The organism is Brevibacterium sp. 239c (assembly GCF_900169365.1).
GTDB lineage: Bacteria > Actinomycetota > Actinomycetes > Actinomycetales > Brevibacteriaceae > Brevibacterium.
In genome coordinates this window covers 1-57,671 of record NZ_FXZH01000017.1, presented here as the reverse complement: position 1 = coordinate 57,671, position 57,671 = coordinate 1, and the positions used below count along the sequence as shown (strand labels likewise).

51 protein-coding genes (1 of these 51 running past the window's edge) are annotated in these 57,671 nt (G+C 63.3%); 36 read left to right on the top strand and 15 right to left on the bottom strand.

Features of this window, described 5'->3' with window-relative positions:
- The 4 genes from thiM to BSP239C_RS14955 form a co-directional block, all read left to right on the top strand.
- On the top strand, window positions 1-67 hold the final stretch of the coding sequence (gene thiM, locus BSP239C_RS14970) for a hydroxyethylthiazole kinase (RefSeq protein WP_101574159.1). The gene continues 770 nt to the left of window position 1, outside the view; 67 of the gene's 837 nt are visible here — the last part of the coding sequence; the start codon falls outside the window, past its left edge; it ends in the stop codon at window positions 65-67.
- Complete coding sequence (thiE, locus tag BSP239C_RS14965; RefSeq protein ID WP_101574158.1) at window positions 64-819, top strand: thiamine phosphate synthase; 756 nt, start codon at window positions 64-66, stop codon at window positions 817-819. The genes thiM and thiE overlap by 4 nt, the downstream gene beginning before the upstream one ends.
- Complete coding sequence (gene thiD / locus BSP239C_RS14960) at window positions 816-1,682, top strand: bifunctional hydroxymethylpyrimidine kinase/phosphomethylpyrimidine kinase (RefSeq protein ID WP_101574157.1); 867 nt, start codon at window positions 816-818, stop codon at window positions 1,680-1,682. Before thiE ends, thiD begins: the two co-directional genes overlap by 4 nt.
- 61 nt (window positions 1,683-1,743) lie before the next feature.
- Window positions 1,744-2,475, top strand: coding sequence for a TenA family protein (locus BSP239C_RS14955; RefSeq protein ID WP_101574156.1), 732 nt, complete (start codon window positions 1,744-1,746; stop codon window positions 2,473-2,475).
- Window positions 2,476-2,570: 95 nt separating this feature from the next.
- On the opposite strand, the gene BSP239C_RS14950 is transcribed toward BSP239C_RS14955, so the two are convergent.
- A complete protein-coding gene (locus BSP239C_RS14950; protein WP_101574155.1) occupies window positions 2,571-3,086 on the bottom strand; it encodes a DUF1648 domain-containing protein in 516 nt (171 codons plus the stop codon).
- A 701-nt stretch (window positions 3,087-3,787) separates the two neighbouring features.
- Here BSP239C_RS14950 and BSP239C_RS14945 point away from each other — a divergent pair.
- A complete protein-coding gene (locus BSP239C_RS14945) occupies window positions 3,788-5,686 on the top strand; it encodes an HNH endonuclease signature motif containing protein (RefSeq protein ID WP_257930235.1) in 1,899 nt (632 codons plus the stop codon).
- Between the two features lie 221 nt (window positions 5,687-5,907).
- Here the strand turns inward: BSP239C_RS14945 and BSP239C_RS14940 are convergent, their stop codons facing one another.
- Genes BSP239C_RS14940 through nadA form a run of 4 tightly spaced genes read right to left on the bottom strand, consistent with a single transcriptional unit; the run spans window position 5,908 to window position 11,179 of the window.
- On the bottom strand, window positions 5,908-7,122 hold the full coding sequence (locus BSP239C_RS14940) for a cysteine desulfurase family protein (RefSeq protein ID WP_101574153.1): 1,215 nt from the start codon (window positions 7,120-7,122) through the stop codon (window positions 5,908-5,910).
- 1 nt (window position 7,123) lies between these two features.
- Entirely contained in the window at window positions 7,124-8,083 is a 960-nt protein-coding gene (nadC, locus tag BSP239C_RS14935) for a carboxylating nicotinate-nucleotide diphosphorylase (protein ID WP_101574152.1), read from the bottom strand.
- Window positions 8,077-9,888, bottom strand: coding sequence for an L-aspartate oxidase (locus BSP239C_RS14930; protein ID WP_101574151.1), 1,812 nt, complete (start codon window positions 9,886-9,888; stop codon window positions 8,077-8,079). Before BSP239C_RS14930 ends, nadC begins: the two co-directional genes overlap by 7 nt.
- 7 nt (window positions 9,889-9,895) lie before the next feature.
- Window positions 9,896-11,179 (bottom strand): quinolinate synthase NadA, encoded by a 1,284-nt coding sequence (nadA, locus tag BSP239C_RS14925; RefSeq protein ID WP_101574150.1) that lies wholly within the window; start codon window positions 11,177-11,179, stop codon window positions 9,896-9,898.
- 263 nt (window positions 11,180-11,442) lie between these two features.
- Here nadA and panB point away from each other — a divergent pair, with 263 nt between their 5' ends.
- The 3 genes from panB (at window position 11,443) to BSP239C_RS14910 (ending at window position 15,281) form a co-directional block, all read left to right on the top strand.
- Window positions 11,443-12,408 carry a 3-methyl-2-oxobutanoate hydroxymethyltransferase gene (gene panB, locus BSP239C_RS14920; RefSeq protein WP_374701037.1) on the top strand — a complete coding sequence of 322 codons (966 nt, stop codon included), beginning with the start codon at window positions 11,443-11,445 and terminating at the stop codon, window positions 12,406-12,408.
- Window positions 12,408-13,259 (top strand): pantoate--beta-alanine ligase, encoded by an 852-nt coding sequence (panC, locus tag BSP239C_RS14915; RefSeq protein WP_101574149.1) that lies wholly within the window; start codon window positions 12,408-12,410, stop codon window positions 13,257-13,259. The genes panB and panC overlap by 1 nt, the downstream gene beginning before the upstream one ends.
- A 351-nt stretch (window positions 13,260-13,610) precedes the next feature.
- Window positions 13,611-15,281 carry a mechanosensitive ion channel gene (locus BSP239C_RS14910; protein ID WP_308298071.1) on the top strand — a complete coding sequence of 557 codons (1,671 nt, stop codon included), beginning with the start codon at window positions 13,611-13,613 and terminating at the stop codon, window positions 15,279-15,281.
- 135 nt (window positions 15,282-15,416) lie between these two features.
- On the opposite strand, the gene BSP239C_RS14905 is transcribed toward BSP239C_RS14910, so the two are convergent.
- Window positions 15,417-16,187 (bottom strand): LysE family translocator, encoded by a 771-nt coding sequence (locus BSP239C_RS14905; protein WP_101574148.1) that lies wholly within the window; start codon window positions 16,185-16,187, stop codon window positions 15,417-15,419.
- Window positions 16,188-16,413: 226 nt separating this feature from the next.
- Here BSP239C_RS14905 and BSP239C_RS14900 point away from each other — a divergent pair, with 226 nt between their 5' ends.
- From BSP239C_RS14900 to BSP239C_RS14865, 8 genes are all read left to right on the top strand, one after another.
- On the top strand, window positions 16,414-17,316 hold the full coding sequence (locus tag BSP239C_RS14900) for a LysR family transcriptional regulator (RefSeq protein WP_101574147.1): 903 nt from the start codon (window positions 16,414-16,416) through the stop codon (window positions 17,314-17,316).
- 106 nt (window positions 17,317-17,422) lie between these two features.
- Window positions 17,423-18,556: a GuaB3 family IMP dehydrogenase-related protein gene (locus BSP239C_RS14895; protein WP_101574146.1), complete on the top strand. Its 1,134-nt coding sequence runs from the start codon at window positions 17,423-17,425 to the stop codon at window positions 18,554-18,556.
- A gap of 31 nt (window positions 18,557-18,587) precedes the next feature.
- The gene (locus BSP239C_RS14890; RefSeq protein ID WP_101574145.1) at window positions 18,588-19,598 is read left to right on the top strand and encodes an SURF1 family protein; all 1,011 of its coding nucleotides are present in this window, start codon (window positions 18,588-18,590) and stop codon (window positions 19,596-19,598) included.
- Complete coding sequence (locus BSP239C_RS14885) at window positions 19,595-20,032, top strand: DUF3817 domain-containing protein (protein ID WP_101574144.1); 438 nt, start codon at window positions 19,595-19,597, stop codon at window positions 20,030-20,032. The genes BSP239C_RS14890 and BSP239C_RS14885 overlap by 4 nt, the downstream gene beginning before the upstream one ends.
- Window positions 20,033-20,076: 44 nt before the next feature.
- Complete coding sequence (guaA, locus tag BSP239C_RS14880) at window positions 20,077-21,657, top strand: glutamine-hydrolyzing GMP synthase (protein ID WP_101574143.1); 1,581 nt, start codon at window positions 20,077-20,079, stop codon at window positions 21,655-21,657.
- 93 nt (window positions 21,658-21,750) lie between these two features.
- A complete protein-coding gene (locus tag BSP239C_RS14875) occupies window positions 21,751-22,452 on the top strand; it encodes a biotin transporter BioY (RefSeq protein WP_101574142.1) in 702 nt (233 codons plus the stop codon).
- Entirely contained in the window at window positions 22,449-23,219 is a 771-nt protein-coding gene (locus BSP239C_RS14870) for an energy-coupling factor ABC transporter ATP-binding protein (RefSeq protein WP_101574141.1), read from the top strand. Before BSP239C_RS14875 ends, BSP239C_RS14870 begins: the two co-directional genes overlap by 4 nt.
- Entirely contained in the window at window positions 23,216-23,854 is a 639-nt protein-coding gene (locus tag BSP239C_RS14865) for an energy-coupling factor transporter transmembrane protein EcfT (protein ID WP_226830906.1), read from the top strand. The genes BSP239C_RS14870 and BSP239C_RS14865 overlap by 4 nt, the downstream gene beginning before the upstream one ends.
- 14 nt (window positions 23,855-23,868) lie before the next feature.
- Here BSP239C_RS14865 and BSP239C_RS14860 read toward each other — a convergent pair whose 3' ends face one another.
- Together BSP239C_RS14860 and BSP239C_RS14855 are read right to left on the bottom strand one after the other, a co-directional pair.
- On the bottom strand, window positions 23,869-24,783 hold the full coding sequence (locus tag BSP239C_RS14860) for a hypothetical protein (RefSeq protein WP_101574140.1): 915 nt from the start codon (window positions 24,781-24,783) through the stop codon (window positions 23,869-23,871).
- Complete coding sequence (locus tag BSP239C_RS14855; RefSeq protein WP_145997465.1) at window positions 24,783-24,980, bottom strand: hypothetical protein; 198 nt, start codon at window positions 24,978-24,980, stop codon at window positions 24,783-24,785. The genes BSP239C_RS14860 and BSP239C_RS14855 overlap by 1 nt, the downstream gene beginning before the upstream one ends.
- Window positions 24,981-25,224: 244 nt before the next feature.
- Between BSP239C_RS14855 and BSP239C_RS14850 the strand changes: the two genes are divergently transcribed.
- A complete protein-coding gene (locus BSP239C_RS14850; RefSeq protein ID WP_101574138.1) occupies window positions 25,225-25,788 on the top strand; it encodes a cysteine hydrolase family protein in 564 nt (187 codons plus the stop codon).
- Window positions 25,789-25,804: 16 nt separating this feature from the next.
- On the opposite strand, the gene BSP239C_RS14845 is transcribed toward BSP239C_RS14850, so the two are convergent.
- Entirely contained in the window at window positions 25,805-26,959 is a 1,155-nt protein-coding gene (locus tag BSP239C_RS14845; protein WP_257930234.1) for a glycosyltransferase family 1 protein, read from the bottom strand.
- Between the two features lie 257 nt (window positions 26,960-27,216).
- Here BSP239C_RS14845 and BSP239C_RS14840 point away from each other — a divergent pair, with 257 nt between their 5' ends.
- From BSP239C_RS14840 to BSP239C_RS14830, 3 genes are all read left to right on the top strand, one after another.
- Complete coding sequence (locus tag BSP239C_RS14840; RefSeq protein WP_101574137.1) at window positions 27,217-27,828, top strand: LemA family protein; 612 nt, start codon at window positions 27,217-27,219, stop codon at window positions 27,826-27,828.
- Entirely contained in the window at window positions 27,825-28,679 is an 855-nt protein-coding gene (gene truA / locus BSP239C_RS14835) for a tRNA pseudouridine(38-40) synthase TruA (RefSeq protein ID WP_101574136.1), read from the top strand. The genes BSP239C_RS14840 and truA overlap by 4 nt, the downstream gene beginning before the upstream one ends.
- Before the next feature lie 188 nt (window positions 28,680-28,867).
- Window positions 28,868-31,441, top strand: a complete 2,574-nt coding sequence (locus tag BSP239C_RS14830; RefSeq protein WP_101574135.1) for a bifunctional UDP-sugar hydrolase/5'-nucleotidase — start codon at window positions 28,868-28,870, stop codon at window positions 31,439-31,441.
- A 13-nt stretch (window positions 31,442-31,454) separates the two neighbouring features.
- Here BSP239C_RS14830 and BSP239C_RS14825 read toward each other — a convergent pair whose 3' ends face one another.
- Both BSP239C_RS14825 and BSP239C_RS14820 read right to left on the bottom strand, forming a co-directional pair.
- Entirely contained in the window at window positions 31,455-33,662 is a 2,208-nt protein-coding gene (locus tag BSP239C_RS14825; protein WP_101574134.1) for a hypothetical protein, read from the bottom strand.
- Window positions 33,659-36,352, bottom strand: coding sequence for a hypothetical protein (locus BSP239C_RS14820; protein WP_180959052.1), 2,694 nt, complete (start codon window positions 36,350-36,352; stop codon window positions 33,659-33,661). Before BSP239C_RS14820 ends, BSP239C_RS14825 begins: the two co-directional genes overlap by 4 nt.
- A 316-nt stretch (window positions 36,353-36,668) precedes the next feature.
- Here BSP239C_RS14820 and rplM point away from each other — a divergent pair, with 316 nt between their 5' ends.
- From rplM to BSP239C_RS14800, 4 genes are all read left to right on the top strand, one after another.
- On the top strand, window positions 36,669-37,112 hold the full coding sequence (gene rplM / locus BSP239C_RS14815; RefSeq protein ID WP_101574133.1) for a 50S ribosomal protein L13: 444 nt from the start codon (window positions 36,669-36,671) through the stop codon (window positions 37,110-37,112).
- Window positions 37,113-37,147: 35 nt separating this feature from the next.
- The gene (gene rpsI / locus BSP239C_RS14810; protein ID WP_101574132.1) at window positions 37,148-37,663 is read left to right on the top strand and encodes a 30S ribosomal protein S9; all 516 of its coding nucleotides are present in this window, start codon (window positions 37,148-37,150) and stop codon (window positions 37,661-37,663) included.
- Window positions 37,664-37,924: 261 nt separating this feature from the next.
- On the top strand, window positions 37,925-39,277 hold the full coding sequence (gene glmM, locus BSP239C_RS14805; protein WP_101574131.1) for a phosphoglucosamine mutase: 1,353 nt from the start codon (window positions 37,925-37,927) through the stop codon (window positions 39,275-39,277).
- A gap of 349 nt (window positions 39,278-39,626) precedes the next feature.
- Window positions 39,627-40,694, top strand: a complete 1,068-nt coding sequence (locus BSP239C_RS14800) for a hypothetical protein (RefSeq protein ID WP_101574130.1) — start codon at window positions 39,627-39,629, stop codon at window positions 40,692-40,694.
- Between the two features lie 284 nt (window positions 40,695-40,978).
- Here the strand turns inward: BSP239C_RS14800 and BSP239C_RS14795 are convergent, their stop codons facing one another.
- Complete coding sequence (locus tag BSP239C_RS14795) at window positions 40,979-42,859, bottom strand: ABC transporter ATP-binding protein (RefSeq protein ID WP_101574129.1); 1,881 nt, start codon at window positions 42,857-42,859, stop codon at window positions 40,979-40,981.
- Between the two features lie 267 nt (window positions 42,860-43,126).
- Window positions 43,127-44,164: a type I pantothenate kinase gene (gene coaA, locus BSP239C_RS14790; RefSeq protein WP_101574128.1), complete on the bottom strand. Its 1,038-nt coding sequence runs from the start codon at window positions 44,162-44,164 to the stop codon at window positions 43,127-43,129.
- A gap of 89 nt (window positions 44,165-44,253) precedes the next feature.
- On the opposite strand from coaA, the gene glmS reads away from it, so the two are divergent.
- Window positions 44,254-46,128 carry a glutamine--fructose-6-phosphate transaminase (isomerizing) gene (gene glmS, locus BSP239C_RS14785; RefSeq protein ID WP_101574127.1) on the top strand — a complete coding sequence of 625 codons (1,875 nt, stop codon included), beginning with the start codon at window positions 44,254-44,256 and terminating at the stop codon, window positions 46,126-46,128.
- Between the two features lie 75 nt (window positions 46,129-46,203).
- Window positions 46,204-46,674, top strand: coding sequence for a holo-ACP synthase (locus BSP239C_RS14780; RefSeq protein ID WP_101574126.1), 471 nt, complete (start codon window positions 46,204-46,206; stop codon window positions 46,672-46,674).
- 86 nt (window positions 46,675-46,760) lie between these two features.
- Here the strand turns inward: BSP239C_RS14780 and BSP239C_RS14775 are convergent, their stop codons facing one another.
- The gene (locus tag BSP239C_RS14775; RefSeq protein WP_257930233.1) at window positions 46,761-47,390 is read right to left on the bottom strand and encodes a GNAT family N-acetyltransferase; all 630 of its coding nucleotides are present in this window, start codon (window positions 47,388-47,390) and stop codon (window positions 46,761-46,763) included.
- A gap of 54 nt (window positions 47,391-47,444) precedes the next feature.
- On the opposite strand from BSP239C_RS14775, the gene BSP239C_RS14770 reads away from it, so the two are divergent.
- From BSP239C_RS14770 to BSP239C_RS14745, 6 genes are read left to right on the top strand one after another with little or no spacing between them, the layout of a single operon-like run.
- Window positions 47,445-48,734 (top strand): M20 family metallopeptidase, encoded by a 1,290-nt coding sequence (locus tag BSP239C_RS14770; protein ID WP_257930232.1) that lies wholly within the window; start codon window positions 47,445-47,447, stop codon window positions 48,732-48,734.
- A gap of 10 nt (window positions 48,735-48,744) precedes the next feature.
- On the top strand, window positions 48,745-50,388 hold the full coding sequence (locus BSP239C_RS14765) for an NAD(P)H-hydrate dehydratase (RefSeq protein ID WP_101574125.1): 1,644 nt from the start codon (window positions 48,745-48,747) through the stop codon (window positions 50,386-50,388).
- A 49-nt stretch (window positions 50,389-50,437) separates the two neighbouring features.
- Window positions 50,438-51,664, top strand: a complete 1,227-nt coding sequence (alr, locus tag BSP239C_RS14760; RefSeq protein ID WP_101574124.1) for an alanine racemase — start codon at window positions 50,438-50,440, stop codon at window positions 51,662-51,664.
- A complete protein-coding gene (gene tsaE / locus BSP239C_RS14755) occupies window positions 51,664-52,314 on the top strand; it encodes a tRNA (adenosine(37)-N6)-threonylcarbamoyltransferase complex ATPase subunit type 1 TsaE (RefSeq protein WP_101574123.1) in 651 nt (216 codons plus the stop codon). Before alr ends, tsaE begins: the two co-directional genes overlap by 1 nt.
- Window positions 52,311-52,994: a tRNA (adenosine(37)-N6)-threonylcarbamoyltransferase complex dimerization subunit type 1 TsaB gene (gene tsaB, locus BSP239C_RS14750; protein ID WP_101574122.1), complete on the top strand. Its 684-nt coding sequence runs from the start codon at window positions 52,311-52,313 to the stop codon at window positions 52,992-52,994. The genes tsaE and tsaB overlap by 4 nt, the downstream gene beginning before the upstream one ends.
- A gap of 22 nt (window positions 52,995-53,016) precedes the next feature.
- Window positions 53,017-53,478 (top strand): N-acetyltransferase, encoded by a 462-nt coding sequence (locus BSP239C_RS14745; RefSeq protein WP_101574121.1) that lies wholly within the window; start codon window positions 53,017-53,019, stop codon window positions 53,476-53,478.
- A 28-nt stretch (window positions 53,479-53,506) separates the two neighbouring features.
- Here the strand turns inward: BSP239C_RS14745 and BSP239C_RS14740 are convergent, their stop codons facing one another.
- On the bottom strand, window positions 53,507-54,157 hold the full coding sequence (locus BSP239C_RS14740; protein WP_101574120.1) for a heme oxygenase (biliverdin-producing): 651 nt from the start codon (window positions 54,155-54,157) through the stop codon (window positions 53,507-53,509).
- A gap of 151 nt (window positions 54,158-54,308) precedes the next feature.
- Between BSP239C_RS14740 and BSP239C_RS14735 the strand changes: the two genes are divergently transcribed.
- The 4 genes from BSP239C_RS14735 to BSP239C_RS14720 are packed head-to-tail and all read left to right on the top strand — an operon-like array spanning window position 54,309 to window position 57,523.
- A complete protein-coding gene (locus tag BSP239C_RS14735; RefSeq protein ID WP_257930238.1) occupies window positions 54,309-55,247 on the top strand; it encodes an aldo/keto reductase in 939 nt (312 codons plus the stop codon).
- On the top strand, window positions 55,244-55,873 hold the full coding sequence (locus BSP239C_RS14730; RefSeq protein ID WP_101574118.1) for a hypothetical protein: 630 nt from the start codon (window positions 55,244-55,246) through the stop codon (window positions 55,871-55,873). Before BSP239C_RS14735 ends, BSP239C_RS14730 begins: the two co-directional genes overlap by 4 nt.
- Window positions 55,870-56,949: a tRNA (adenosine(37)-N6)-threonylcarbamoyltransferase complex transferase subunit TsaD gene (tsaD, locus tag BSP239C_RS14725; protein WP_101574117.1), complete on the top strand. Its 1,080-nt coding sequence runs from the start codon at window positions 55,870-55,872 to the stop codon at window positions 56,947-56,949. Before BSP239C_RS14730 ends, tsaD begins: the two co-directional genes overlap by 4 nt.
- Window positions 56,936-57,523 carry an NUDIX domain-containing protein gene (locus BSP239C_RS14720; protein ID WP_180959051.1) on the top strand — a complete coding sequence of 196 codons (588 nt, stop codon included), beginning with the start codon at window positions 56,936-56,938 and terminating at the stop codon, window positions 57,521-57,523. The genes tsaD and BSP239C_RS14720 overlap by 14 nt, the downstream gene beginning before the upstream one ends.
- The last annotated feature ends 148 nt before the right edge of the window (window positions 57,524-57,671 follow it).

Sequence of the window (57,671 nt, the reverse complement as noted above, 5' to 3'; positions counted from 1 at the left end):
GCTCGACGCGAAGCAGCTGGCGGGCGCACAGATCGAGGCCGACACCTTTGAAGGATCACAGTCATGAGCGAAGCCAGCTACGAAGCCAGCTACGAAGCCAACTACGAAGCCAACTACGAAGCCAACTCCCGTCTGGCGGGCATCGACACTCGGCTCTACCTCGTCACCGACTCGGTTCAGTGCCGGGAGGCCGGACGCAGTGTCGCTGAAACCGTCCGCGAGGCAGTTGCCGGGGGAGTCGGGATCGTTCAGGTCCGGGACAAGGACATCGACGATGACGCCTTCTACACCCTGGCACGCGAGGTCATCGCCGCCGTCGGCAGCGCAACAGCCGATACAAACCGTCGCGTACCCGTCGTCCTCAATGACCGCGTCGCCGTCGCCCAACGGCTCCTTGCCGAGGGCGTGCACGTCGACATCCACGTCGGGCAATCAGACACACCTGTCGAGGAAGTGCGCGAACTCGTCGGTCCAGAAACCCTCATCGGGCTCTCCGCGGCCAACGGTGCCGAATTCTCTGCGGCCCGGGAATCGGGAGTCGTCGACCTCGTCGGAATCGGGCCCGTCTACGACACCACGACGAAGACCGACGCACCCGAAGGGATCGGTCCCGACCGCCTCAGCGAGCTTGTGGATCGGGCAGGGTTGCCTGCTGTTGCCATTGGTGGGATCAGCACCGCGCGTGCTGCCGAATTGCGAGGTCGGGGCCTGATCGGTATCTGCGTGGTCTCCGCGATCTGCCGTGCCCAGGACCCACGTGCCGCGGCAAGGCAGCTTCTCGCAGAATTCGGCGATGGCCAGGCGGAGGCAACTCAGTGACCACCCGACCACCCATTGCGCTGTCCATTGCCGGTACCGACCCCAGCGGGGGAGCCGGCATCCACGCAGACCTCAAGACCTTCACAGCTCGCGGGGTGCTGGGCACCACTGCAATCACCGCGCTCGTCGCGCAGAACACCCACGGTGTCTCCCAGGTCTACGGAATCGACGATGCCTTCGTCTCTGACCAGCTCGACAGCGTATTGAATGATATGCCCGTCGACGCCACCAAGTCGGGGATGCTCGGCTCACGCTCACTTGTGGAACTCGTGGTCGCACGGGCGGCGGGGAGCCAGCTGGGCTTCTACACCGTGGACCCGGTCATGGTCGCAACCTCCGGGCACCGCCTCCTCGAGGTCGATGCCGTGGCCGCCGTCCGCGATCACCTGCTCCCGGTCTCGGACCTCATCACCCCGAACCTGCCGGAGGCGGCACTGCTGATCGGCGATGACGAACCCGTGGCCCAGAACCCGCAGGAGATGTTGGACCAGGCCAAACAGTTGCTCGCTCGCGGGCCTCGCGCGGTGCTGCTCAAGGGCGGACACGCGATCGAGGGCGACGTCGCCGACGTTCTCGTCACCGCCGAAGGCACCGTCACCGACTTCACCCACCCACGGGTGGACACCCCGAACACCCATGGCACCGGGTGCACATTGTCGGCCGCGATCACCGCCGAGGTGGCTGTGCTCAAGCGTGAACGTGCAGTGGCCGACGTGAGTGCGGGCCTTCTACACGAAGCCGTCGACAACGCACTGAACTATCTGGCCCGCGCCCTGAAATCTGCCGCGAACTGGCAGGTCAGCCTAGACCCGAAGGGTGCTCATGGGCCCGTCGATCACCAGGTCGACATCGTCCGGAGCTGACCCCAACACACCAACATTCCTCGGGGCCCGGATGAGGGTCCCACGAAGTCAGGAGACACAGATGTCGACAGATTTTTCCGCAGGACCTCAGACCACTCAGCTGTGGGATCGTGTGCGCCCGATCGTCGAGCAGATTGAGCGTTTGCCATTTCTGGGCCAGCTGGCCGAGGGCAGCCTCGAGGTGAAAGCCTTCACGAACTACATCATTCAAGACGGCATCTACCTCACCGGCTACGCGAAGGCGATGTCCTTCCTGGCAGCCGGGGCCGATGACCGGGACGAAGCACGATTCTGGGCCAGCTCCGCCGCCGAGGCCATCAGTGTTGAAGAGGAGATGCACGGTGAACTGCTTGCCGATCCTCGCCTGGCCGCAGCCCACGATGAGCTCGTCAGCGGTGGTGCCGGTTTCAAGGCCTCACCTACCACATTGGGCTACGTGTCCTACCTCGTCGCGACCGCAGCCAGCCGCTCCTACGGTGAAGGCGTGGCGGGAGTCCTGCCGTGCTTCTGGGTGTACGCGCACATGGGCAAGGTCCTCGTCGAACGGGCCGGTCAGATGAGTGCTGATCACCCTTACCGCACCTGGGTCCAGACCTACGATTCACCCGAATTCGATGAGTCGACCCGGCAGGCAGTGCAGCTGCTTGAGCAGGAGCTCACCGATGCCCCCGCCGAGGTGGCCGCAAGAATGCGTGCCACGTTCGAGCAGGCATGTGTGTACGAACTCCACTTCTGGGCCTCGGCACATGCCATGCAGGACTGGGACGCTGCAGTGTTCGTGCCGCAGAGCTGAGAGCCGTTCGACGGTGAGTGCCCTTCGACGGTGACGGGACCGGCCGGAAGTATGGGTCGAAAGTGCGGGTCGGTTCTTTCCGAGTTGCGGCCGGCCTACTGTTCCGGTTCAGTCTGCGGTTTGGGAATACGTTCGTCCCTGCCGTCGGGTTTGAGCTGGCGAAGGAGATTCCACATCGCGATGGCGACGACCACGAGGAACACGCCGGTCGGGAGGAACAGAAGGGCTTCCGGCCACGATCTGCTGATTCCGACCTTGAGCGTCTGTGCCAGAGACAAAGTAAACAGCAGGGCACAGGCACCAGCGGTGATTCGCATGAACTCCATCAGACAGTCGAAAAGGTAGTCACGCTCACCGCGTTTCAGCCAGTAGTCCTTGTGAGGGACGTTGACGAGACCGATCGGCAGTTTCTCGTAGATTTGGCGGATCGAGAGGAGCGCTGGGATGCCCACTCCCAGTGGGACGAGCCACGCCATGACTTCGCCCTTTTGCGACCAATCATCGGGTTGACCATTCGCGCCCGAATGGCTTGGAACCTGGTCGGGTGCATTGAACCAGAGCCACACTGCAAAGCCGACGAACACCAGAATCGACAGCACTGCAAAGAGCAATGCTGCGACTCCTGGTCGACAGGACGGGCGCTGGTTTAGGTTCGGGTTTGTCGAGGAAGGCACCCTGTCACTCTATCCGTCCATTCAGTCATAGGACTACAGGCGGTGCAGGTTCAGGCCCGATGGCTCCCGGGAGGATCGTCGGCGATCCCTGTTCTTGGACCGAGCGATCCCATCGCATGCCAACCGCGACGCAATGTGGTCCACAGGAGGACATGGTCAACTTCCATAAGGGGCACGCGGTCATGTCTCGGGCAGGCAAATCGTCCGACGAAGAACACGATTGTTGTGAAACACACACCGATGACAAACAGAATAAGCAGATCCATGACGGCCCCCTCACACCCGACTCGAATGCTTGATTCCATCTTCTCTCCAAAACACCAAGAAAGATAGGGCCACCTCACAACAAGTGGACCGCATGCCACACCTGCTTCCTGGCTTACGTATGCACTCGAGGCGATGGTCTATTGCAGGTACGTGAGATCAGAATGCGTGGTGACCACAAGGCAGCGATGCTGCGATTAGTGTTCGGATCGTTGACCTGGGGTGTTGTGATGCTTTCGTGTTTTTGCTCATCAATAGGTATGAAAATAAAAGAACAAACGAAAGAAAATCGAAACTCAAGGTTCAAAACGGGCGAACTGGGTGTATAGTTAGAGGAAGAGCGACGACGATGTTGGCGAATGGACTTCAGTACCATGACTCTCACCCCCGACCGCACACCACGAAACCCGGAAGAGCGTGACCCACGCCCCGGTACCGGTGATGCCGTAGCGGGGGACGACGCAACATCTGACGCGACTGAGTCTTCGTCTTCAGCAGGCGGACCACCATCCTTGTTCGACCAGCTCAAAGACTCCGACTTCGACCTCACCGGCCACCCCCTGGCGAAGAAGTTCGAATCCCTGCCAGCCGTACCCACAGGTGACCATGAAGACCCGATTGATCAGGGTCAGGAGGGTGAGTCGAGTGGTCAGGGTGCTGCCGATGATCAGGGTGAGGTGGGCGCCGATGTTTCGGTAGCCGCTGATGACAACGAGACCGAGGGAGTCAGCGACGTTACCGAGCCGTTGACTGGCGATGGCTTCGCTGCGGCCAGTCCGGCTCCGACTCTCGGTGCTTCAGCTGACAGCCCAGTCTCTGATGTCAGCAGTTCGAGTCCTCACCCTTTGCTGTCGAGTGAAGAGTGGACGGATCTTGCACGCTTCGCTCCCGAAGTCACGAACAGCCTCACCGCGCTGAGTGGACTCAAGGAGGGGCTGCGGACCTTCGACCGGCGTATGGGTCCCGATGATGCGATCAAACTCATTGATGGGCTCGAAGCCCTGGGCCGCGTCAACGAAGCCCTATCCACCCTGGCGTTGGCCGTGTGTGAACGAGTCGGGACACCCACCGACTATGGTGCCAAAACCACGAAGGCGCTCATCCAGGACCGGTTGAATATCACCAGCCGTGAAGCCAGCCGGCGTACTGATATGGCGAAGAACCTCGGTGGTCGGGTCACCCTGACCGGTCAGCCACAGGCACCGGTCTGTCCTATCGTCGCCGATGCCTTCAACGAAGGTCGGCTCTCAGCCGACCAGGCCAGAGTCATCAAGGACTGTTTGAAGAAGCTGCCCACCTGGGTCAGCCAAGCCGATCGTGACTATGCCGAAGCGATGCTGGTTGACAAGGCTCCCAGTGTCAGGGTCTATGATCTCCACGCTATCTTCGCCCGCCTCTTGGCCCATATCGATCCCGATGGTCAAGAACCCGTCGATGCCACGGACCGGACCAAGTACAAAGTGAACATGCATGCGTGTGAGAACGGGGACTGGGAGATCACGGGTCTCCTCGACCCTGTCACCGGTGGCCAACTCAACGGGTTACTGACGCTAAGAACCAAAATCGCGAAGAACGACAGTGCAATCGATGCAAACGGTGGAAACACCATTGCTGGCAGTAACGATCATTCCGCGAGCGAGTCCGGTGTTCTCGAGGATGGAACTCTCGTTGACATGTCGGGACAGCGGTTGAGTGCTCAGGAGTGGATCTACGAACGCTTCGCGACACTGATCGGGCGCATCGATATGACGCGGACTGGTCAAGGCTCGCAATACGCACTCGTCGTGACAGCCACAGCAGAAGATCTTGCGAATGGAACCGGGGTCGGTACCACGGGGACTGAGAATCCGGTCCCGATCAGCGAACTTGTTCGTCATGGTTTGAATGGGGCGGTGTTCTTCGAGCTGATCTCCGAGAAGGCGAAGACGATGCAGGTGGTCACGGAGAATCGGTTCGCGAATGCGAAGCAGATCGCGGTGCTGACTGCTCGTGATCAGGGGTGTACGTTTCCGGGTTGTGATGCTCCGCCGGGGTGGTGCGATGCCCATCATATTGTGGAGTGGGCACAAGGTGGCAGGACCGATATCAACAATATGACTTTGAGTTGCTCGGCTCATCACCACTTATTGGACAGGTCGGATTGGGAGACTGTGATGCTCAAAGATGGGCGTCCTGCGTGGGTGCCTCCTGCCTCGATCGATCCGGGTAGGCGACCGATCTTGCATGCGAAGTTCGTGGCTCAAGACGTCATCGACACACTCTTCGACGAATGACCTGCCCTTAGTTCGGTGGCACATCTGTGCACTGCCTACAGTCCTGTCGGACAGTCTTCGGACACAGTTATCTGATACTGTCCATAGCGACTTGTCGGACAGCCTTCGGGCACAGTTATCTGACACTCTTCGACAAGAGCGAATGACTCACCTGCGTCAGTGACAAGTAGCCCGTCGGCGGAATGACCATTCAGGTGTAGACGTGTAGACGTGTCTAACGCTCAGCTGTAGCTGAGAGCCAAATTCTCCACCGCCGCAGATACGGATTCCGCTGCTCGACGGCCATCCTCAGCGCCGAAGGAGGCGGGGAAGGTGAAACGCACACTTGTCTTAGCGACATCATCGTCGATGCCCAATGCAGTGAGCACATGAGACGGTTCATCCGAGCCGACGGCGCATGCCGAACCGCTCGAGGCAGTGATACCGAGGCGTTCAAGCTCAAGCAACACTGCCTCACCGCTGGTGCCTGAAAAACAGAACGAGGCATGATTCGGTGTACGCGACGACTCGCTGCCGGTGAGGAAAGCGCCCGGAACAGAAGCCAGCACCTTCGCGATGAAATCGTCACGAATGGCCTGGACACGTGCAACGGCCTCTACCTGTTCCGCCTCGGCGAGTTCCAAGGCGGTGGCAAAGGCCACGGCCAGGGCCACGTTCTCCGTCCCCGACCGGCGTCCTGACTCCTGACCGCCACCGTGGATGAGCGGTTCGAGAGGGATCCGCGCCCGGATTGCGGCAACGCCGATTCCCTTCGGCGCACCGACCTTGTGCCCGGCCAAGCTCATGGCGTCCACACCGAGTCCGCTCAGCGGCAGCCAACCCGCTGCCTGCACCGCATCCGTATGGAAGAAGGCACCGGCGTCATGGGCTACATCTGCCAGGGCTGCGATGTCAGCCACAGTACCGATCTCATTGTTGGCGTAGCCCAGACTGACCAGCAGAGTGTCCTCGCGCAGAGCCGAGCGGAGGGCCTCGGTGGTGATCATTCCGTCGGATCCGACCGGTACCTGCGTGACTTCGAAGCCGTGCCAGCGAACCAGGAAGTCCACCGATGCGAGCACGGCCTCGTGTTCGAGGGCAGACGTCACGATATGCCGCCGAGGTGACCGACAGTTCGCACTTTCGCCGGAGCCGGTGTTGCCACCGGTCCCAGCCCCGAGGGAAATCCCGATGATCGCAAGATTGTCGGATTCGGTGCCGCCGCTGGTGAAGATGATGTCGGTGCTGCGCATGCCCAGCACCTTCGCGACCCGACGACGGGCGTCCTTCAACGCCTCGGCCGAGGTGTGGCCGACCTCGTGATGGCTCGATGGGTTACCGAAGACGCCGGTCAGGTACGGCCAGGCCGCTTCGAGGGCCTCTCTGCGAACGGGAGCCGCTGAGGCGGTGTCGAGGTAGAGTGGTCTGCTCGAATCGGACTGCTGATCGAGTGCCATCTCAGTTCGACCCCGCGCCGATGCTGGGCTCCACGCAGATGGTGGCTTCCCGGCCCGCGTCGGTTTCAAAGTCCGCATCGATGCTGGCCTCAAGGTCAAGGTCGAGGTCCAGGTCGAGTCCTAAATCGATTGCGCGAACACTATGGGTCAGCGCTCCGGATGAGATGACGTCGACTCCGGTGGCGGCGATATCAGCGACGGTGTCGAGGGTGACATTGCCGCTGGCCTCCACGATCGCACGTCCTGCGATGAGGTCGACTCCCGCCCGCAGATCGGCCAGGGAGAAGTTGTCGAGCATGATGATGTCGGCACCACCATCGAGCACCGGTGCGATCTGCTCGAGACGGTCGACCTCGACCTCAATCGTCGTCGTGTGCGATAGCCGGGCACGGGCCGAGCGGATCGCAGCCGCCACATCGGCGCCCTCACCAGCCAGAACAGCGAGATGATTGTCCTTGACCATGACCGCGTCGGAGAGTCCGAACCGGTGGTTGTGCCCGCCTCCGCAGCGCACCGCATGCTTCTCGAAGGCACGCAGTCCAGGGGTCGTCTTGCGGGTATCGACAATGCGCACACGGTGACCCGCTGTGTTCGACGCAGCCGCATCGACGAAGGCCTTGGTCTGAGTCGCAATGCCACTCATCCGCTGGCAGAAATTCAACGCGATCCGCTCGGCTCGCAGCACCGTTCGGGCGGCCCCTGAGACCGTCGCCAGTCTGTCACCGGGGGAGAAGACAGCACCGTCGGCGACACTGACGTCCACTTCGACACTGGCGTCAACGAGCGAGAACGCTCTGGCGAAGACCTCGCCCCCAGCGAAGACGCCGGCCTCACGCGCGCTGAGGACCGCAGAGGCCACGGCGTGCTCCGGTACGAACGTCTCGCCCGTGATGTCTCCCCATGGGGCATCCTCATCGAGCGCCAAGCGAAGAGCGGACTCGATCGTCGCGGTCGTCAGCATGAAACAGCCTCCTGAAGCAGGGCGGTGGTGGATCCGGAAAGTATGGAGGTGTCGGGAAAGTCTGAGCGTGTGTGGGCCCCACGACTCTCCCGCCGCGCGAGCGCATGAGAAGCGATGGACCGGGCGATCAGCGCGAGATTGGCAGTCTCGAAACATTCGACCAGCTCTTGTGCTGTACCTACCGCTTCCTGTGGTTCTGGTGGCGCTTGCGGTACCTGTGCCGGTACCTGTGCCGGTACCTGTGGTGCGTGTGCACCCACGGTGCGTGGAGTGGTTCGGTCACCCTCGCCGATGTGGTCGAGCAGCGCCCGCAGTCCGAGCTCGTTGCGTTCAATGCCGAGGTGAGCCCAGGCCAGAGCCTGGAGTTCTTCACGAGAGACTGCGCTCTCTGAAAAAGAGCCTGTGTCCTCTGCAATAGAGGCTTCGTAATTGCCACGAGAGAATCTCCTGACGTGAGCCTCACGCGTGGGGTTCGGTGTGGGGTTCGCTTCCGGGAACTGCGCGGAAGCGAGATTTTCGTCGATGGCTGCGGCGGCTCGTGCTCCGAAGACAGCTCCGTCAAGCAGTGAATTCGATGCGAGACGGTTAGCCCCATGTACACCGGTGCAGGCGACTTCGCCGACGGCGAAGAGTCGAGCAATGTTGGTCTGTCCGTCAAGGTCAGTGCGGATGCCGCCCATGAAGTAGTGGGCTGCTGGGGTGACCGGAATGAGGTCGGTGGCCAGATCGAAGCCGTGCGCGGCCAGTCCGCGAGCGATGCTGGGGAAGTGGGCCGTCACCTCGGGTACAGCTCGGGCATCCACGTAGCAGGGTCGACCATCCTGGGCAGCCATTCTCCGGTGGATCGCCAGGGCAACGACATCACGGGGCGCCAGCTCACCTCGGCGATCGATGTCCGGCATGAAGCGATGACCATGGGTGTCAAGGAGAAGAGCTCCGGCACCACGGACAGCTTCGGAGATGAGGAATCCGGATCCGGCCAGCGCGGTGGGATGGAACTGGTAGAACTCCATGTCGGCAACGGCTGCACCCGCACGGATTGCTGCGGCCAGTCCGTCTCCGGCAGCAGCCGCGGGGTTCGTCGTATGCGAATAGAGCTGACCTGCCCCGCCGGTGGCCAGCACGACGGCATCGGCGGTGAGCTGCTCTTGCACACCGTCCCGGAGCACCTGCACTCCGGTGACTTCGCGATTGCCCACAGCACCGGTGGCATCGCTTTCGCACCCTGTACCTGCACCAGACCCTGCACCAGACCCTGCACCAGACCCGGCATCAGGCTGGGCATCAGAGCCAGTCGCAGACCCTGCACCAGACTCGGCAGGGCACGTGACCAGGTCGAGCAGCATCGTGTTCTCGAGCAGGCGCACAGTGCCGACGGAAACGGCGGCGCGTAGTGCCTTCGACAGGGCTTCGACAATCACCTTTCCCGTGGCGTCTCCTCCGGCGTGGAGAATGCGCGGAATCGAGTGTGCGCCCTCTAAACCGCGCGCCCAGTCACCTGTCTCGTCACGGTCGAAGGCGACACCAGCAGCCGCGAGCTCGAGGATCCGCTCCGGTCCCTCGCTGCACAGAACGCGCACCGCTGCGCCGTCGCTGAGCCCAGCCCCGGCGGCCACCGTGTCGGCGATATGCGATTCTACGGTGTCATCGGCACTGAGCACTCCGGCGATCCCGCCCTGTGCCAGGGCAGTGTTCGACTCGCCGAGGCGGTCCTTCGTCACCACGGTGACCTCGTGTCTGCCCGCCAGTCGCAGGGCCGCGGTCAGGCCCGCGATCCCGGACCCGATGATGAGTACGTGACTCATGCGCCGCTCAGATCCGGGGTTTCGCGGCGAGCATCCGCTCCAGGGACACACGAGCCGGATCAGCCACCTCGGCGTCGACCGTGATCTGGTTGATCACCTGATCCTCGAGCAGGGCTTCGAGGACCCAGGCGATGTAGCCGGGGTGGATGCGATACATCGTCGAACACGGGCACACGACGGGATCGAGGCAGAAGATGGTGTGCTCGGGATGCTCGGCAGCCAGCCTCTGGACGAGGTTGATCTCGGTGCCGATCGCGAATGTGGTGGGCTCAGCTGCCTCGGCGATGGCCTTCGTGATGTAGGCCGTCGATCCGGATTCGTCGGCCGCGGCCACGGTCTCCTGCGGGCACTCGGGGTGGACGATGACGCGGACATCGGGGTGATCGATGCGCGCCTTTTCGATCTGTGCGGGGGTGAAGCGTTTATGCACCGAACAGAATCCCTGCCACAGGATGACCTTCGAATCCTCGATGGTGTCGGGGGAGTTGTTGCCCAGTGGGCGAGCGGGGTTCCACAGTGGCATGGCGTCCAGGTCGATGCCCATGTTCAGTGCGGTGTTGCGGCCCAGGTGCTGGTCGGGGAAGAAGAGCACGCGCTGACCGCGCTCGAAGGCCCACTCGAGGACCACCTCGGCGTTGGATGAGGTGCACACGATCCCACCGTTGCGGCCACAGAATCCCTTGATCGCGGCCGAAGAATTCATGTAGGTGACGGGGATGACGGGCACCTTGCCATCGGCGTCGGGCTCGGTGCCCAGCAGGTCATTCAGCTGTTCCCAGCAGTCCTCGACCTGGTCGATGTCGGCCATGTCTGCCATCGAGCAGCCTGCGGCGAGGTTGGGCAGGATCACCGACTGCTCCGGGGTGGAGAGCAGGTCCGCGGTCTCGGCCATGAAATGCACGCCGCAGAAGACGATGGCTTCGGCCTCTGGGTGGTTCTGCGCGGCCTTGGCGAGCATGAAGGAGTCGCCGATGTAGTCGGCGTGCTCGACGACCTCGACCCGCTGATAGTGATGGCCGAGGATGACGACCCGATCGCCGAGCTCGGTCTTGGCCGCCACGATCCGTTCGTCCAATTCTGCCGCCGAGGCGTCCCTGTACTCCCGTGGAATCTCACCCTGGCGCGGAGCCGAAGAGGGAATCGGATCGTCCATCGAGGCACCCGGCCCATAACCGGGTTTGACGTCGACATCCCACGGGGCGTCGATAAGGTCTGTCGAGCACATTTCGTCGTCCGAACCGGTTGTGGAGATGTCCTTGAGGGTGAGCTCGATCGAAGCTGTTGTGGTCATCATCGTCCTTCACAGAGTGGAACAGTACGTCCCGAAAAAGTTTTGCGCAGATTTGAGCTTAATGATCATCGCTCGTAATGTAAAACACCGATGTGCGGCAGACCGGGGTCGATGATCTAGTCTGGAAACTGGCTCGCAATCCGAGTCGACCCGAACGCGAACCCGCACGATTCGGCCGGCACCACCGCCTGCCGCCGACTTGTGCACATGCGACGCTGACGATGCGTCGCCACCCAGACGAAGGCCGACCGAAGAGGATGCCCATGCCCTTGCCTCATGAACAGTCACCCGCACAGCCCGAGAATTCCGTGGCTGATCAGGACGAGACGATTCCGCCCTACGGGGGCGGTTCCAGCCAGGCCGCTCCCAGCGCACCCACTGCCGGTACCGCTTCGGCGAGTGCAGCTTCGGCTGGTGCGGCCACACTTCCGCCTCGGCGGGTCCGGACTCTTGACCTCCTCAAAGCCAAGTCAGAGAGCCGTCGCTGGGCGATGCTGACAAGCTATGACCAGTACACGGCGGCACTGTTCGAGCAAGCCGGAGTCGAGGTGCTGCTGGTCGGTGACTCCGCGGCCAACAATGTCTACGGCCATGAGACCACGCTGCCCGTCACCGTTGATGAGCTTATTCCGCTGGCCCGAGCCGTCTCGAGCGCGACCTCCCGAGCGCTCATCGTCGCGGACCTGCCGTTTGGCAGCTATGAGATCTCCGATGAGCAGGCGGTTGCGACTGCCGTGCGCTTCATGAAGGAAGCCGGTGTCCACGCGGTCAAGCTCGAAGGAGGCGTGGCCGTGGCCTCGCGGATCAAGGCGATCACCACCGCCGGCATCCCGGTGATGGCTCACATCGGCTTCACGCCCCAAGCCGAGCACAACCTCGGCGGGTACAAGGTCCAAGGCCGTGGTGGCGCCGGTGATGCGCTGCTGGCCGATGCCCGTGCCGTCGCCGAGGCGGGGGCATTCTCCGTGGTCATGGAGATGGTTCCAGCCGGCTTGGCTGGGCAGGTGACCGCAGAGATGGCGATCCCGACCGTGGGAATCGGCGCCGGTGCCGACTGCGATGCCCAGGTGCTTGTGTGGCAGGACATGGCGGGCCTGCGAACAGGGAAGGCACCCAGGTTCGTCAAGCGATATGCCGACCTGCATTCGGTGCTGACCGATGCCGTCGGCCGCTACGTCGACGAGGTCAAGAGCGGCGAATTCCCTGAACCAGAGCGGAGCTTCGACTGATGGAGGTCGGCGGAATCCAAGCTCTGCGCGCCTGGCGGAAACAGCAGACGGGCACCGTGTCCCTGGTTCCGACGATGGGTGCACTGCACTCGGGTCATCAGGCGCTGATGGACCGGGCTCGGGCATCCAGGGACGCGGTCGTGACCAGCATCTTCGTCAACCCGCTGCAGTTTCGAACCGATGAAGACTTCTTCCAATACCCACGTCCTTTCCAGGCCGACTTGGACGTCTGTGAGGCAGCCGGAGTGGACTTCGTGTTTGCTCCGGCACTGGGGGAGATGTACCCCTCGGCCCCCGAAGCCACCGTCTCCTCGGGACGAATGGGCGCCGTGTATGAAGGCGCGGCGCGACCCGGGCATTTCGACGGAGTCCTGACGGTGGTGGCCAAGCTCTTCACCCTGACGAAACCGGACTCGGCGGTTTTCGGGCTCAAGGACATCCAGCAGTTCTGCCTGGTCAAACGCCTGATCGTTGACCTCAACTTCGACATCGAACTTATCGGTCTGCCCGTGGTCCGCGACGACGACGGATTAGCCATGTCGAGCCGCAACGAATACTTGGCGCCGGCCGATCGAGCGGCAGCCTTGGCTATCCCTCGTGCTCTGGATGCCGCAGCCGACGCGGCTTCTGACGGATCGCCGGTTGGAGTCGAAGCGGCAGCAGAGACGGTGCTTCAGGCAGCTGCTGAGCGAGGAGACCTTGACCTCGTGTATCTCGCCCTCGTTGACGCCACGACCTTTCGACCGTGTGCCCAGGACTTCGCAGGACAGGCCCTGCTGCTGGTCTCGGCGACTGTTGGAGGCACTCACCTCATCGACAATGTGGCGCTTGAATTTCACCGTTCTGCGTGAGCGAATTCGACGCCACCGTGTCTGCGAACTTGGCTGTCACGGCCCGGTGAGTTCGACTATCGAGCGTGAAATTCCCCAACATTCGTCTATCGGATAACACCGTCGGTGTTTGCCGTGGAGAAATGAAAAAACGAGCATCACACCCTATCCGATGCGTAAACGTGACCTGAATATATAGGAATTGTTAAGTTACTGAAATACGCCTGTGGACGGGATTCTGGGCACAGCATCGTTTGTTCCATTATCCGACGTCGTCTCTTCGCTAGCCCTTGTTCTGAGTGTCCGTTGTGAATAGACTCCAAATCAGCAACCGCGAAAAAAGGGACTGCTAGTTCGCCGTAGCCGAAGGAGATGACGGAAATGCAAAGCGCAGATATATGGTCGGTCCTCACGAAAGTGGGACTGGCGATTCTTATACTCATCGTCACATGGATACTTGCTGCAATCGTCAAATGGGCGATCGGGAAATTGGTGACGAAGATACCGGCACTGCAGCGTGACGGAAGCGACGGTCGACAGATCGGAAAGTCGATCGGTCAGATCGGCGGATTGATCATCTGGCTGCTCGGTCTCATCGCTGTGCTGCAGCTGTTCAACCTCGATCAGGTCCTCAGTCCTCTGCAGGGACTGCTCGACGGAATCTTCGGATTCCTGCCCAACATCATCGGTGCAGGTTTCATCTTCTTCATCGGCTTCGTCTTCGCCAAGATCGCCAAACAGCTGGTTCAGACGGCACTCAATGCCGTGGATCTGACCAAGCTGACGTCGAAGTTCCGTTCATTCGGCGATCGCGCCACGGGTGTCACCGAGACTGCCGCCGGCGCCGCGCCGCAGCAGAACAACGTCAACGCACAGCAGGCTGCCTACGGCCAGCCCCAGCAGGGTCAGCCAGGCCAGCAGGGTCAGCCAGGTCAGCAGGGCTACCAGGGTCAGCCCGGTCATCCGGGTCAGCCGATGCAGCAGGGCCACCCAGGTGCCGGTAATCCCAACGCTGAGGCGAACGCCAAGATCTCATCCCTAGTCGGCAACCTCGTCTTCGGGGTCATCATCATCGTTGTCTCGATCTCGGCACTGCAGGTGTTGGGCATCGCGGCGATCTCGCAGCCGGCACAGCAGATGCTGGAGATCTTCCTCAACGCCATTCCGCTCATCATTGCGGCAGGCATCCTGCTGGCGATCGGCATGGTCATTGCCAAGTTCCTCGGTAACCTGCTCGAAGAAGTTCTGCGTGGAGTCGGCACGGATCGTGCGGTCGAGTCCATCGGAATCGTTCCCGAAGGCACAAGCGCCTCAAGCGTGATCACCAAGATCGTGCAGGTTGCGATCATGATCTTCTTCGCAATCATGGCGACGCGTCTGCTCGGGTTCCCCGAGATCACGAACATCCTCAATGAGATCCTCGACCTCGGTGGCAGCGTCCTCTTCGGTGCCGCAATCATCGCCGCAGGTTTCCTCATCGCAGCACTGATCGGCAAGTTCATCACGAACTCCGCCGCCAGCAAGGTCCTGCGGTACTCGGCCATTGCACTCTTCATCGCGATGGGACTGCGCTACATGGGGCTGGCCGATTCGATCATCAACCTGGCTTTCGGTGCCGTGGTCATCGGCGGAGCCGCCGCCGCTGCCCTGGCCTTCGGTCTGGGTGGTCGCGATGCCGCAGCCAAGATGCTCAACAAGGTCGATGTCGAGGCCGCTGTCGACAATGACGGTGGAGCTGACCGTCACGCCCGCAGTGCCACCAGTGCCAGCAGTGCCAACAGTGCTGGCGGCAACGCCGGCGGCGCCAGCACCACCGGTGCCGGAAACAGCGGAATCGGAACCGGCGGAGTCGGCAGCACCGGACACGGTGGAGCCGGAACCGCAGGACATGGTTCAGCCGGAACCGTCGGCCACGGCGGCGCCAGTGCCGGGAGCGACACCCCACTGGGCGGTCCCGACGACACCGGTCGCCGCGGTGGACCCGAAGACACAGGTCCACTCGGTGGTCCAGACGGCAGCGGTCCCGTACCGCCTGCCAGCTGAGAGCCATGTCAGGTTCAGGTCATATTGCATGACACGAGAAAGGTGCGAGTCGGGGAATTTCCCCCCGGCCCGCACCTTTGTCTGTCTGCGACTGTTGCCAGCGTGCCCAGTCGGCACCCCGACCGCCGGCTGGAACTACATCGGGATGGCGATGACGGCGATGCCCATGATCACGAGAACGGCGGCGGAGACGGCTTCGATGTAGAAGTCGGTGCTTCTTCTCTGCAGGGCGGCCGCGGCCATACCGGCCATGAAGGCGAGAAGGATCTGGTAGGCCAGCATCAGCCCGACCACGACCGAGACCAGCAGCAGGTAATCGGCTCCCGCCGCAGATGAGGGCACCAGCGTCGGCATGACGGCGAGGAAGAACAGTCCCGCCTTCGGGTTGCTCAACGATGAGATCAGGCCTCGGCGATATGAGATGACGGACCGCAGCTGTCCCCATGATTTCTTCGCACCGGATTCGGTGCTCGCGTCGGCAGAGGAGCCGACACCCACCTCGGCGGCCTCGGACTGCGCGGCTTCAAGCTCAGCGCTTTCGAGTTCGGTGAGATCATCGGTGGCTGCCGCGATCTCACTGACCTGGCCGCGCGGAGGCATCCCGCGCAGTTCGGAGCGGATCCGCAGGGCCTGCCGAGCCGCCAGGGCGCCGAGGAAGCACAGGTAGAGTCCGCCGACGACCTTGAGCACGATGAGTGCGGAAGGGAAAGTTGTGAGCAGGGCGGAGATTCCGGTCAGGGCCGCGATCATCCAGATCGTCATGCCGGTGGCGGTTCCGAGCGAATAGATCAGCCCGGCCTTGCGGCGCAGGGCCGAGAGGCGAACCGTGAGGATCGTCTCGGGCCCGGGGGTGACGGCAAGAGCGGTCGCGGCCCCGGCGATGGTGATGAGCTCGGCTCCGGTCATGGTGCTCCTTCAAGGACGGAGACCAGGCAGTTGACCTGGTCTCAGTGGCAAATGCGACGCTGCACGATGACGGCCCGATGCAATGCGCACGGACAGGGATGTACCGGGCACGACGAGCTCTGCCTCAAGTCTGCCGTACAGCACCCCGAATAAACATATTGAGAAAAGCAATCATTTGCTAACAACCATTCGGCGCTACCGAACGATCATCGGCTAGTCTGAACGCATGTGGGATCTCAACCGACTGCGCATCTGGCGGGCCGTCGTGGCCACCGGTTCCGTCGTCGACGCCGCCAGGAGTCTCAACTACACGCCGGCCACCATCAGCCAGCACATCACGACGCTGCAGAAATCCGTCGGCGTCCCCCTCTACCGCAGGTCAGGGCGCGGCATCGAGATCACAGATCTGGGCAAGCGCCTGGCCGAGGAATCTGCCGACGTCTTCACCGGCCTGAGCAGACTCGACAGCCTCGTGGAGAGTTTTCGCACCGTAAGTCGACCCCGTATGCGCATCGCAGCGTTCACCTCATTCAACGCCGGACTGCTGCCGGGAATCATCGAGTCGGTGGCCCTGGAACACCCGGACATGCGCTTCGACATCCAACTCAATGAACCGGCCAAGGTCCGCCGCAGCCACTGCACGATCGAGATCCGCAGCGAAGTTCCCCAGGACGACGAGGTCCACTTGCCGGGAATGACGCGCACGGTCCTCTTCGACGATGACTACCGAGTCGTGGTCTCGGACCGGCATCGATTCGCGAGGCTCGACTCCGTCCCGTTCAAAGATCTCGAAGACGAGCGGTGGGTCGACTATGACCTGTGGGCTGGGCCGACGAGCAAGGTCGTCGACCTCGCCTGCGCTGCCGCCGGGTTCGAACCCCGGACCTTCGCCGCCTCGGAAGACGAGTTCGCTGCCCTCGCCCTCGTCGCCTCGAATCTGGCGATTACGGTCTTGCCGCGCCTGTCGTCTGCCCAGCTGCGGCCGGGTCTGACCGCGGTCGGCCTCACCGACCCCACCCCCGTGCGCCGCGTCGTCATGCATGTGCGCGAGCGCGAGGCGCATCTGCCGCACGTGCGCTCCTTCGTCACCGCCGCCGAGGCGGTCGTGGCCGACTACCTGGCACGCTGAGATACCGCTTTTCCCGCCCTGAGATACCCGTTCTGCCCAGGGAGACTCACCGTTCCTCATAGTGGGCTGAGTCCCCGGCGTCAGGGCGGTGGGATAGGCTGTTCGGGTGAGTTCTGAAATCGAAATCGGCAAAGGCAAGCGCGGTCGTCGCGGCTATTCACTCGACGATATCGCCGTCATCCCTGCTCGGCGCACCAGAGATCCCGAAGACGTATCCCTGGACTGGCAGATCGACGCCTACAAGTTCGACCTCCCATTCATCGGAGCCCCCATGGACTCCGCCATGTCGCCGGAGACCGTGATCGCCCTGGGCAAGCACGGTGGCCTGGGCGTCCTCGACCTCGAAGGCCTCTGGACCCGCTACGAGGACCCCACTCCGCTGCTGGCCGAGATCGCTCAGCTGCCTGCTGAGATGGCGACGTCGCGGATGCAGGAACTCTACTCCGCACCCATCCAGGCCGAACTCATCACGGCCCGCCTCGAACAGATCCGGGAAGCAGGAGTCACCGTCGCCGGTGCCCTGACCCCGCAGCGGACTCAGCAGTTCTACAAGACCGTCATCGACGCAGGTGTCGACATCTTCGTCATCCGCGGCACCACGGTCTCCGCCGAGCACGTGTCCTCGCACACGGAGCCGCTCAACCTCAAACAGTTCATCTACGAACTCGATGTTCCCGTCATCGTCGGCGGTGCCGCCACCTATACCGCGGCCCTGCACCTCATGCGCACCGGCGCTGCCGGTGTCCTCGTCGGCTTCGGCGGGGGGCCGGCCGCAACGACACGCAAGACCCTGGGTCTCCACGCTCCGATGGCCACCGCGATCGCCGATGTCCACGCTGCTCGGCGTGACTACATGGACGAATCCGGCGGACGCTATGTCCACGTCATCGCCGATGGCGGACTGGGCAGCAGCGGTGAGATCGTCAAGGCCTTCGGCGTCGGTGCCGACGCCGTCATGCTCGGCACTGCTCTGGCTAGGTCGACCGAGGCCCCTGGCCGTGGAATGCATTGGGGCGCCGAGGCGCATCACCCCGAACTTCCCCGCGGACACCGCGTGGAGCTGGGAACCGTGGGCAGTCTCGAGCAGGTTCTCTTCGGCCCCGGACGCACCGCTATCGGCGAACTCAACCTCGCCGGTGCCCTGCGTCGTGCACTCGCGACCACCGGCTATGTCGACCTGAAGGAATTCCAGCGCGTGGACGTCACCGTCTCGCCCTATCAGCCTGGATCGGTGGTTTGATCTGTTCCGCCTGGCGCTGACCCCCAAATGGTTGGGGTCCCTGCTGATCGTGCTCATCCTGGTCACCTGCTTCGTCGGACTCTCGGCATGGCAGGTTGAACGGGCTCAGCACAAGAACGATGCTGTCGATTCGGCGAACGTCGAGGAGATCGAACCGTTCAACGACGTCATGGAGGCCCAAGCACCCATGCCGGGCATCCTCGCCGATCAGCGGGTGAGCCTGTCCGGACACTGGCTCCCGGACGATCAGGTCGTCGTCCCCGGACGCGTCCTTGATGGGGGCAAAGGCTTCTGGGTGGTGACGATGTTCGCACCCGATGATGCCCGCCTCGGCGATTCGGCCGGTGCCAACGCCGACGACAAGACCATCGCGATTCCGGTTCTGCGCGGCTTCACCACCGATGAGAAGACCGCCATGGACTCCCGTGCGGCAGAGGGCCCAGTCAAGATGAAGGCGCAGATCGGTCCCGTTGAGGGTCCGATGCCCGGAAATTCACTGCCCGAGGGGCAGGTGCGCAGCGTCTCCACAGCGCAGCTGATCAACATGTTCCCCGACCTGCTGACCTATTCGGGGTTCCTCATCCCCGAAGAAGCCACCGGTGACGCAGCCTCCATCGCGACAGACGGACTGTCCTTCGTGCCGCCGACGATGACGCGGGACGAAGGTGGATTCGATATGCAGTCCGCTGGCTACGCGATCGAATGGCTGATCTTCGCAGGCATGGCCCTGTACATGTGGTGGCAGCTGCTGCGCGATGATTTCATGCGCCGCCGCCTTGATGATGACTCCGATTCTCAGGATCCGGTGAACCGCGACGAGTATGTTGTCGTGAAGTCTGCAGGCCAGTCCAAGATCGATCCCGAGGTGATGTCGGGACTGACCGGGCTTCCTGCCCACAGGCATGGAGCGAAGAAACCTCGCACCCGCCGCGGCAGATCCGCTGCCGGCGGCAACGCCGATTCGACCGATGCCACCGCCGATTCGACCGATGCCACCGCCAATTCGACCAACACCACCCCGACCGGAGGAAACCGAGCGTGAGCCAAGAACCCGAGTCCCTGGATTCCCGCCCCGACTTCGATGACAGCAATGTGTGGAGCGTCAAACGCTTCACCTCGGCGCGCAATGCCCTGAAGTTCTATCGTGTGATGGCCATCATCACCGGAACGATGCTCCTCATCCTCACCGTCGAGATGGTCTACAAGTACCTCATCGCCGCTGACTCCGCGACGGCACTGAACTTCGGCGGCTTCAACCTGGCAGCCGCGATCGCGATCTGCCACGGCTGGTGCTACGTGGTCTACCTCATCGGCTGTTTCTGGCTCAATCAGCAGATGCGCTGGACCCTGGGCCGCTATATCGTGTTGGCTCTGGCCGGCGTGGTCCCGGTGATGTCGTTCATCCTCGAGCGTCGAATCCACCGTCAGGTCGAAGCAGAATTGGCGGCGGCCGTCGTGGTCGCTCCCAAGAGCTGAGGCCAGTAGTTGGGCACTGGGTGCCCGGTGTTTAGAATTAGGTCATGACGCAAACCCAGAGCACACAGGTGCCTCCTGTCCTCGTGGTCGATTTCGGTGCGCAGTACGCGCAGCTCATCGCCCGACGGATCCGCGAGGCCGGACTGTATTCCGAGATCATCGCCCATGACGCCCCGGCCGCGGAGTTCGCAGCCAAGAATCCAGTCGCCATCGTGCTCTCGGGTGGACCGTCGAGCGTCAACGATGAAAGCGCCCCCGGATTCGACACCGCAGTCTTCGACCTCGGCGTGCCCACCATGGGCATCTGCTACGGCTTCCAGCTCATGTCGACGGCCCTGGGTGGAACGGTCGCCAAGACCGACAAACGCGAGTACGGCTCGACCCCAGTCACCGTCGCCAGCACCGGTGCGCTCTTGGCCGAGACGCCGAACAGCTACAAGGTGTGGATGTCCCATGGTGACTCCGTCGCCGAGGCGCCCGCTGACTTCGATGTCCTCGCCTCGACCGCGGACACCCCGGTCGCGGCCTTCGAGTGTGCCGCACGCAAGTTCGCCGGCGTGCAGTGGCACCCCGAGGTCCTCCACTCCGAGTACGGACAGCAGATCCTCGAGAACTTCCTCTTCAACGTCGCCGGACTCAGCGCCGACTGGACCAACACCTCGGTCATCGACGAGCAGATCGAACTGATCCGCGCCCGCGCCGGTTCGAAGAAGGTCATCTGCGCCCTGTCAGGAGGAGTTGACTCCTCCGTGGCCGCCGCACTGGTCCACAAAGCCATCGGTGACCAGCTCACCTGCGTCTTCGTCGATCACGGACTCCTGCGTGAGAACGAACGCGAACAGGTTGAGAACGACTACGTGAATTCGATCGGCGTCCGCCTGGTCACCATCGACGCACGTGAGCAGTTCCTGTCCGCACTCTCCGGTGTCACCGACCCGGAGACCAAGCGCAAGATCATCGGCCGCGAATTCATCCGCACCTTCGAGAAGGCCGCAGCCGACCTCGTACTGGAGGCCAAGGACGAGGGCGAAGAGATCGGGTTCCTCGTCCAGGGCACGCTCTACCCCGACGTCGTCGAATCAGGCGGCGGCTCGGGCACTGCAAACATCAAGAGCCACCACAACGTGGGCGGCCTGCCCGATGACATCACCTTCGAACTCATCGAACCCCTGCGCGCCCTGTTCAAGGACGAGGTCCGCGCCATCGGCCGTGAACTCGGCGTCCCCGATGCCATCGTCTCCCGCCAGCCGTTCCCCGGTCCGGGACTCGGAATCCGCATCATCGGTGAGGTCACCGAGGATCGTCTGTCGATCCTGCGCCGCGCCGACGCCATCGCCCGCGAAGAGCTGACCAAGGCCGGCCTCGACGGGGAGATCTGGCAGTGCCCGGTCGTCCTTCTGGCCGAAGTGCGCTCGGTGGGTGTCCAGGGCGACGGGCGCACCTATGGCCATCCGGTCGTGCTGCGCCCAGTCTCCAGTGAGGACGCGATGACCGCTGACTGGACACGCGTTCCCTACGACGTGCTCTCGGTGATCTCGAACCGCATCACGAACGAAGTCGACGACATCAACAGGGTCGTCCTCGACGTCACCTCCAAGCCTCCGGGCACCATCGAATGGGAATGATCCTGGTCCCCGACCACAATTCCTGAACAGTGTTCAGCTAGGGTGGGTGATGCCCGAGTGAGCCTCGGGCATCACCTAACCATCGGAGAACTCATGTCACATGCGCACACCGACAGTCCCGCCTCGGCGAGGGGCCCGCGAACGAACTCGGCGGGCAGGGCCGGCGATATCGCACTGATCGCGGTCTTCGCCGCTCTGCTGGCGGCGTTCGCGATCATGCCGCCGATCCCGGTGGGACCCGCCGGTGTGCCGATCACCCTGCAGACCTTCGCCATCGCGCTCTGCGGTCTGGTGCTGGGCCCCTGGCGCGGCGGGGCCGCAGTTCTGCTCTACGTCGTCCTGGGGCTGCTGGGTCTGCCGATCTTCTCCGGCATGAGCGGCGGCATCGGCGTGCTCGCCGGACCCAGCGCCGGCTACATCACCTCGTTCACGCTCTACGCCTTAGCCACCGGCTTCGTCGCCCGCTGGGCCATTCGCCGCTTCCGCGGATCGAAGCTGTGGATCGCACTGTTCCTCGGCGCGCTGGGGTCGAGTCTGCTTCTCAATCACCCACTGGGAACCCTCGGGATGTCGATCAACGCCGACCTGCCCCTGGGCGTGGCAGCGGTCGCGGACCTCATGTACTGGCCAGGCGACATCATCAAAAACGTCCTCGCGGTCTCCGTTGCCCTCCTCATCCACCGGGCCTTTCCAGATGTCCTCCGTCGCCGAGGTGTCCCGACGCCGGTGCCCAACGCGCGGACTGCCGGCGCTGGCTCTGCAGGTTCTGGTTCCGAAGGTGCTGCGGCGCAGTGATCTTCGGACGAAAGGGCGGTCCTGCTTCAGCAGGGGAGGGGACACGGGAGATCTCGTTCTCCGAGGTCTCGGTCGGGGTCCTCGATGACACCCCAACGGGCGACGCCTACCGCCCGATCCTCACCGACGTCAACGTCACTGTGGACGAGCCGACAGTTGCCATCATCGGCGCCAACGGGTCTGGGAAGTCCACACTGCTGCAGCTGTTCAATGGGCTGGTCACCGCGAACTCGGGCCAGGTGTTCATCGACGGTCTCGACCCGGTCGTCGAAGCCAAACAAGTCCGTTCGCGTGTGGGTTTCGTCTTTACCGACCCGGCTGCGCAGTTGGTGATGCCGACCCCCCTGGAGGACATCGAACTCTCCCTGCGCAAGCGTGTGCCGAAGGCGGAACGTCGTGGAGCTGCCCTAGCCGTGCTCGAGGAACTGGGCATCGCTGAGCTGGCCGATCGCAGCGTCTATGAACTCTCCGGCGGTCAGCGGCAGCTAGTGGCACTGGCCGCTGTGCTGGCTGTCGACCCGCAGATCCTCGTCCTCGACGAGCCGACGACGCTGCTGGACCTGCGCAACAAGGAGAAGCTGCGCAAACTTCTCACAGACCTTGTCGCTCGTCGCGGTGTGCGCGTGATCTTCTCGACCCACGACTTGGAGTTCGCCGAGCTGGCCGACCGTGCTCTCGTCGTCGATTCCGGCCGTATCGTCCACGACTCGGCCCCCGCCGAGGCGACGCAAATGTACCGTGAGCTGATCATGAGCGACTGTTCATGAGTCGCCGCTCCCGTGCCGGTATCCGACCGCGACCGCAGCTGTTCGGCAAGGTGGCGCACACGCCCGGTTGGCTGCACAGAACAGCACCCGGGGTGAAGCTTGGTGTCATCGCCCTGATCGGAGTCGTGGCACTGATCTTTCGTGACCCGATCATCAACTGGTCGATGTTCGCCGTGCTCGTGGTTCTCGGCTTCAGCGCCAGATTGAAGCTGCACCATTTTCTCAAAACCTGGCTCTATGCAGGGGTCCTGATCCTCATTGTCGTGGTCATGCAGTATTTCTTCGGATCGCTGCAAGCCGGCCTCACCGTCGGCGGCACCGTGTTCGCCTGTGTGCAGGCCGCGCTGCTGCTGACCTTGACGACGACCGTGGCGCAGCTGCTCGACACCTTCACCGTCATCGTCTCGCCGCTGCGTTATCTTCGCGCCAGCCCGGATACGATCGCACTGACCGCAAGCCTCATGGTGCGCGCCATCTCCCACATCTCCGGACTTCTGGGGGAGGCCGACCGTGCCGCCCGAGCCCGCGGCCTCGACTCGAGCATCAAGGCCAGGGTCGTCCCTGCGATCCTTCGCTCGGTGAAGTACGCCCAGGACACAGGCCGAGCACTCGATGCCCGCGGGATCGTGGACTGAACAGGCCGAGAAGGCTATGTCTGCTGATCTGACACGGTCAGTTTTCGGCTGACGGTCTTTGGCGCACGGTGTTCTGTTCGACCGTAGAAGCAGACGGTGAGGATGAGAGCGACAAGCAATATCCAGGAACTGATTGAGCTTCTGTCGGGGAAGATGACCGTTTCTGTGATGAAGCTGATCCCTGGGACTGATGCCATGATGGCTGACGTCATGGTGGCTGATGTTCTCATCATCCCGGATTGGATCATGATGAGTGGCAGCGCGACGGCAGCGAGCCCGAGAGGGACGAACCACATCACCAGTGATCCGGCATGCGCTAGGGAAGGGTACTCCCGCCAGCTCGCAGCGGCGCAGACGAACGCCAATATATAGGTGGCGTGGTAGCGCACTGCCAAGATTGAATATGCTGAGACGCCTTGTGTGGAAAGGCTGCGCGAAATCGTCGCGAGAACTGCAAGCCCGATTCCTGCAATGACGCCGAGCAGCATTCCTAGGATCGTGCCGAGCCCGGGAGCCGACGCCCCCGTCATGTGCTGTGACCAGCCGAACCCGATTGAGAGGAGGAAGATCGTGATGGAGATCAACCAGAGGCGAAGAGGTGGCAGACGATTTTTGAAACTGGCGATGACAAGCGCCGCGAGCGGGGCTGCCGCTGCTTCGGCTCCCGCAGCCAACGAAGCTGGAATCCAGATCAGTGCAAGATAGAAAGCACCGAAAGTGATTGCGGTTGCCAGGTTCAACGCGACAGCGCCCGCCGCTCCGATCTTCGCATCGGAAGTCTTGTGCGTGGCCTTGAGGAGCATCCCGGTGATTGACGCTACGAGGAACGCACACCCGAGGAAGAGAAACATCGATCCTGGACTGACGGTGAGGCCGACGACAGCATTGGCCGCGCCCTGAAACGTGGCACCGATGATGATGAGCAACATCAGCGTGTCCTGGTTAATGTGTCGGAAACCTTGAAGATGGCACCCTCTAGCGGCAGTTTCGCATGCGACAGATACCCGGCCTTGCTGCGCAGGACTCGGCACTCTTCGGCGAACTGGGCGGCTCCAGACCTTTTGCCCCGACCCAGCACGGCGGGGACGACGGTGTCACCGAATTCTTGCGGATAGACCTTTGGCATGGTGGCCATCCTTCCAGGTTCCTGTATCGACTTGCCAGGTCAGCTATCTTCAACCGCTGAGCGAGTCCCGCAGGTCGAACGGGACGGGGACGAACGGGAAAGACCGAACCTCGTCTGAAGCCCAAAGCAGACCTCGGTGACGGGTGCTTCGAACGAAGAGTATCCTCGGCGGTAGAACGGCAACCGATTCATGTCTCAACGAGCAGATAACTCGGCTGTCGCGCAGTACTGCGAAGGAGACACGATGACTGCAACACACCGCCCCGTCCTACTCGCCATGGACTTCCAGAACGGTATAGCCGGTGATGAGGCTTTCACCCAGACCGGTGTCCTCGAGCGTGCCCGTGATGCGGTCGCTGCCGCGAGAGAGAAGGGGATTCCCGTCGTCTGGGTGCGCGTTGCTCTGCGGAATGGTCATCCTGAACTTCCAGAGACTGCATCGTTCAAGCAGATTGCTGCCCATGGTGATCTTGATGAGGCTCATGCTTCGACGAGCATCCACGACACGTTGGGTCGCCACGAGGGCGAGCCGATCGTGACGAAGCGTCGTATCAGCGCCTTCGCTGGCAGCGATCTCGCGGTGATGTTGCGCGGCTACGGAGCCGACACATTGATCCTTGCAGGTGTGGTCACCAGCGGAGTGGTCCTTTCGACCGTTCGTCAGGCGGCCGACCTCGACTACCGGCTGACGGTGCTCTCCGACGCCTGCGCCGATCGAGACGAAGAGGTCCACCGAGTGCTTACACAGAAAGTCTTCCCCAAGCAGGCCACCGTGCTCACCGTCGCCGAATGGTCCGCGCAGGCCTGAGAGGTGAGTGAGCCTCTCAGCTTGTCTGGACGGTGAAGCCGCGGCCCAGGACCTGCGGGTGCGGATTCTCGATCGCTCGCGAATAGTGGCCGATGAGCTGTGAGCACACGCTCTTCCAGCTGCGGCGCAGCACCTGCTGGCGGCCGTCGACACCGAACGCTCGACGCTTCGCCTCATCGCCGAGGAGGTCGATGACATGTCCGCGCATCGCCGTCAGGTCCTTCGGCGTGTAGAGCCACCCGGTGTGGGAGGAGTCGACGAGGTCGAGCGGGCCGCCTCGAGCGGGGGCGATGACGGGCACTGCTGAGGCCATGGCTTCCTGGATCGTCTGGCAGAAGGTCTCGAGCTCGCCGGGGGCAACCATGAGGTCGAAGCTGGCTACCGCCTGAGCCAGAGCATCGCCACCTAGGAAGCCGGCGAAATGCGCATTCGGCAGCGAGCGTTCGAGTCGAGCCCGCCAGGGTCCGTCACCGACGATGACGAGTTTCGCGCCGGGCACATCCTCCAATACGGCCAAGTCTTCCACCTGCTTCTCGGCCGCGAGCCGGCCGACGTAGCCGATGATCTTCTCACCGTTCGGTGCCACCGACCGACGCCAAGCCTCTGATCGGTGACTGGGGTCGAAGCGGGAGGAATCGACTCCACGTGCCCACAGATCCACCTCGGCGACTCCCAGTCCGGAGAGCTGATCGAGGGTGTAGCTCGATGGGGCCAGCGTCAGGGAGGCGTGCTGGTGGATGTTGCGCACATGCGACCACAGCATGGCCTCGATGCCGTGCATGCCGTAGCGGGCGGCGTAGGCGGGAACCTCGGTCTGATAGATCGCCACTGTCGGCAGGTCGAGGCTCTGAGCTGCCAGAACCCCGCGCCAGCCGAGAACGAAGGGGCTGGCGAGGTGGACGACATCGGGGGCGAAGGCCTCCAGCAGTCGTCTGATGCGGCTGACTCCGCCGGGAGCCACACGGACCCGACGATACTTCGGCAGGGCGATCGAAGGGACACGGATGATACGGGCTCCGGCGACCTCCTTCGGGCCGTCGCGGCGCGTGCCTGGTGCGATGATGAGGACTTCGTCGCCGCGGTCGGACAAATGGTCGAGGACGCGGAGGAGGGAGTGGGTGACCCCATTCATGTTGGGGAGGAAGGACTCTGCAATGATCGCTACTCTCACAGAACTCAGTTCACGCCCCCAGGGTGAAGGACGGGCGACATCGAGGCGACCCTCCGGCGACGAACTGCCGAAATCGCCGCACGGACCGTTGATGTCGCTGCGCACGGCGCCGCGCGGATAGCAGCCGTCCGAACTCCCAATGGACTGCCGGCGACGGCAGGCTCACGCCTTCATGAGGAACCGACGGCAGGTTCGCGGCGAGTCTGAACCCCGCGTAAACTTAAGTGTCGGGAACGGAAGTGAAAGGGGGAGCGGGAATGGTCTGGATCATTGTCGGAGCATGTGTGCTCGCCCTGGTCATCCTCGCCCTTGTTCTGACATTCCTGCGGTTCAACCAGCTGTCGATGGCTCGCTCACTCTGCGATGAGGCCAAACGGCAGCTGCTCGTCGAAATCCGCGGCCGGCACGCCCTCGTACCCGCCTACATCGGGACCCTGCAGCAGGTGACCACACGAGATCTCAGCTCTGTCGAACTCGCGCTCACCTCGGCCGAGCGTGCTCCGTTCGGGCCTCGCGGAGCTGCCGCGGAGAGAGCGCTGACTCGCGCCATCGACGACGCGGCACAGATTCCCAGCCAGCTCAGCGACAAGGCAATCTCTAACGAATCGACCCCGGTGATGCAGACGAGCCCCCGGGAAGAGCTCGACACCACCATCGGCCTCCTGCACGGGCAGCTGACCGTGCTGTCCGAGCGCATCCTGTCCGGGGCCCGCATCTACAACACGAACGTCGACCTCTACCACCGGCAGCGCGAGCATTTCGTGTCACGGCTGTTTAAGAATGTTTTCAAGGCTCGCGAACCGTTCATCGAGGCGCAGCCTGAGGAGCAGTCTGGAGTTCAGGACCAGCGAGGACCGGCCGGATCATGACGCGGTTTCGCATTGACCTCGGCTACCGCGGCACCGAATTCTATGGCTGGGCAAAGCAGCCTGGCCTGCGTACCGTACAGGCCACACTCGAAGCAGGGCTGGCCAGAATCACCGGCGACGAGGTGGCCACCATCGTCGCCGGTCGCACCGACTCGGGCGTCCACGCCAGACGCCAGACCATCCACATCGACCTGCCCGCACCCGGCATCGAGAAGCTCATCGGCAACTCCTCCCGACCCGCCGAGGCGGCACTCCTCTCGCGGCTGCGCGGCGTCCTCACCGCCGACGACACCGATGACATCATCATCCATTCCGCATCCGAAGTCCCTGAGGCATTCGACGCCCGATTCTCCGCACTGTGGCGGACCTACCAGTACAGACTCGCCGACCGCCGGTCCTTCATCGACCCACTTCTGACTCCGGTGACCCTGAAGCACAAAGGCGAACTCGACGCCGAGGCGATGGCCGAAGCCGCACGCGAGGCTCAGGGCCTGCATGACTTCCTTCCCTTCTGCAAACCTCGGGCGGGTGCAACGACGATCCGCACCCTCTACGAGCTCGAGGTCACCCGGGACCAGGACGCCGTGATCATGATCGATCTGCGTGCCGATGCATTCTGCCACCACATGGTCCGTGCCCTGGTGGGCGGCTTGATCAAGGTGGGGTCCGGCACCTGGCCGGTGACTCGGCCTGCGGAACTTCTCTCCGAGGCGGATGTCGGGATCGATCCCTCGTACCCCATGTTCGTCACGCCCGCACATGGGCTCGTCCTCACCGGGGTGGGCTACCCCGAGGCTGAGCTCTATGCCTCCCGCGCGGCCGAGACGATGGCACGTCGCTCTCAGGAATAATCCGGTATGACAGGGAAACTCTCGTTTTTTTGAGAGAATCCCCCTATCCAGATGTGAGAATCCTGTGTACATTCACATGTAGGTAACTCATCGTTCGCTTTGGCCCTGCAGAATAAGTCTGCTTGATCCACTCAGGCACAAGCGCAGGTGCTGTGCAGTGGATGTCATGACTGAAGGAAACCACATACATGTCGAAATTTGTCACGAAGATGCTGGCAACAGGAGCTGCGGTGTCAATGTTGACGCTGCCGGGACTCGCCCCTGTTGCCGCCGCATCTCTCGGAGGTGATTCCCCCAAGGAAGCACCCGCCGAGGTCAGCATCCCCGAATCATCCCCGAACACCACATCCCCAAGCGATTCGTCCGCCGGCACTGACGCCGAAGACGAAGAAGACACAGGCACTTCCGCTCAGGCGGCAGCCGAGGGCACCAAGGTCCAGCTGCTCAACATCACCGACTTCCACGGACGCATCGCCGAGGCCGGCACACAGCTCGCCTCGGTCGTCGAAGAAGAGCGCGCAAAGTACGCAGCCCAGGAAGGCACTGCCGGGACCGGGTTCCTCTCCGCCGGTGACAACATCGGCGCCTCCACCTATGTCTCCTCCTCCCAGCAGGACACCCCGACAATCGACGTGCTCAACGCCATCGGCGCTCAGGCCTCGGCCGTCGGCAACCATGAGTTCGACCAGGGCGTCGACGAACTGACCGGCAGAGTCTCCTCCGAAGCAGACTTCCCCTACCTTGCCGCCAACGTCTACGACAAGAAACCCGGCAACCTCGTCGACGGGCTTCAGAGCTACACGACGGTCGACGTGGGTGGGGTGAAGGTTGCCGTCATCGGCGTGGTCACCAAGGACACCAAATCACTGGTCTCACCCGATGGCATCGACGGTCTCGTTTTCGGTGACCCCACCGCGGCCGTCAACCGCGTCGCCGGTGAGATCGAGGCTCTGCCCGATGATGAACAGCCGGATATGACGGTCGTTGAGGCCCACCTCGGCGCCTCAGACACCGAGAGCCTGGAGGATGCGCAAGCCTCGAATGCCGAGTTCAAGAAGCTGGTCACCGAGGCGGATGCCTCCGTCGATGTGCTCTTCACCGGTCACACCCACCTGCCGTACTCGTTCGAGGCACCCGTACCCGGCGCACCCGAGCGGACACGACCCGTGATCGAGGCCGGCAGCTACGGCGAATACGTCGGCCAGGTTCAGCTCGAAGCCGATGCGAACGGAAACTGGACGACCGAGAACTCCGGTCTCATCAAGACGGAGGACAAGAGCTACGACTCGCCCGTCGTCGACGAGGTTGCAAAGATCATCGCCGACGCTGACGAGAAGGCGAAGGTCCCGGGCTCTGTCGTTGCCGGTGAGATCAGCGAGGACATCAATCGGGCGAAGAAGGACGGCAAAGAGGACCGCGGTGCGGAGAGCACCCTGGGCAACCTCGTCGCCGACGCACTCAAGGACGGAGTCGAGGGCACCCAGCTCGACGACGCCGACTTCGGCATCACGAACCCGGGGGGACTGCGCACAGACCTCAAATGCGAGGACATCTACAACGAAGAAGATAAGTGCGAAGTCACCGCCGCCGAGCTCAGCTCGGTCCTGCCCTTCGCCAACGACCATGGTGTCGTGACGATGAAGGGCTCCGATGTCATCGGCCTGTTCGAAGAGCAGTGGCAGCCAGACGATGCCTCGCGTCCGTTCCTCCACCTCGGCATCTCCGAGGAACTCGAAGTCGTCTACGACTCCGAGGCGGGAAAGGGCAAACACGTGAAGTCGGTCGAGGTCGACGGCAAGAAGCTTGACCCTGACAAGGAATACAGGGTCGCGACCTTGAGCTTCCTCGCCGCTGGGGGAGACAACTTCTTCTCCTTCGCCAAGGGTGACTTCGAACTCTCCGGGCTCACAGACTTCGAGACCTGGGTCGACTACTTCGAAGAGCGAACAGAGGCCGACGAGAAGGTTTCACCGGACAAGGACGAACGTCAGGCCGACCTGGCCATGGACGTCATCGACAACGGCCAGCTCAAGGTCGATCTCGCCGCCCCCGGCAAGAGTATCGAGCCCGGTGAGAGCAAGGACTTCGTTCTCAACACCACCGCGAAGACGGAGGTGCCAGGACCCGTGGAGGTGACCGTTGACCTGCCCGAGGGCTACACCGTCAGCGCCGCCGATTCCGGATCGACGGGAACCCAGGCGACCGCGAAGTCGGCGACCGCGAAGGGCCCCGAGGTGAAGGTGGACGCTGCGGCGAAGACCATGACCTTGGAATCGATCCCGGCCGGTGCCAGTGATGTCGCCATCAACGTCACCGCCCCCGCGGACGCCTCCGGTGAGGTCACCGTCGAGGTGGGTTTGCAGGCCGGAGACGGGCAGTGGTGGGATGACAACCCGCTGCCGGTCAGCCACAAGTTCGAAGCCACGGCGCAGGTCGGCGATGAGGCGAACGCGGCAGCCGGCGACAACGGCACCTCCGACGGTGCAGGATCAAACGCCGATGCCGATGGTCGAAATGACGGATCGGCGAACGCTTCCGGGTCGAATGCAAGCTCCAACGGAAACGGTGCGAACGCGGACGCCTCCGGGGCCACCTCGGCGAATGCGGACGGAAGCGGAGCCAACGCGAACGGCTCGAAGGACGGCGGGGACTTGCCGCGCACCGGCTTCGATGCCTTGAACCTGGTGGCGGCGGCACTCGCACTCATCGTCGCCGGCAGCATGGCAGTGACCATGGTGCGCCGGCGCAGAACCGCCGTGTGAGGGCAGACGGCGGTCAGACGGAGCTGATGAGTTTCGTCTGACCGCCGTTGTCTGCCGTCTGGTTCGGATCGAAGGTTTCGAGGTGGACGAGAACGGGAACGAGGAAGAGGATGCCCACGGCGGGGACGACGATTCCCGAGTCGTTGATGATGGTGCCGACCCCCAGCAGGATGGCGAGGCTGATCATGCCGGCCCGCAGCAGTGGGATCCGAGTGTAGGAGTCGGTCATGCCCTGCAGTGAGAAGCGCTGCGGATCGAGCGCCAGCCAGAACACGCCGATGATGATGAGCGGCAGGACGAGTGTCATCCATGACTGGGTCAGGATGTCGATGTTCATGCCGATCTTGCGGGCGAGCACGCTCAGGGCCTCACCGCTGATGATGGAATCGAAGAAACGGCCGAAGTGGGTGCGCTGATCGGCCGGGCGCAGCCAGTCGATGAACAGAACGGCCAGCATAACGAAGCCGGCGATCCCCACCGTCAGGCCCATGCGTTTGAGTGAGAATCTGATGCTCGCGGCCGCGAGGACGAGGTAGGCGACGCCGATGATCAGCGTCGGCACGGACCCGAATTTCGTGCCCAGCCCCGGGGCAGCCAGGATGACGCTCGACACGAGGACCGGCACGGTGACGATGAGGATGCGCACGATCGGCCGGGTTGTCAGCGATGCGAACCCGGCGACGGCCAGCAGGAGGGCGCAGCAGTAGAGCGCGAGTGCTGAGTTGCCGATGCCGTAGAACCTCGATGCGATGAGCAGCGGCTCGCCCAGCAGCGTCGACATCTGGAGCTGAGAACCGGTGATCACGTCGTAGGCCAGGACGAGAACTGTGACGACGCAGATGAAGAGCATCGGCCCGAGTTTGTGCCCGCGCCACGGTCCGAGCAGGGCGATGGCTCCGAGTATCAGCGACCAGCCGACCAGGGCTCCCAACATCGCAATATCCGGGTTGGTCGCTCGCTCCCACGGCACCGTGTTGACGAGGTAGGTCGACACCGGCATTGCGGCGAAGACGGTGCCCAGCCGGTAGGCACCGGAATGGACGAGATCGCGATGATTCTTACGCAGGAACCAGGCCAGGACCAGTAGGCCGATCATGAGCGCAGCGACGACGGGGAAGAACCAGGTGGACAGTTCGTTCTGGGTCTTCACCGCCACCTGACGGTCGAGAACGGCCTGGTAGCGAGACTCCCAGCTGCCTCCGGTGTCAGAGGTCATCGGAGCACCGGCCGCATTGGCCATGGGTTCACCGCCGCTGAGTTCGACAAGCGTCGGTGCGATGTCAGGAACCTGCACCAGACCCGGCTGACGTGTCGACGAGGAGGTCAGCAGTCCCGGGGCACCTCCGGGTTGAAGCATCATCGTCGCCTGCATCGAGGAGCCGTCGTTGGCACCGTCAGCGATGGAGGAGAAGATCACCGGCGATTTCCCAGATGACAGTCCCTGGGCGGCGTTGCCGTCGCTCCACCCTGTGGCGGCAAGGATCGTGCCGACCCGCTTGTCGAGGTTCTTAAGGGAGTATCCGTCCGCGGTCGTGTTTCCGAGGTCGATGAGTGAGAGCTCACCACCCTCCGAGGCTTGGGTGGCCTTGTCGGCGAGGTCATCGCCGGCCGGAGTCCACCCAGTGACATGCCCGTTGGGTGAAGCTGCGGCAATGGCGGCACCGGAGCCGAAGGCCTTGATCGTCGGAACCGACTCGGAGAGTCCGCCCAACAGGGCATCGTAGTTGTCCCCACGAGCCACCTGGCGATAGACGTCCCAGTCCGCGACCCAGCCATCGAGCGGTGAGGCAGACTGACGGCACTCCTCCCGCGGTTCGTCGGCGGCGCGACGGCCCGACCCGACACCCAGCCAGCCGTCGACGGGGCAGCTGCTGGAGTGCACGCTGCGTGGAGTGATGGTGCCGATCTGCGCGGACTTCATCATCTTCCACAGATTCGGGGTGGTGCGCGGGTCGAGGTCTTCGAAGCTGAAGCCGGACACTCCGATGAAGATCGGTGCGGTGCCCGATTCGGGTGTCTTAGGTGGGGCGTCCGTGGCAGTGTTCGCCGAGGTGGTGCTCTCAGTACTGCTGGCCGAGGCAGCGGTATTGGCGGTTGTGCTGGTGCTCTCGGTCGTGTTCGTGTTCGTGCTCGCTTGGGAAGCTGGCGGGAGGCCGAGGACGAGCAGGGCGATGACGAAGACGCCCAGCAGCACCCGCAACGGGAAGATACTGCCCCTCATGTCCGATCCCTCCCGGTCCCGGTCGAACCATCAGGGGAGTCGGCGGCAGGCGAGGCGGCTGCGGGCTTGGCAGCCATGAGGATGGTGTGGCGGCTGCGCGGACGTGGACTGCCCCCACCTGAACTGCGCCCACCTGAACTGCGCCCACCTGAACTGCGCCCACCTGAACTGCGCCCACTTGGAGTGTCGCGGCGTGGTCTGCCCTGATCTGGGTTTCCGTCCGTGACTGGTTCGTTCGCGTGCTCGGCGCTGAGGGCCAACAGGTAGGGCAGCAGCACCATGGCACCGGTGGAAGGCACAGCGATCCCGGAGTCCGTGAGAACCAGACCCACCGCCATGCCTGTGGCCGCGGCGAGGAACCCGAAGTGGATGTCCTGGTCCGCGAACACCTGCGGCAGGCGACCGCGCCATTTGTTCGTCAGTCGACCCGTGCGGCTGGTGGGCGCAATGCTGGGGAAGTGGAGCAGGTAGCGGAGGAAGAACAGGATGGCGATGACTGCAAGAGGAGTCACGATCGCCAGTCCCGGGTTGATCTGAATGATGTGGAGGTTGGCTCCAAGCTTGCGACCGACCACCTGCAGAGCTTCACCGGTCACGATCTGGTCGAAGAAGTTCCCGAAGTGTGATCGTGCCCCGGGCACGCGCAGCCAATCGAGGAATGCGATGCCCAGCAGCACTGCCAAGGAAGCGAGGCCGATGAGCACGAGGCGGAAGACGGACAGGCGGATGCGGCTGACCAGTGCCAACAGCACAAGCAGGCCCGCCAAGGTGGCGATCGTGCCACCGAACTTCGCACCCCATGCCGGGTTCCCGGACACGAAGACCGCAAACAGTCCAAGGACGAGGGGCAGGAGGAAGACCATCCGGCGATGCCCTTTAGCCCTCAGCCAGGAGATCGCAAGACCCAGGAAGATGAAGAGGCTGACGATGAAGATCGCCGCACCCTGATTGCCCAGCCCGTAGTAGCGGCCACCGACGATCGGGTTGTAGCCCAGCAGCGAGTTCCCCTGCAGATGCGAACCGGTGATGAGATCCGCGGAGAGGATGAGGAAACTCAGCAGCGAGAGTGCAGCCACACGACCGCGCCAGGTGCGACCCCACGGGGGGAGCAGAGAGGCTGTGAAGAGGAGAGCTGCTGAGACAGCGATCGACACGCTGAGTCCGAACCCGGGGTGCGGCAGTCTGGCCCACGGGAACAGGCTGGCCACGAACGCGCTCATCGGCACGGTCGCGACGGCCAGTGAGACCCAGGCGAGGAAACGGTGCACCTTCGGAGCCACCGTCGCACCGCCTCGGCGACCGAGGAGAGTGCGGCTCAGGAGGAGTCCGCACAGGAGGAACAGGACATAGAAGATGATGTCGAGGAGGAGGGAGAACGTCGACAGATGCTGATAGATCGACGTCGCCTTCTGCGCTTCGGACACGAGGTCGTCGATGCGCTTCTGCGGATCGTCCTCGCTGGGCGTGTTGTCGAATTTGATGCCGCTGGGAGAGGAGATGCCGAACTGGTCAAGGATTCCCGGAGCGATGTCCGTGATCTGCAGGAGCCCGGGTGTGCGAGTGCTGGGTGAAGACAGGCTGCCCGGTTCGTAGCCGGGACCGGAGGCAACGAAGGCGCGCAGCTGCGGCAGACCCGAACTGTCGCCGAGGCCGGCCACCATGATCGTCGGCTCCGCGCTTCCCGGCTTTGCGTTCTCCTTCACCTGCTGCAGTTTGTCGCCCAGACGTTTGTCGGCCTCGGCGACGCGTTCGTCACGGTCGAAGAAGACAGGGACGGTGTAGGAGAAGTTGGGGATCGGATCGTAGAGCCAGGCCGAAGAGCCGATCGAGCCCAAGTCAACGAGATCGAGCCGGCAGTCTGTGGCGGCGGCATCGTCCGTGTAGTTGGCCACAACGCCGTTCTCGTCGGCGACGGCGTAGGCCGCGCCCGGTCCCTCGGCGGCGACGCAGGGCTGAAGCTGCGAAGCATGTCCCGATGCGTCTGTCCCCTGAGGCGCAGTCGTCCCTTCAGAGCCAGCCTTCCCCTGTTCACGCACGAGTCGAGCGAGCATCCCGTAGTCCACCGAGTAGCCGGAATCGATGTTCGGCTCCTTGATGGACTCGAAGTCATCGATCCTTGCAGTGGTCGTGCCCTTCACCTGCTGTTTCGTGAGATCTTCATCACCCGATACGGCTGCTCCACCACTCGATTTCGTGGTGCTATCCGAATCTTCGGCTGTCTTGCCCACTGCCTCTTCGCCGGTGGACGGAGCGCTCAGAGACGGGCAGGTCGACTTGCTTCCTTCTTGTTCCGGGTCGGTCGGCGGACCCGCCTGGGCGCGAGCGCCGGCACCCATGGACAGCCAGCCCGAACCGGGGCAGGTGGCTGAGCCGATGGTGCGGACGTTGAGGTTGGCAGCAGCACCGTTGGAGAAGAGCTCGTAGAGGTTCGGTGTGCGCTTCGGATCGATATCATTGATGGTCAGGCCGGGTATGCCGTAGACGATGGTCTTGCCGTCGGGGGACCCTGCGGCATCCGAATCTGCATCCGTTGTTCCCGTGCCCGCAGTCGCTGAGGTGGTCGATGACACTGGTGTGCTCGCCGTCGTTGCGAAGTCCCCGCCTGCAGTCGGTGACTCATCCGCCGGGGTGGCCGGTGACTGTGCCGGACCGAGTACGAGCAGCAGGAGCCCGAGAACTGATCCCAGCACGAGGAGTCTGTATGCGGGAAGGCGCGTGGGCAGAAGGGATGTAGGCGGCACAGGTCAATAGTATCGGCTCAGCTTTCCACCCGCTCTGGCACTGGCCTGAGCGTTTGCTCCGCGAGAGCGGATGCATGTATATTTGATTGTCGTTGTGTGTGTCCGTCGTGCTCCCTTACATAGCCTCATGCGTTGCAGGCCCGTAGGTGAGGGGACGATTTCGATGGACAGACCCGATTCAAGACAACGAGTGCCTTGACTCATCAGACTCACGACCCGATGAGTCATCAGCACTACACCAAGAGATACGAAAAGAAGGCTACTTTTGCGTACGTTCACACCCAAGCCCGGCGATATTGAGCGCCAGTGGCACGTCATTGACGCCACTGACCAGGTGCTCGGTCGTCTTGCCTCACAGGTTGCACGCCTGTTGCGCGGCAAGCACAAGACCACCTTTGCTCCTCATATCGATACCGGTGACTTCGTCATCATCATCAATGCAGACAAGGTCGCATTGACCGGTGCGAAGCTCGATCAGAAGCGCGCTTACCACCACTCGGGTTACCCGGGCGGTCTGAAGAGCGTCAACTACGCCGAGCTTCTCGCCACCAATCCCGAGCGCGCAGTCGAAAAGGCTGTCGGCGGTATGGTTCCGAAGACTCGTCTCGGACGTGCCCAGATGCAGAAGCTGAAGGTGTACACGGGTGGAGAGCACCCACACGCCGCTCAGAATCCGCAGCCGTACGAACTCAGCCAGGTCGCGCAGTAAAGCGCGCCCCAGCTCTAGACATACCGAGGAGAACCGTGGCTGAAGAAACCACCACTGCGACAGAATCTGTCGAAGAACCAACCGCAACCGAATACACGTCGGAGACCCCCGATTCCGCAGGCCTGGGCGAACAGACCGCCGGCGGACGTGGACAGTCCCTGACCGCTCCCGGCAACGGAGTCGGCCGCCGCAAGCAGGCAATCGCTCGCGTCCGCCTGATCCCGGGATCCGGTGAATGGACCATCAACGGACGCACTCTCGAAGAGTACTTCCCGAACAAGCTGCACCAGCAGCTCGTGAACGAGCCTTTCCGTCTCCTGGACCTCGAAGGACGCTTCGACGTCGTCGTGCGCATCTCCGGTGGCGGACCTTCCGGCCAGGCCGGAGCCGTTCGCCTGGGCATCGCCCGTTCGCTCAACCAGATCGACGAAGAGTCGAACCGTGCTGAGCTGAAGAAGGCAGGCTACCTGCGCCGCGACGCACGCGTCCCCGAGCGCAAGAAGGCCGGTCTCAAGAAGGCACGTAAGGCACCTCAGTTCTCGAAGCGCTGATTCTGCTGTCAGGACTGCGCCTGGTCTGCCGCTGAAGTGCAGTCCTCAACAGTTCAGCTCGATGAACATCGCAATGCGGCCCCGAACCGGATTCGGGGCCGCATTTCGTGCATCCACATGCCACACCGCCATCGGCGGCGTCACCTCGCACCGATGCAGGCGACATATCTCGCACGGATTTCGGACGTTGCACGGTCCGGCACGACCGCCTCGGCGGCTCTATGGACTAAAATCGACGAGAAATTGAGGAAAGGACTTTCCATGACACGACTCTTCGGCACCGACGGTGTCCGTGGACTCGCCAACCGTGACATCTCCGCACGGCTGGCGCTCCAACTCTCCGTGGCAGGCTCGCGGGTACTCACCCGCGGATGGCCGGAAGGCAAACGTCCCTTCGCCGTCGTCGGCCGTGACACCCGTGTCTCCGGTGAGTTCCTCTCCGCCGCGATCTCCGCTGGAATCGCCTCCGCCGGAGTCGACGTGCTCGACGCGGGAATGCTGCCCACTCCGGGCATCGCCAGCGTCGTCGCCGATACCGGTGCCGCCTTCGGCGTCGTCATCTCCGCCTCCCACAATCCGATGCCCGACAACGGCATCAAGTTCTTCGCAGCGGGCGGAACGAAGCTCGATGACTCGGTCGAGGACTCGATCCTGGAGATCCTCGATGAGGACTGGGTCCGTCCCACCGGCGCCGAGGTGGGTCGCATTTCCCGTTATCCCGCCGCTGCCGACGAATACACAGAGAAGCTCGTACGCTCCCTCGACGCTGAGGGCACACGTCCCCTGTCCGGCCTCAAGGTCGTCGTCGACTGCGCCCACGGAGCCGCCTCCATCGTCGGCCCCGCCGCACTGCGTCAGGCCGGTGCCGAGGTCATCGTCTCCGCCGCCGAGCCCGATGGCTTCAACATCAACGACGGCGTCGGCTCCACACATCTGGAGCCGCTGCAGCGCCTCGTCGTGGAAACCCAGTCCGACCTGGGCGTGGCCTTCGACGGCGACGCCGACCGCTGCCTGGCAGTGGACTCTTTGGGCCGTGTCATCAACGGTGACCAGCTCATGGGCATCCTGGCGATCGGCCTCAAGGAACTCGGCGAACTGACCGGGAACACGCTCGTGACGACCGTGATGTCGAACATCGGGCTCAAGCACGCGATGGACAAGTACTCCATCGAGACCGTCCAGACCGCTGTCGGTGACCGCTACGTCCTCGAACGCATGCTCGCAGACGGCTACGTCCTCGGCGGGGAGCAGTCCGGGCACGTGCTCATGCTCGACCACGGTACGACCGGCGACGGTGTGCAGACGGCCCTGCACCTGATGAAGCGCATGGCCGATTCGAAGCGGACTCTGGCTGATCTGGCTGCCGAGATTCCACAGCTGCCGCAGGCCCTTGTCAACGTCAAGGGCGTCGACAAGCACGGGGTCGATCACCCGAAGGTCTCCTCGGCGGTTCAGGCCGTCGAAACCGAGCTCGAGGGCTCGGGCCGCGTCCTGCTGCGGGCCTCTGGCACCGAGCCGCTGATCCGCGTCATGGTCGAAGCCGAGACCGAAGACATCGCCCAGGCCCAGGCCGAACGCCTGGCCGCCAATGTTCAGGAGCACCTGGGGCTGTAGCCACGCAGGAGCTGCGCTCAGCGGCCTCAGCGGCTGCAGTTGCGCTCAGCCGTGCGGCCTCAGCGTCACGTTGTCTGCTCGACCCACAGTTAGCCAGAATATGTCGTCGCCGGCGACGACATATTCTGACGCCGCGTTGATCGAGGACCGAATGTCTCGACAGCGCGTCGTCTTGTTTGGGTCGCGCTGAAAGGCTGCCACGGGTTTCTCCGCATTGTGTCGGGTGACGGTTGGTTTCCGGAGAATCTCTTCGTGCTCCTATGGTGTGAGGGGCGGGGTATGACGGACGTTTCCGCTGTCTGTGCATTCGAGTGACGACTGATCCACAGCCTGGATCATCACCGTTGTAATGATCACAGTGTTCGGCGATGCTTGCCTCATGTTTGCGTGCCTGTCCGCTGCGGAGCTCAAGAACGCCGGAATGAATGTCTACCAGATCGCTCTTGCCGAACGATGCTGTCTGCGACGCGTCCGTCGCGGCATTTACGTTGTGACGCGGACCTGCGCGGAGCCTGCTCACCTGTTTGTGGCCACGATTGCCGAAGCCGAGAGCACAAACCTGCCGCAGGAATCGAAGGGGATGCTCAAGGCCGGAGAGGATCTGCGGGTCATGGTGAGATCGTACGTCGATGACCTACCGCAGGATGCCGTATTCTCGCACCGAAGTGCGCTGATCATCCATGGGCTGTCGGTTCCCTACTTCGCCCAGGGCGTAAACCCCTATGCGGAGGCAGTGCATCCGAAATTCGGTGTGTGCCGCACTTCAATTCTTTTGCGAAAGAGAGAGCTCAGCGACGACGATACGGTGTTGGTCAACGGTATTCGCACTACTTCGGTGCTGCGTACCTTGTTCGACATCGCCCGTGATTTCCCACTGGCATTCGCCGTTGCCGTAGTCGACGAGGCCGTTCGCCAATCGCACGTGTCCGCGGGTGACTTCGTGAGCTACTGCGGCAGCCGCCCGCCGAGAACCCATCAGGCACGGATCGCCTCGGTGCTGGAGATTATCGATCCCCGTCGAGAATCGATCGCCGAGTCGATCACCGCAGTGCGCTTCGTCGAGCACTCCGTACCCGGATTCGAACCGCAGGTGGTGATCCGTGATGAGCTCGGCAATTTCGTCGCGAGGACGGACTTCGCGAACGAGCAAGCCGGAGTCATTGCCGAGTTCGATGGTGCTGGAAAGTACTATCTGAAGAATGCAGATCCGAGGCAGGAATTCGAACTCGAGAGACGTCGAGAGTATCGCTTCCGCAACCTCGGGTACACGGTCTTTCGGCTGACATGGTCGCAGATCTTCTCCGCTGAACAGTTCATTCGCATCAGAACCGCTGTCGAACAGAAGACGAAGAGACGTCCACGAGGCACGGTGGCCGTAGGAAACACGCCGAAGCATGGGCTCTCGGAGACACGATGATCCTCGATCAACGGTGCGCTCGAATATGTCGTCGCCGGCGACGACATATTCGAGCCAAGTGTTGATCGAGGGCGTTGTGCAAAGGAACCGGGAGGACCCGCTGTGCGGTGTGCAGGTCACCATCGCGAACTGCCCGCGGTCCGAAGGGTGTGCTTTAGGGGACGCGGTGCTCCTTCCACAGGCCTGAGCGCTTAATCCTCGGCTTGGGCGCTCAGCGCTCAGCATGCAGTAGTCAGCGCGGCGAGCGAGGTGTAGTTCACCTCGGCCTCTGTCGTCGCTGCCCCTCAGCTCGTCGCTGCCCCTCCGCTCGGGGCGAACTGTGTTTCGTAGAGTTCGGCATAGCGGCCGCTGCGAGCCAACAGCTCGTCATGCGAGCCTGACTCGACGATGCGCCCGGCCTCGATCACGAGGATCGTATCGGCCTGACGGACCGTGGAGAGACGGTGGGCGATGACCATGGCGGTGCGACCGCTCATGGCCTGAGACAGGGCCTGCTGCACCGCTGCCTCGTTCGTCGAGTCCAAGGCCGAGGTTGCTTCGTCGAGGACGACGACCTCCGGGGCGGCCAGGAGCATGCGCGCGATCGTCAGCCGCTGACGCTCACCACCGGAGAGTCGGTAGCCGCGCTCACCGATGACGGTGTCCAAACCATCGGGCAGGACCGCAATCACATTGTGCAGTTGGGCGCGATCGATGGCCTGGTGCAGTTCGGCCTCGGTGGCCTCGGGTTTGACCAGGGCCAGATTCGAACGGATCGACTCATGGAAGACGTGGCCGTCCTGAGTCACTACTCCCACCGACTTCCGCAGAGACTCATACGACAGCTCGCGCACGTCCACGCCGCCGATGGCGATCGACCCTGAAGTCACATCGTAGAGGCGGGGCAGGAGCGAGGCGATTGTGGATTTGCCTGCACCGGAAGAGCCGACCAGGGCAACGGTGTGACCGGCAGGGATCGTGAAGTTCAGGGAATGCAGGACTTCTTCCCCGCCGCGGGCATCGAGCACGGAGACGTCCTCGAGGCTTGCGAGGCTGACCTGGTCGGCACTGGGGTAGGCGAAGTCGACGTCCGAGAACGTCACGTCCAGGCCACGTTTCGGCAGTGACTTCGGGTTCGCGGGTTCCTTGATCAGGGGCACGAGGTCGAGGATCTCGAAGACGCGTTGGAAGCTGACGACGGCACTCATGATGTCCAGGCGAGCATTGGCGAGCATTGTCAGCGGAGTGTAGAGGCGGGTGAGGAGCAGTGCCAGGGTAACGACCTGGCCGGCGTTGAGGTTACCGAGAACTGCCTGCACGCCGCCGACACCGTAGACGAGTGCCAGCGCCAGTGCAGAGACCAGTGTCAGAGAGGACACGAAGGTCGACTGCAGCATGGCCACCTTGACGCCGATGTCACGGACCTGATCGGCACGATCGGAGAACTCGTCTGATTCGGTCTTCGGATCGCCGAAGAGCTTGACCAGAGTCGCACCTCCCGCCGAGAAGCGTTCTGTCATGCGCGTCGACATGCTCGCACTGTTGTCGGCGGCCCGGAACTGGAGGTCCGCGAGCTTTCCGCTGAGCAGTCTGGTGGGGATGATGAAGAGCGGCAGCAGCAGGATCGAGAGCACTGTGACCTGCCAGGAGATCGTGACCATCACTCCGACCGTCAGCATCAGGGACACGAAGTTCGACACGATGCCCGAGAGCGTGTTGGAAAACGCCCGCTGAGCCCCGATCACATCGGTGTTCAGGCGCGAGACCAGAGCGCCCGTGCGGGTGCGGTTGAAGAAGGCGATCGGCATCTTCTGCACATGGTCATAGACCGCAGTGCGCAGATCGAAGATGAGACCCTCTCCGATCTGCGAGGACAGGTACCTGTTGAAGATCGAGATCGCGGCGTCCGCGATCGCCAGTCCTCCGATCGCCACGGCCAGCCAGACGACGGTCGCGACGGGTCCACCACCGGTGATCGCGTTGACGACTTTGCCGGCGAGGACAGGGTTGAGGACGCCGATGACCGCTGTGCCGATGGACAGGGTGAGGAAGACGATGAGCCTGGCCTTGTGCCGGGTCGCAAACGAGGCGATGCGGCGATAGGTCCCGGGTTTGATGGAAGTCTTCGGGGTCTTCTTGCTCGACACAGAGGTGTACATCACCCTATGTGCTGACTGCAGACTCATATCGGCCTCATTTCCTGGTGGTGTTCCTATGCGTCAGGGTCGAAGAGACGCAAACGGACACAGCTGTCCTTCGATTCGAAACCAGACCACAGAAACAAGGCAGGCTCCGAAGCATGCACTGAGTGCAACTATCACAACCCGGAATCTATTTCCTCATCGGCTCGGACCAGGACCCGACGTGAGAGACCTCACGCCCGGCAGGTCGCTGACGGTGCGCCCGAGGGGCTCATGCGCACCGTCGCGCCTGCGCGTCCTCCCGCGCAGACCTCAGAGCTTGCGCAGCTGGACCTTGCGGATCGTGTGGTCAGCGGATTTGTGCAGCACGAGGTCGGCGCGGCCGCGGCTGGGCTGGACGTTTTCACGCAGATTGGGGAAGTTGATCGAATCCCAGATCTCCGTGGCCAGGGTGATCGCCTCGTCGTCATCAAGCTTCGAATAGCGGTGGAAGTAGGAGTCCGTGTCCTGGAAGGCACCGTGCTTGAGCTTGAGGAAGCGGGAGATGTACCACTGCCGGATATCCCGGGAACGGGCATCGACGTAGACGGAGAAATCGAAGTAGTCGCTGATCGACAGGCCCAGAGTCCCGTCGCTGCGGGGACGGGCGGGTTGGAGGACGTTGAGGCCTTCGACGATGAGGACATCGGGGGAGCGGACAACCACCTCGGCGCCGGGGACGATGTCGTAGGTGTGGTGCGAGTACACGGGTGCGCGGACCTCGGGCGAACCGGACTTCACGGCCGAGATGAACCGCAGCAGTTTGCGCCGGTCGTAGGACTCGGGGAAGCCCTTGCGCCCGTTGAGCCGTCGGCGATCGAGTTCGGCATTGGAGTAGAGGAAGCCATCGGTGGTGATGAGTTCGACCCGGGGAGTGTCGGGCCACCTGGCCAGGAGTTCGCGCAGAACACGGGCGGTGGTGGACTTGCCGACGGCGACGGAGCCGGCCACGCCGATGACGAAGGGGGTCCGTTTGGCTTCCTGCGGTTCCAAGCCGACCTCGTGAAGCGGTGAGAAGAATTCGCGGGTCATCTCGTGTTTGGCCCGCCGGGCAGAGACGTAGAGGTTGAGCAGGCGGGACAGGGGCAGGTACACCTGAGCCACCTCGTCGAGGTTGATCCGGTCGCCCAGCCCGCGCAGGCGTTCGATGTCGCGCTGTTTCAACGGCAGGGGAGTGGCCTGGGCCAGCGTGCCCCAGACGTCTCGATCGAACTCCCAGAACGGGGACGTCGGTTCGACCTCGGGCTTACGTCCGATGTTGAGGCCGGCCAGGCGCCGCGCACGGTCAAGGATAGGATCGACATGAGGCATGGGCACAATTGTGTCATGCGTCATGCCCTCATGGATCGCCGAGGTGGTCGATGCAACGATTCTTGACTCGATTGCGTAAAATTCCTCTCATGTGTGGAATCGTTGGTTATGTATCCAAAGCAGACGTTGACAATGCTGATCACTCGGCGCTCGATGTGGTGCTCAGCGGCCTGAAGAGGCTCGAATATCGGGGCTATGACTCTGCGGGAGTCGCCCTTGTCACTCCTGCCGGTGATCTGGAGACCGCGAAGAAGGCGGGCAAGCTCTCGGCGTTGACCGATGAGCTCGAGGCCAACCCGCTGCCGAAGGCGCAGACAGGCATCGGCCACACCAGGTGGGCCACCCACGGTGGACCCACCGACCTCAACGCCCATCCGCATGTGGCCGACGGTGGAAAGCTGGCGCTGATCCACAACGGCATCATCGAGAACTTCGCCCAGCTCAAGCGCGACCTCATCGCCGAGGGCGTCGAATTCCAGTCCGAGACCGACACCGAGGTGGCGGCTGCTCAGCTGGCTAAGAACTTCCAGGACACCGGCGACCTGACACAGGCCATGCGCGCGACCGCCACCCAGCTCGAAGGTGCCTTCACCCTCCTGGCCGTCCACGCCGACGCTCCCGGACAGGTCGTCGCCGCACGCCGCAACTCGCCCCTGGTCATCGGCCTGGGCGAGGGAGAGAACTTCCTCGGCTCCGACGTAGCAGCCTTCATCGACTACACGCGCACCGCAGTAGAGATCGGTCAGGACCAGGTCGTGACCATCACCCCGGACTCCGTGGTCATCACGGACAACGACGGCAACGAGGTCGACGGCGTTGAATACCAAGTCGACTGGGACGCCGCTGCTGCGGAAAAGGGTGGATTCCCCTCCTTCATGGACAAGGAGATCCACGACCAGCCGCAGGCCATCGCGGACACACTGTTGGGCCGCCTCGACATCGACGGCAAGCTCACACTCGATGAGATGCACATCGACGAGACCGTGCTCAAGACCATCGACAAGATCATCGTCATCGCCTGCGGCACCGCGGCCTACGCCGGCCAGGTCGCCAAGTACGCGATCGAACACTGGTGCCGTGTGCCAGTCGAGGTCGAACTCGCCCACGAGTTCCGCTACCGCGATCCCGTGGTCAATGAGAAGACCCTCGTCGTCGCAATCTCCCAGTCGGGAGAGACCATGGACACGACCATGGCCGTGCGCCACGCTCGTCAGCAGGGCGCGAAGGTCATCGCCATCTGCAACACCTTCGGATCCACCATTCCCCGCGAATCCGATGCCGCGCTCTACACGCACGCCGGTCCGGAGATCGCCGTCGCCTCGACGAAGGCCTTCCTCTCACAGGTCGTGGCCTGCTACCTGCTGGGCCTCTACCTGGCACAGCTGCGCGGCAACAAGTTCCGCGACGAGATCGGCGACATCCTCAACGAACTCCAGACCATCCCCGCGAAGGTTCAGAGTCTCCTCGACAACGACAAGGAGCAGGTCCAGGCACTGGCACAGCGGAACCAGGATGTCGGTTCGGTGCTGTTCCTGGGTCGTCACGTCGGCTACCCCGTGGCGATGGAAGGTGCGCTCAAGCTCAAGGAGCTCGCCTATATCCACGCCGAGGGCTTCGCTGCCGGTGAACTCAAGCACGGCCCGATCGCACTCATCGACGATGGCCAGCTCGTCATCATCGTCGTGCCGTCCAAGCGCGGCCGCGATTCCCTGCACGCCAAGGTCATCTCGAACATCCAGGAAGTCCGGGCCCGAGGCGCCAACACCGTAGTCATCGCAGAAGAGGGCGACGAAGAGGTCCAGGAATTCGCGTCCGAGGTCATCTACGTCCCCCAGACGACGACACTCATGGCACCGTTGCTGACCACGGTTCCGCTGCAGATCTTCGCGATGGAACTGGCCACGGCCAAAGGCCTCGACGTGGATCAGCCACGCAACCTCGCCAAGTCCGTGACCGTGGAGTAAGACTCAGTGCAAGCGGGCAGGCCTCCGGACCGCCCGCGACAGCTGCGGCTGCGACTGCAGAGCTAAGGGAGAGACATGGCGATTCTGGGAATCGGAACCGACATAGCCGATGTGCCGCGCTTCGCCGAGCACATCGAGCGTGTCCCCGAACTGCTCGATCGCCTGCTCACCCCCGCCGAACAGCTCAAACGCAACGGCAAACGCCGGACGGATGCCTCCTTGGCAGCCAGATTCTCCGCCAAGGAGGCACTGAAGAAAGCCCTCGGATTCCCCGGATGGCTGCCCTGGCAATCCGCCGAGGTGGTCCCCGCGAGATCTGGTGCGCCCTCATTTCGCCTGCGGGGTCTCGTGCTCGAACATTTCCACCGCATCGGCGCCACGAACATCCACCTCTCGATCACCCATGATGCGAACCTCACCATGACCTTCGTCATCGTCGAAGGCGAGGGGGCATCGCTGAGTCCCGGCGTGGACGGGGAAGTCGAGCACTTCACGCAGTCGATGTACGGGCCGGGTGCGCGATTGGGTGAGATCCCGAAGCAGTAGACGCATCGTCGGCCCGCCACGACGGCAGAGGGCAGGAAGCAGTCTGCGCGATAGCCGGCGCAGACTCAGCTGAGCGAACTCTTCCGTCATCGAAGCGATAGTCGCAGCAGAAGCGAATCGCCATGGACAGCGTCGTGCTCCCTTTCCCCGGTGAGTACGAAGCCCAGTTTGCCGAGTACGTGGAGCGAGGCGGTGTTCCACACGCGAACAGTGGAGGCTAAACATCGGTAGCCGATCTCCAGTGCACGATCGATGACCACACGGGAGGCCTCGGTCGCGAACGCCTGTCCCCAGAACTCCTGCAGGAAATCGTAAGCCAACTCCGGTTCGTCGGGCTGACCCACGCTGTTGTCAACGAGTCCGCAATATCCCATGCGGACCGCTGTCAGTCTGTTCTCTACGACGAGCAGCCCCGGTTCCGGCGCTGGTCTGCAGGTGCGAATCCAGGCCTCCATCTCCGCATGAGTCGGATGACCGTCGACCGAAATGCGCCGCCAGGCAGGAACGCGTTCGTCGCGCTCCTCCCAGAGCCCACGATGGAAGGCCGCATCGCTGTTTGCCCACGGACGCAGACTCAGCCGTTCTGAACGGAAGGCGATCTGATTCTGATGTGCGCGCGGATGGTTCATTCCTTGATGGTTGACCTCATGGACCATGGTCATCAGTATGCCGCAGCGGTCGATGGAGTTGGCGGTGCTATTTCCTCCTTCATCCATTTCAGGTGAAGAGCACGACCCTGGAGCAGCTGGCACGGTAATAGACTCGGGACCATGAACTCACTTCCCGACTACGCTGAAACCGTTGCCGACAGCGCACAGAGTGCAACCATCACGGACATCCACCTCCCGACTACAGAGGATGCCGCGGACATCGCAGGTGGCCTCGTGACTCTGCGCCGTGCCCTGCACGAAAACGCAGAGGTCGGGCTTGACCTGCCCATCACACAGAAACTCGTCCTTGAAGCCATCGAAGGCCTCGACATCGAGGTGACGAAGGGCAACGGACTCTCCTCACTCGTCGTCGTGCTGCGCGGAGGCGACCGGAAGAAGGACTCGACCGGTGTGGTGCCCGCCGTGCTGCTGCGTGGAGACATGGACGGTCTGCCTGTGCCGGAGGCGACAGGCTTCGACTTCGCGGCCACAACTGGGCGGATGCATGCCTGCGGCCACGACCTGCACACGACTGGCCTGGTGGGTGCGCTCAAGCTCCTCCACCGTGACCGGGACTCCCTGCCCGGCGACGTCGTCTTCATGTTCCAGCCCGGTGAAGAAGGCTATGACGGGGCCGGGAAGATGATCGACGAAGGTGTCCTCGACGCGGCAGGACCGCGGGTGAAGGCCGCCTTCGGCATTCACGTCTCCGCCGACCAGGACCTCGGCGTCGCCTACTGCCGTCGCGGCTCGTACATGGCGGCGTTTTCGAAGATGACCATCACCGTCCGCGGCAAAGGCACCCACGCCTCCCGACCGGCAACCGGCCGCGATCCCATCCAAGTCGGTGCGATGCTGGTGGGTCAGCTCCAGGAGTATGTGACCAGGCGCTTCGACATCTTCGATCCCCTCGTCATCACCGTCGGCCAGTTCAACGGCGGCACCGCCCCGAACGTCATCCCCGACTTCGCCCAGCTTGCCGTCAGTGTCCGCTCCTTCTCCGACGAAGTCACCACCCGTGCCGAGGCCGAGCTTCCGCAGCTGGTCACCGAACTGGTGGCCGCACATGGCCTGGAAGCAGAGGTCGACTACGAGCGAGTCCTGCCGCCGACGATCAACAATGACGAGGAAGCCGACTTCTTCCTCGAGACCTTCGCCGACCTCTTCGGTGCCGACCGTGCCGTGGTCCGCCCGAATCCGATCCCCGGATCCGAGGACTTCTCCCGCGTACTCGAACAGGTTCCCGGCGCGTACGGCCACTTCGGTGTGGCGGTGCCGAACTTGCCCGTCGAGGAACGCGAAGCCAACCATTCGCCCCGAGCCCGACACAGCGACGAAGGTCTGGCCGATCAGGCACTGTTCCTGGCTCATCTGGCCGGTCGCAAGCTCGCTCGTCTGGCCCAGGAATGAGGAACCACTGATGTCAGTCTTCGCCTACCCCAGCACTGTCATCCGCGAGGCCGAACGCCCCCTCCTCGACGCCGGCGTCGATCTCATGGCCAGGGCTGCACGAGCCCTGGCTCGGTTCTCCGCCGACAGGCTGCGAGCGACTCGGGGCCAGATCTTCGGCACTCGGGTGTGCGTGCTCGCTGGTCCGGGCAACAATGCCGGGGACGCGCTCTTCGCCGCCGCCGGACTGGCCCAGCGCGGGGCGCACATCACCGTCGTGACACTCTTCGATCACACCCACGATCAGGGCCTGGCCGCGGCACGTCGAGCCGGTGCCGTCGTCATCGGCTTCCCGAATTCAGAAGAGACCGCAGACGCGGACGCCGAGGTGCCTGATCGTTCGCACACGGAGGTGTCCGATCGCCTGCGCGTCGATGTCCTGCGGGAACTGAATCGGTCCGATCTCGTCCTCGATGCAATCCTCGGCATCGGCGGCCGTCCCGGTCTTCCCGAGCACATCGCCTCGCTCATCCGCGACTGGCGACGCTCGTCCAGCGCGGACGCCAGTGCCAGCACCAGCACCAGCATCAACTCCGGCACGCACATCACACAGACGGTCATCGCCGTCGACGTCCCCTCCGACCTCTCCCCAGACGAAGCAGGTGCGAAGGATCGCATCCACGCCGACCACACTGTGACCTTCGGCGGTCTCAAAACCGTGCTGATCGACCCCCGCGTCGACCCATTCACCGGCACAGTCCACCTCGTCGACATCGGACTCGAACTCGATGAGAAGCAGGCCACCGCCGAGGTGGTCGACACCGATGATCTCAATGTGGACTTCCCCCGTCCCCAACCGGACGGACACAAATACGACCGCGGAGTCGTCGGCATCCTCGCCGGGTCCGAGGCGTACCCGGGTGCGGGAGTCCTGACCACCACCTCGGCGGTCAACTGCGGTGTCGGCATGGTCCGTTCCTTGGGGTCTCAGATGGTCGCCGACTACGTCATCGGCCTCCATGCCGAGGTGGTCACCGCTCCGGGACGGATGAATGCTGTGGTCATGGGCCCAGGCGACCCGGAGGACGAATACGTCCACGCCTGTGTCGACGAGTTGGCGGATACGAATGTCCCTGTCGTCCTCGACGCCGGGGCGCTGGACATGGTCGGCCGTGCAGAATCGCTCAAGGGCACCTGGTTGGCCGAGAGGCCAGTCGTCCTGACCCCGCACGCCGGAGAGCTGGCGCGGCTGCTCAGCCGGCTGCTCGGCGAGATCATCACCGCGAGCCGGATCAACGCTGACCCCATCGGCTGGGCGCAGCGAGCCGCACAGTCCAGTGGTTGTATTGTTCTGCTCAAGGGCCACCAGACGGTCATCGCCGCTCCCGATGGGTTCTGCGTGCTCCCCGAAGTCGGACCCGCCAGCCTGGCCACCGCCGGGTCGGGGGACGTTCTGGCCGGGATCATCGGTGCCCTGGTGGCGACTTTCCACGCCAGGAACCAGCATTCTTCGGCCGAAAATCCGCTCCCGGAACGCGAGCTTGCCCACATCGCAGGCCTCGGCGTGCTGGTGCACAATGCCGCGGGTCGTCGGTCCGTGAACGCCGGAGCCTTGGGCGATGCTGTCGCCGAGGTGGCAGGGGAACTCATCCACGGTGGATCCCTCATCGAGTGAGCAGGTCCCTGTTCGACTGAGGGATGACGGTCCACGGTATTCTTATCCAGTGACATCAACCGATTCTTCAGGGGCACTGGTCAAGGCCGAGATCGACGTGACCGCACTGCGCGCCAACGCCGCAGTCCTCGCCGAGCGGCTCGCACCCGCCCGCCTCAAATGCGTCGTCAAGGCCAACGCCTACGGTCACGGCATCGACATCGTCGCCCGCGGACTCTACACAGCCGGCTGGCGCGACTTCTGCGTCGCCACGATCGACGAGGCGCTGAGGCTGCGCGAAATTCTGGGCGATGACGTGAACATCATGGCGTGGCTGTATGGGCCGAACACCGATCTCGACGCTGCCGTTGCGGAGTCGATCGAGCTGGGCGTGTCCACGGTCGAGTGCCTCGACCGTTTGCGCGACGCGGCCCATCGCACGAATACCACGGCCCGCCTCCATCTCAAGGTCGATACCGGACTCGGCCGCAACGGTCTGGCCCCCGCTGGCTGGAAACGTGCGCTTGGGTACCTGCAGGAACTCGCAGACTCGGGTGCGACTGCGAGGGACTCCGGGATCGAAATCGTGGGTCTTATGAGCCACTACGCCGTGGCCGATGAACCCGAGCGTGTCGAGACCGGGCAGCAGACGCAGATCTTCGACTCGGCCCACCGGGAACTCACAGCGCTGCTCGACGGTGCTCAGGGCCACCTCGGCGAATCGGATCGACTCGACGTCCACATCGCGAACTCACCGGCAGCGCTGACGCTCTCACCGTTCCCGGGCACTTCGGCTCGGGTCGGTCTGTCGCTGTATGGTCTGTCTCCGCTCGGTGATCAGGATTCGCAGGATCTGGGGTTGGTGCCGGTGATGCGGCTGGTCTCCCAGGTCGTCAACCTCAAGGACATCCCCAGCGGGCACGGCGCATCTTACGGGTTCACGTTCACCGCTGCAGCCGACACCCGTTTCGCTCTGGTGCCCGGCGGCTACGGCGACGGAATCGCCCGCTCGGCGTCGAATAAGGCCGAGGTCTCCATCCGCGGCACCCGGTATCCGGTCGTCGGCCGGATCGCGATGGACCAGATGATCGTCGACGTCGGTGCCGGCGAGATCGCCATCGGAGATGAAGCCGTCATCTTCGGCCCCGGCGGTCCCAGCGCAACCGAGTGGGGAGACTGGGCCGATACGATCAACTACGAGATCGTCACCCGCATCAGCTCCCGCGTCGACCGCGTGGAAGTGGAATCACAACCCACCCAGGGTGCGGCACAACCCAACCAAGGTGCGGGTCTGTGATGGAGCTTCGGCTGACGTCACTTGAGCAGATGCGGACCTTCGCCGAGGTGCTTGCCGGGCACCTGCAGGCAGGTGATCTCCTCATCCTCAGCGGCAACCTCGGCGCGGGAAAGACCACCTTCACGCAATCCCTGGGACGGGCCCTGGGCGTCGCCGGACGGATCACCTCACCGACCTTCGTCATCGCCCGCGAGCATCCCTCGCTCGGTGACGGACCTGCCTTGGTGCATGTGGATGCCTACAGGCTCTCCGACGCCGAGGAGCTGGGAGACCTTGACCTCGACTCGGAACTCGAGGAGTCGATCACCGTCGTCGAATGGGGTGCCGGACTCGCCGAACAGCTGAGCACAGACTACCTCGGGCTCACGATCACCCCGATGTTCGGCCTCGAAGCCGATACCTCTGACGCCTCAGAAGGCACTGACGGTGAGGCTGTGGCCGGCATGGATGCCGACGGCGCGGCTGCGGCGGACGCCGACGACGAGGCTGACGAGGACGAACGACGGATCGTTGAACTGCACGGCCATGGCAGCACGTGGGATGCACGACTGCAGCAGGTGAGCGAATCGCTTCGCGGCTTGGCCGGTGCGGTTGAGATCAGCACATTCGACGGGCCATTAGGATCCGTCGACGAGGAGGACAAGCAGTGATCATACTCAGCATCGACACCTCCCAGGCCGCGTCCGTGGCTCTGGTCGATACCGAATCCGAGACGGTGCTGGCGGCAGAACAGGCCGATGACCAGCGCCGACATGTCGAGTTCATCGGCCCGGCACTGGCGCGGGTGCTTGAGAATCCTGCCCGGCCCGACCTCGTCGTCACCGGTATCGGTCCGGGCCCCTTCACCGGGCTGCGTGTCGGGATCGCTGCGGGCATCGCCGTGGGCCAGGCTCGCGGTATCCCGGTCAGGGGACTCCTGTCGCAGGCCGCGCTCGCCGAGGAGCTGCACCGAAAGAATGGTCAGACGACGGGCTCCGTGCTCATCGCTGCTGATGCTCGACGCAAGGAAGTGTATTTCAGCGTCTACGAGAGCTTCGACGCCTCATTGCAGGCCGGGCCCTTCGTCGCCAAACCCGCCGAGGTTGACGAGGTCCTCGCGGCGGTGGGACAGACGGACATCGGGGGCCGTGTCGGTCGCGGATTCCTCCTCTATCCCGAGGTAGTCGGAGTACCCAGCGTCCCGGAGATCGTCGACCCGCGTGCCGAATACCTTGCGCTGGCCGCAGCCCGTGAGATCGCAGCCGGTCGTGAGCTGGTCGAACCGGTTCCCGAATACCTGCGAGAGCCTGACGCCAAAGCCACGCCCGCTCGGCAGAGTTCGCTGAAATGAGCACACCGATGAGCAGCCTGAAATGAGTGACGGCTCGGTGCACGAACAGGCCAACATCTGCGAACTGCGCTGGTGGGAGCTTGAGGAGGTCGCGGACAACGATGCCGCGATCTTCGGCCCCACCGCGTGGACGCACGCCTACTACTGGGCGGTGAAGGCGCAGGCTGGAACGGTGATGTTCGCGGCACGGACACCCACCTCGGCGCTGGCCGGGTGGATCGTCATGTCCGCTGGCGGCGGGGAAGGCGACGTCATGACCATCGCCACCACCGAGGCGGGACGGGGCAAGGGCATCGCACGCCGGCTGCTGCAGGCTGGGATCGACTGGGCCCAGAGCAGGGGAGCGGAAGTGGTGCACCTCGAGGTCGATGAGCACAATGAACCGGCGCTGGGACTCTACCGTTCCTGCGGATTCTCCGAATGGGGCAGACGCCCCGACTACTACCCGGGCGCCGACGCGATCCTCATGCGTTATCGCTCCTAGGAACCTCCGCAGTCTGCGACATTGCGGACTAGGACATTGCAGTGGCAGTGGCAGTGGCGGGAGCCTGAACTTTGGTCGTGAGTTCGGCGAGGAGTCTGCCGTTGAGCCTGAACGCCGTCATCGTCTCCTCGATGACCAGGTGTTCATCACCACCTGCCGCCCCGATTTCATCGAGACGACTGCGGTAGGCGTCCTTGTATGGCTTCGTCTTGCCCACCTCGGCGAAGTCCCACATGGTCAGCGCCTCGGCGGGCACGAAGTAGTGGCGTCCCATGAGAGCGCCGATGGCCTGTCCGCCGGAGAGATCCCCGAGGTAGCGCGTGTAGTGGTGGGCGATGAGCTGCTCCGGTTTCGTGAGCCGGTTGAGGTGGTCCGCATATGCTTCGGCGCTGCTGGTGAGTGGCAAGCCGTCGTGTGCCAGCTTCTGCAGGTCGCTGTGGATGCGCTCGGTTCGGAACAGACCCGCGTCATAGAACGGTGCAAAGATCGGATCCGCGGCGAACTCCGAGGACTTCGCTTCGAGGGCTGCATAGATAGGAGCGTATTGCGTGAGTAGGAGCGCGTAGGCGTGTGCGTCGAGCCTGCCCTCCATGAGATCGACCATGAAATTGGTGTGCTCGACCTCGTCGTGGATCGTGGCTGTGCTGGCCTTGAGGCGAGCTGAGAATGTTTCAGTCATGATGACTCCTCATTGAGAGACCGATGATTCGGAAGCGGCACGATGATCTGTGCAACTACAGTACTTGTTTTCATCTTAGCCTAGCCTGACCTAACGTACAGCCTGACCTTGGTAGACCGCTGCCAAAGGGTAGGCTGGGGCCATGGAAAGAGTGCAATTGGCTGACACAAATCTGATGGTCCACCCGCTGCATCTGGGAGGCAATCCCTTCGGCTGGGGTGCGGACCGAGATCAGAGCTTCGCAGTCCTCGACGCCTACGCCGAGGCGGGTGGAAACTTCATCGACACAGCGGATGCCTATTCCGTGTGGGTCGAAGGCAACTCCGGCGGAGAGTCGGAGACCATCATCGGCGAATGGATGGCCTCGCGAGGCAACCGCGATGACATGGTCATCGCGACCAAGGTGGGGATGCATCCGAAGCACAAGGGCCTAGACCCCGCCAATATCCGCAAATGCGTCGACGCCTCCCTGCGTCGCCTCGGAACGGACCACGTCGACGTCTACTACGCCCACACCGATGACGAGAACGTCGATCAGGTGGCAGTGGCGGAGACCTTCGACGCATTGGTGCGCTCCGGGAAGGTCAGCTACCTCGGCGCCTCCAACTTCAGCCTGGATCGTCTGCAGTCGGCCATGAAGATCAGCGCGAAATACTCCCTGGCCCGTTATCGTGTCGTCCAGGACCGGTACAATCTCGTGTCCCGCGGTGCTGTGGACCCACAGAAACAGGCCTTCCTGCGATCGAATGACATCGCCGAACTTCCGTTCCACTCATTGGCCTCGGGATTCCTCACCGGAAAGCACACCGGGGGAGACGCCACCGGAAGCGTGCGCGGTGAACGAGTTGCCGACTTCCTCGATAACCAAGAGGCACTTCGCGCCCTTGAGATCCTCGACGACGTGGCCTCGGCGCACAACGCCACGATGACCGCCACCACCCTGGCCTGGCAGTTGTCACACGATTTCATTCCCTCCACCATCGCCTCGGCGCGGGTGCCGGAGCAGCTCACGGAACTGCTCGCAGGAACCGAACTGCAGCTGGCCGATGACGAGATCACGGCCCTCAACGAAGCATGGGTGGAAGCATGACGAGTACCAGCCCACGCCTTGTGAACTGGGAGAACGGCACCGATCTCGTCATCGAACTGCCGCTGGCCGTCGACATTGCGACCGTCTGGTCCAAGCTCGTCGACGCCGAGACCGCGAACTCATGGTTCGCCGCCTTCGCCATCGGTGAGGCTGCGAGAGATGGCAGTGGCGATGGTGAAGGCGACGCAGGCAGCCCGGGCGCTGATGCCAATCCCGCGATCACCTTCGATCTGGGTGAGACCAAACTGCACGGTGAGATCCTCAGCAGCGAAGTCGAAGACCATGTGCTCGTCGAACTCGAGGACTTCGGTGTGCTCGGAGTGCAGCTGCTGCCCCTCGAACTCACCGACGGGGACGCGACCCTGCTGATCTTCACCCAGTCCGCACCCGATGTGGAGAGCGCTCGCCTCAAGGCTGCGGACTTCGGACCGATGTGGGACACCCATATGCGGCTGTTCGCCCGATCCCTGGGACTCGACGTCGTCGAAGCCACTGAGGAAGAGCTGCTCGCGCTCTACGCGGATCTCGAACTTGAGCACAGCGAAGCCGAGACTGCTGAAGCGGCGACTGCTGGCACCGCAGAACCCGAACCCGAGGACAGTGAGGGCGGGTCGAACGACGTATGAGCGAACCGCTGGTGCTGGGCATCGAATCCTCGTGTGACGAGACCGGGGTAGGGATCGTTCGGGGACGGACGCTGCTGACCAACACGGTCTCATCATCGATGGATGAGCACGTTCGCTTCGGAGGTGTCGTCCCCGAGGTTGCCTCACGGGCACATGTCCAGGCCATCGGACCGGCCATTGCCTCTGCCTGCGATCAGGCAGGCATTGAGCTGGGCGACCTCGACGCCATCTCGGTGACTGCGGGCCCCGGCCTCAGCGGTGCGCTGATGGTCGGAGTCGGTGCCGCCAAGGGCCTGGCCGCGGCGCTCAACCTGCCGCTGTATGGGGTCAACCACCTCGCCGCGCATGTGGCGGTGGACCTCATCGCCGAAGACGTCGACGGCCTGACCACACCGACCATTGCGCTCCTCGTCTCCGGCGGGCATACCGAGATCCTGCGCATCGGCGACGTCGTCGATGACATCGAACTCATCGGCGCCACGATCGACGATGCCGCCGGTGAAGCCTTCGACAAGACCGCACGCCTGCTGGGGCTAAACTACCCCGGTGGGCCGAACATCTCCAAGGCCGCTCTCGGACAGCTCGACGGCAGCGGAATCCCCGGCGATCGCACCGCCGTGAAGTTCCCTCGTGGGCTGGCGAAGAAGCAGGACCTGCGCGACCCCGAGCGTCGCTTCAACTTCTCCTTCTCCGGACTCAAGACGGCAGCACTACGGGAGGTCACGAAGGCCGAGACGTTGGGTACGGACCTGCGGGTCGCCGACATCGCCGCGGGGTTTGAAGACGCCGTCGTCGACGTCCTCGTGACCAAGACTGTGTTGGCCGCAGCCGACACCGGAATCAACCATGTCGTCCTCGGCGGGGGAGTCGCCGCGAACTCCCACCTGCGCGAGGTTTTAGGAGCCAGGTGCGCCGAGGCCGGGATGACCTTGCGGGTGCCGCCACTGAGCCTGTGCACGGATAACGGGGCCATGGTCGCAGCCCTCGGAGCTGAACTCGTCCGCCGCGGAATCGGACCCAGCGACCTGTCATTTGCCGCAGTCTCTTCATTGGATGTCGATCATGTCCTCGTCTGACCCGAACGCCGGCGACCAGAACGCCTACACACACGACCGCAGCGGTGCCTCACGCGATGAGACCGCCTACGGCCCGAACTCGAAGGATCTGCCCGACTACCTGCCGCCTCGGCGATCAGGTGACGGATGGACTCTCGGCTCGGACGGGCAGAAGCATTGGGGACTCAACGGGGCGGCGGGGCTGATGCTGCTTGATCCCGAACACGGGATCCTCATGCAGCACCGTGCGCTGTGGTCCGTTGAAGGAGGAACCTGGGGCTTCCCCGGTGGTGCCCGTGACCTGGGCGAATCCGCCATCGAAGCGGCCGTGCGCGAGTCATGGGAAGAAGCCGGTGTGCCAGACCTCGCGGGCGAAGGCATCGAGGTTCTCGACACTTATGTCCTCGACCTCGGTGACTGGTCGTACACGACGGTCATCGCTCGGGCCCTGCGTCATTTCGAACCGATCATCAGTGACCCGGAGAGCATCGAACTCACCTGGGTGCCCATCGACGAACTCACCGACTACAACCTGCACTCCGGGGTCGCCGCGTCGCTGCCCGTGCTCTTGGAACTTCTTCGCCCGCACCTGTGAGCACGGGGGCCTGTGAGTACGGGGGGGGGTGCCCCTATGGTTTTCGTCAAGGGTTGACCGGGACTTCTTCGAATAGTCTTGCTGGCTGATGCTGGGCAGGACTGATTGGTCCGGGACCGGAGTCTCGGACTGGACGTGGGCGCTTGTG

Excerpts from the sequence above, each read along its gene's own strand:
- thiE (WP_101574158.1), top strand. The coding sequence starts at position 64 with ATGAGCGAAGCCAGCTACGAAGCCAGCTACGAAGCCAACTACGAAGCC.
- BSP239C_RS14955 (WP_101574156.1), top strand. The coding sequence starts at position 1,744 with ATGTCGACAGATTTTTCCGCAGGACCTCAGACCACTCAGCTGTGGGAT.
- BSP239C_RS14945 (WP_257930235.1), top strand. The coding sequence starts at position 3,788 with ATGACTCTCACCCCCGACCGCACACCACGAAACCCGGAAGAGCGTGAC.
- BSP239C_RS14940 (WP_101574153.1), bottom strand. The coding sequence starts at position 7,122 with ATGGCACTCGATCAGCAGTCCGATTCGAGCAGACCACTCTACCTCGAC.
- nadC (WP_101574152.1), bottom strand. The coding sequence starts at position 8,083 with ATGCTGACGACCGCGACGATCGAGTCCGCTCTTCGCTTGGCGCTCGAT.
- BSP239C_RS14930 (WP_101574151.1), bottom strand. The coding sequence starts at position 9,888 with ATGAGTCACGTACTCATCATCGGGTCCGGGATCGCGGGCCTGACCGCG.
- nadA (WP_101574150.1), bottom strand. The coding sequence starts at position 11,179 with ATGACCACAACAGCTTCGATCGAGCTCACCCTCAAGGACATCTCCACA.
- panB (WP_374701037.1), top strand. The coding sequence starts at position 11,443 with ATGCCCTTGCCTCATGAACAGTCACCCGCACAGCCCGAGAATTCCGTG.
- panC (WP_101574149.1), top strand. The coding sequence starts at position 12,408 with ATGGAGGTCGGCGGAATCCAAGCTCTGCGCGCCTGGCGGAAACAGCAG.
- BSP239C_RS14910 (WP_308298071.1), top strand. The coding sequence starts at position 13,611 with ATGACGGAAATGCAAAGCGCAGATATATGGTCGGTCCTCACGAAAGTG.
- BSP239C_RS14905 (WP_101574148.1), bottom strand. The coding sequence starts at position 16,187 with ATGACCGGAGCCGAGCTCATCACCATCGCCGGGGCCGCGACCGCTCTT.
- BSP239C_RS14900 (WP_101574147.1), top strand. The coding sequence starts at position 16,414 with ATGTGGGATCTCAACCGACTGCGCATCTGGCGGGCCGTCGTGGCCACC.
- guaA (WP_101574143.1), top strand. The coding sequence starts at position 20,077 with ATGACGCAAACCCAGAGCACACAGGTGCCTCCTGTCCTCGTGGTCGAT.
- BSP239C_RS14875 (WP_101574142.1), top strand. The coding sequence starts at position 21,751 with ATGTCACATGCGCACACCGACAGTCCCGCCTCGGCGAGGGGCCCGCGA.
- BSP239C_RS14865 (WP_226830906.1), top strand. The coding sequence starts at position 23,216 with ATGAGTCGCCGCTCCCGTGCCGGTATCCGACCGCGACCGCAGCTGTTC.
- BSP239C_RS14860 (WP_101574140.1), bottom strand. The coding sequence starts at position 24,783 with ATGTTGCTCATCATCATCGGTGCCACGTTTCAGGGCGCGGCCAATGCT.
- BSP239C_RS14855 (WP_145997465.1), bottom strand. The coding sequence starts at position 24,980 with ATGCCAAAGGTCTATCCGCAAGAATTCGGTGACACCGTCGTCCCCGCC.
- BSP239C_RS14850 (WP_101574138.1), top strand. The coding sequence starts at position 25,225 with ATGACTGCAACACACCGCCCCGTCCTACTCGCCATGGACTTCCAGAAC.
- BSP239C_RS14840 (WP_101574137.1), top strand. The coding sequence starts at position 27,217 with ATGGTCTGGATCATTGTCGGAGCATGTGTGCTCGCCCTGGTCATCCTC.
- truA (WP_101574136.1), top strand. The coding sequence starts at position 27,825 with ATGACGCGGTTTCGCATTGACCTCGGCTACCGCGGCACCGAATTCTAT.
- BSP239C_RS14830 (WP_101574135.1), top strand. The coding sequence starts at position 28,868 with ATGTCGAAATTTGTCACGAAGATGCTGGCAACAGGAGCTGCGGTGTCA.
- BSP239C_RS14825 (WP_101574134.1), bottom strand. The coding sequence starts at position 33,662 with ATGAGGGGCAGTATCTTCCCGTTGCGGGTGCTGCTGGGCGTCTTCGTC.
- glmM (WP_101574131.1), top strand. The coding sequence starts at position 37,925 with ATGACACGACTCTTCGGCACCGACGGTGTCCGTGGACTCGCCAACCGT.
- BSP239C_RS14800 (WP_101574130.1), top strand. The coding sequence starts at position 39,627 with ATGATCACAGTGTTCGGCGATGCTTGCCTCATGTTTGCGTGCCTGTCC.
- BSP239C_RS14795 (WP_101574129.1), bottom strand. The coding sequence starts at position 42,859 with ATGAGTCTGCAGTCAGCACATAGGGTGATGTACACCTCTGTGTCGAGC.
- coaA (WP_101574128.1), bottom strand. The coding sequence starts at position 44,164 with ATGCCTCATGTCGATCCTATCCTTGACCGTGCGCGGCGCCTGGCCGGC.
- glmS (WP_101574127.1), top strand. The coding sequence starts at position 44,254 with ATGTGTGGAATCGTTGGTTATGTATCCAAAGCAGACGTTGACAATGCT.
- BSP239C_RS14780 (WP_101574126.1), top strand. The coding sequence starts at position 46,204 with ATGGCGATTCTGGGAATCGGAACCGACATAGCCGATGTGCCGCGCTTC.
- BSP239C_RS14775 (WP_257930233.1), bottom strand. The coding sequence starts at position 47,390 with ATGGATGAAGGAGGAAATAGCACCGCCAACTCCATCGACCGCTGCGGC.
- BSP239C_RS14770 (WP_257930232.1), top strand. The coding sequence starts at position 47,445 with ATGAACTCACTTCCCGACTACGCTGAAACCGTTGCCGACAGCGCACAG.
- BSP239C_RS14765 (WP_101574125.1), top strand. The coding sequence starts at position 48,745 with ATGTCAGTCTTCGCCTACCCCAGCACTGTCATCCGCGAGGCCGAACGC.
- tsaE (WP_101574123.1), top strand. The coding sequence starts at position 51,664 with ATGGAGCTTCGGCTGACGTCACTTGAGCAGATGCGGACCTTCGCCGAG.
- BSP239C_RS14745 (WP_101574121.1), top strand. The coding sequence starts at position 53,017 with ATGAGTGACGGCTCGGTGCACGAACAGGCCAACATCTGCGAACTGCGC.
- BSP239C_RS14740 (WP_101574120.1), bottom strand. The coding sequence starts at position 54,157 with ATGACTGAAACATTCTCAGCTCGCCTCAAGGCCAGCACAGCCACGATC.
- BSP239C_RS14730 (WP_101574118.1), top strand. The coding sequence starts at position 55,244 with ATGACGAGTACCAGCCCACGCCTTGTGAACTGGGAGAACGGCACCGAT.
- tsaD (WP_101574117.1), top strand. The coding sequence starts at position 55,870 with ATGAGCGAACCGCTGGTGCTGGGCATCGAATCCTCGTGTGACGAGACC.
- BSP239C_RS14720 (WP_180959051.1), top strand. The coding sequence starts at position 56,936 with ATGTCCTCGTCTGACCCGAACGCCGGCGACCAGAACGCCTACACACAC.